The organism is Micropruina sp. (assembly GCF_047606365.1).
In the GTDB taxonomy this organism is placed as follows: Bacteria; Actinomycetota; Actinomycetes; order Propionibacteriales; family Propionibacteriaceae; genus Micropruina.
The window spans coordinates 1-47967 of sequence record NZ_JASGEN010000111.1 but is presented as its reverse complement, the minus strand read 5'-3'; the positions used below and the strand labels follow the sequence as shown (position 1 = coordinate 47967).

General features: G+C 68.9%; 46 protein-coding genes. 23 read left to right on the top strand and 23 right to left on the bottom strand.

Going from position 1 to position 47967, the window contains the following annotated elements; genetic code table 11:
* Positions 1 to 543 (top strand): arginine deiminase family protein (locus tag QM624_RS13390; protein WP_415092612.1); only part of this gene is annotated, 543 nt, incomplete at its 5' end.
* Positions 544 to 700: 157 nt separating this feature from the next.
* On the opposite strand, the gene QM624_RS13385 is transcribed toward QM624_RS13390, so the two are convergent.
* The gene (locus QM624_RS13385; RefSeq protein WP_415092610.1) at positions 701 to 1789 is read right to left on the bottom strand and encodes a branched-chain amino acid aminotransferase; all 1089 of its coding nucleotides are present in this window, start codon (positions 1787 to 1789) and stop codon (positions 701 to 703) included.
* A 169-nt stretch (positions 1790 to 1958) separates the two neighbouring features.
* Here QM624_RS13385 and QM624_RS13380 point away from each other — a divergent pair, with 169 nt between their 5' ends.
* From QM624_RS13380 to QM624_RS13360, 5 genes are all read left to right on the top strand, one after another.
* A complete protein-coding gene (locus tag QM624_RS13380) occupies positions 1959 to 2453 on the top strand; it encodes an Hcp family type VI secretion system effector (protein WP_415092608.1) in 495 nt (164 codons plus the stop codon).
* A gap of 70 nt (positions 2454 to 2523) precedes the next feature.
* Positions 2524 to 4611 carry a CHAT domain-containing protein gene (locus QM624_RS13375; protein WP_415092606.1) on the top strand — a complete coding sequence of 696 codons (2088 nt, stop codon included), beginning with the start codon at positions 2524 to 2526 and terminating at the stop codon, positions 4609 to 4611.
* Positions 4611 to 6110, top strand: a complete 1500-nt coding sequence (locus QM624_RS13370) for an esterase/lipase family protein (protein ID WP_415092604.1) — start codon at positions 4611 to 4613, stop codon at positions 6108 to 6110. Before QM624_RS13375 ends, QM624_RS13370 begins: the two co-directional genes overlap by 1 nt.
* A 9-nt stretch (positions 6111 to 6119) precedes the next feature.
* Positions 6120 to 8363: a CHAT domain-containing protein gene (locus QM624_RS13365; protein ID WP_415092602.1), complete on the top strand. Its 2244-nt coding sequence runs from the start codon at positions 6120 to 6122 to the stop codon at positions 8361 to 8363.
* 15 nt (positions 8364 to 8378) lie between these two features.
* On the top strand, positions 8379 to 9581 hold the full coding sequence (locus QM624_RS13360) for a DUF480 domain-containing protein (RefSeq protein ID WP_415092600.1): 1203 nt from the start codon (positions 8379 to 8381) through the stop codon (positions 9579 to 9581).
* Between the two features lie 301 nt (positions 9582 to 9882).
* On the opposite strand, the gene QM624_RS13355 is transcribed toward QM624_RS13360, so the two are convergent.
* From QM624_RS13355 to QM624_RS13345, 3 genes are read right to left on the bottom strand one after another with little or no spacing between them, the layout of a single operon-like run.
* Positions 9883 to 10797: a YgfZ/GcvT domain-containing protein gene (locus QM624_RS13355; RefSeq protein WP_415092598.1), complete on the bottom strand. Its 915-nt coding sequence runs from the start codon at positions 10795 to 10797 to the stop codon at positions 9883 to 9885.
* On the bottom strand, positions 10794 to 11291 hold the full coding sequence (locus tag QM624_RS13350; protein WP_415092596.1) for an FABP family protein: 498 nt from the start codon (positions 11289 to 11291) through the stop codon (positions 10794 to 10796). The genes QM624_RS13355 and QM624_RS13350 overlap by 4 nt, the downstream gene beginning before the upstream one ends.
* Positions 11292 to 11294: 3 nt before the next feature.
* Positions 11295 to 11417: a hypothetical protein gene (locus tag QM624_RS13345; RefSeq protein WP_298132520.1), complete on the bottom strand. Its 123-nt coding sequence runs from the start codon at positions 11415 to 11417 to the stop codon at positions 11295 to 11297.
* A 33-nt stretch (positions 11418 to 11450) separates the two neighbouring features.
* On the opposite strand from QM624_RS13345, the gene dtd reads away from it, so the two are divergent.
* The 5 genes from dtd to QM624_RS13320 all read left to right on the top strand — a co-directional run bounded on the left by dtd (position 11451) and on the right by QM624_RS13320 (position 16805).
* Positions 11451 to 11876 (top strand): D-aminoacyl-tRNA deacylase, encoded by a 426-nt coding sequence (dtd, locus tag QM624_RS13340; RefSeq protein ID WP_415092594.1) that lies wholly within the window; start codon positions 11451 to 11453, stop codon positions 11874 to 11876.
* A 247-nt stretch (positions 11877 to 12123) separates the two neighbouring features.
* The gene (locus QM624_RS13335; RefSeq protein ID WP_415092592.1) at positions 12124 to 12765 is read left to right on the top strand and encodes a response regulator transcription factor; all 642 of its coding nucleotides are present in this window, start codon (positions 12124 to 12126) and stop codon (positions 12763 to 12765) included.
* A gap of 218 nt (positions 12766 to 12983) precedes the next feature.
* Positions 12984 to 13826 carry a mycothiol synthase gene (gene mshD / locus QM624_RS13330; RefSeq protein ID WP_415092590.1) on the top strand — a complete coding sequence of 281 codons (843 nt, stop codon included), beginning with the start codon at positions 12984 to 12986 and terminating at the stop codon, positions 13824 to 13826.
* The gene (locus QM624_RS13325; RefSeq protein ID WP_415092588.1) at positions 13816 to 15924 is read left to right on the top strand and encodes an RNA degradosome polyphosphate kinase; all 2109 of its coding nucleotides are present in this window, start codon (positions 13816 to 13818) and stop codon (positions 15922 to 15924) included. The genes mshD and QM624_RS13325 overlap by 11 nt, the downstream gene beginning before the upstream one ends.
* Positions 15921 to 16805, top strand: a complete 885-nt coding sequence (locus QM624_RS13320) for an NUDIX hydrolase (RefSeq protein ID WP_415092586.1) — start codon at positions 15921 to 15923, stop codon at positions 16803 to 16805. The genes QM624_RS13325 and QM624_RS13320 overlap by 4 nt, the downstream gene beginning before the upstream one ends.
* Positions 16806 to 16878: 73 nt before the next feature.
* Here the strand turns inward: QM624_RS13320 and QM624_RS13315 are convergent, their stop codons facing one another.
* From QM624_RS13315 to QM624_RS13295, 5 genes are all read right to left on the bottom strand, one after another.
* Complete coding sequence (locus QM624_RS13315) at positions 16879 to 18207, bottom strand: toxic anion resistance protein (protein ID WP_415092584.1); 1329 nt, start codon at positions 18205 to 18207, stop codon at positions 16879 to 16881.
* Positions 18204 to 19187, bottom strand: a complete 984-nt coding sequence (locus tag QM624_RS13310; protein WP_415092582.1) for a hypothetical protein — start codon at positions 19185 to 19187, stop codon at positions 18204 to 18206. Before QM624_RS13310 ends, QM624_RS13315 begins: the two co-directional genes overlap by 4 nt.
* Positions 19188 to 19230: 43 nt before the next feature.
* On the bottom strand, positions 19231 to 21078 hold the full coding sequence (locus QM624_RS13305; protein ID WP_415092580.1) for a substrate-binding and vWA domain-containing protein: 1848 nt from the start codon (positions 21076 to 21078) through the stop codon (positions 19231 to 19233).
* 240 nt (positions 21079 to 21318) lie between these two features.
* Positions 21319 to 21675 carry a VOC family protein gene (locus QM624_RS13300; RefSeq protein ID WP_298132531.1) on the bottom strand — a complete coding sequence of 119 codons (357 nt, stop codon included), beginning with the start codon at positions 21673 to 21675 and terminating at the stop codon, positions 21319 to 21321.
* A 45-nt stretch (positions 21676 to 21720) separates the two neighbouring features.
* Positions 21721 to 22395 carry a hypothetical protein gene (locus QM624_RS13295; protein ID WP_415092578.1) on the bottom strand — a complete coding sequence of 225 codons (675 nt, stop codon included), beginning with the start codon at positions 22393 to 22395 and terminating at the stop codon, positions 21721 to 21723.
* A 185-nt stretch (positions 22396 to 22580) separates the two neighbouring features.
* Between QM624_RS13295 and pstS the strand changes: the two genes are divergently transcribed.
* The 5 genes from pstS (at position 22581) to QM624_RS13270 (ending at position 27614) form a co-directional block, all read left to right on the top strand.
* Complete coding sequence (pstS, locus tag QM624_RS13290; protein ID WP_415092576.1) at positions 22581 to 23675, top strand: phosphate ABC transporter substrate-binding protein PstS; 1095 nt, start codon at positions 22581 to 22583, stop codon at positions 23673 to 23675.
* A gap of 37 nt (positions 23676 to 23712) precedes the next feature.
* Positions 23713 to 24699, top strand: a complete 987-nt coding sequence (gene pstC, locus QM624_RS13285) for a phosphate ABC transporter permease subunit PstC (protein ID WP_415092574.1) — start codon at positions 23713 to 23715, stop codon at positions 24697 to 24699.
* Positions 24699 to 25760: a phosphate ABC transporter permease PstA gene (pstA, locus tag QM624_RS13280; RefSeq protein WP_415092572.1), complete on the top strand. Its 1062-nt coding sequence runs from the start codon at positions 24699 to 24701 to the stop codon at positions 25758 to 25760. The genes pstC and pstA overlap by 1 nt, the downstream gene beginning before the upstream one ends.
* 19 nt (positions 25761 to 25779) lie before the next feature.
* Positions 25780 to 26559, top strand: coding sequence for a phosphate ABC transporter ATP-binding protein PstB (pstB, locus tag QM624_RS13275; protein ID WP_415092570.1), 780 nt, complete (start codon positions 25780 to 25782; stop codon positions 26557 to 26559).
* Positions 26560 to 26741: 182 nt separating this feature from the next.
* On the top strand, positions 26742 to 27614 hold the full coding sequence (locus QM624_RS13270; RefSeq protein ID WP_415092568.1) for a DUF2510 domain-containing protein: 873 nt from the start codon (positions 26742 to 26744) through the stop codon (positions 27612 to 27614).
* Between the two features lie 14 nt (positions 27615 to 27628).
* On the opposite strand, the gene QM624_RS13265 is transcribed toward QM624_RS13270, so the two are convergent.
* From QM624_RS13265 to QM624_RS13225, 9 genes are all read right to left on the bottom strand, one after another.
* Positions 27629 to 28825, bottom strand: a complete 1197-nt coding sequence (locus QM624_RS13265; RefSeq protein ID WP_415092566.1) for a glycoside hydrolase family 3 N-terminal domain-containing protein — start codon at positions 28823 to 28825, stop codon at positions 27629 to 27631.
* On the bottom strand, positions 28822 to 30207 hold the full coding sequence (locus QM624_RS13260) for a mycothione reductase (RefSeq protein WP_415092564.1): 1386 nt from the start codon (positions 30205 to 30207) through the stop codon (positions 28822 to 28824). Before QM624_RS13260 ends, QM624_RS13265 begins: the two co-directional genes overlap by 4 nt.
* Positions 30208 to 30305: 98 nt before the next feature.
* Positions 30306 to 31271: a c-type cytochrome biogenesis protein CcsB gene (gene ccsB / locus QM624_RS13255; RefSeq protein ID WP_415092562.1), complete on the bottom strand. Its 966-nt coding sequence runs from the start codon at positions 31269 to 31271 to the stop codon at positions 30306 to 30308.
* Entirely contained in the window at positions 31271 to 32866 is a 1596-nt protein-coding gene (locus tag QM624_RS13250; RefSeq protein WP_415092560.1) for a cytochrome c biogenesis protein ResB, read from the bottom strand. Before QM624_RS13250 ends, ccsB begins: the two co-directional genes overlap by 1 nt.
* Positions 32836 to 33546 (bottom strand): cytochrome c biogenesis CcdA family protein, encoded by a 711-nt coding sequence (locus QM624_RS13245; RefSeq protein WP_415092614.1) that lies wholly within the window; start codon positions 33544 to 33546, stop codon positions 32836 to 32838. Before QM624_RS13245 ends, QM624_RS13250 begins: the two co-directional genes overlap by 31 nt.
* A 50-nt stretch (positions 33547 to 33596) precedes the next feature.
* Entirely contained in the window at positions 33597 to 34157 is a 561-nt protein-coding gene (locus QM624_RS13240; protein WP_415092558.1) for a redoxin family protein, read from the bottom strand.
* Entirely contained in the window at positions 34157 to 34810 is a 654-nt protein-coding gene (locus QM624_RS13235) for a histidine phosphatase family protein (RefSeq protein ID WP_415092556.1), read from the bottom strand. The genes QM624_RS13240 and QM624_RS13235 overlap by 1 nt, the downstream gene beginning before the upstream one ends.
* Positions 34811 to 34919: 109 nt before the next feature.
* Positions 34920 to 35156, bottom strand: coding sequence for a glutaredoxin family protein (locus QM624_RS13230; protein WP_415092554.1), 237 nt, complete (start codon positions 35154 to 35156; stop codon positions 34920 to 34922).
* Positions 35157 to 35175: 19 nt separating this feature from the next.
* The gene (locus tag QM624_RS13225) at positions 35176 to 35277 is read right to left on the bottom strand and encodes a 30S ribosomal protein bS22 (RefSeq protein ID WP_002550589.1); all 102 of its coding nucleotides are present in this window, start codon (positions 35275 to 35277) and stop codon (positions 35176 to 35178) included.
* A gap of 483 nt (positions 35278 to 35760) precedes the next feature.
* On the opposite strand from QM624_RS13225, the gene QM624_RS13220 reads away from it, so the two are divergent.
* From QM624_RS13220 to QM624_RS13210, 3 genes are all read left to right on the top strand, one after another.
* Positions 35761 to 37386 (top strand): hypothetical protein, encoded by a 1626-nt coding sequence (locus tag QM624_RS13220; protein ID WP_415092552.1) that lies wholly within the window; start codon positions 35761 to 35763, stop codon positions 37384 to 37386.
* Positions 37387 to 37761: 375 nt separating this feature from the next.
* On the top strand, positions 37762 to 39081 hold the full coding sequence (locus QM624_RS13215; RefSeq protein ID WP_415092550.1) for a trypsin-like serine peptidase: 1320 nt from the start codon (positions 37762 to 37764) through the stop codon (positions 39079 to 39081).
* A 106-nt stretch (positions 39082 to 39187) separates the two neighbouring features.
* Positions 39188 to 39670, top strand: a complete 483-nt coding sequence (locus QM624_RS13210) for a hypothetical protein (RefSeq protein ID WP_415092548.1) — start codon at positions 39188 to 39190, stop codon at positions 39668 to 39670.
* Between the two features lie 26 nt (positions 39671 to 39696).
* On the opposite strand, the gene proC is transcribed toward QM624_RS13210, so the two are convergent.
* The 4 genes from proC to QM624_RS13190 are packed head-to-tail and all read right to left on the bottom strand — an operon-like array spanning position 39697 to position 43090.
* Entirely contained in the window at positions 39697 to 40494 is a 798-nt protein-coding gene (proC, locus tag QM624_RS13205; RefSeq protein ID WP_415092546.1) for a pyrroline-5-carboxylate reductase, read from the bottom strand.
* Complete coding sequence (locus QM624_RS13200; RefSeq protein WP_415092544.1) at positions 40491 to 41522, bottom strand: aspartate-semialdehyde dehydrogenase; 1032 nt, start codon at positions 41520 to 41522, stop codon at positions 40491 to 40493. Before QM624_RS13200 ends, proC begins: the two co-directional genes overlap by 4 nt.
* Before the next feature lie 27 nt (positions 41523 to 41549).
* Entirely contained in the window at positions 41550 to 42284 is a 735-nt protein-coding gene (locus QM624_RS13195) for a CPBP family intramembrane glutamic endopeptidase (protein ID WP_415092542.1), read from the bottom strand.
* The gene (locus tag QM624_RS13190; protein WP_415092540.1) at positions 42281 to 43090 is read right to left on the bottom strand and encodes a sugar phosphate isomerase/epimerase family protein; all 810 of its coding nucleotides are present in this window, start codon (positions 43088 to 43090) and stop codon (positions 42281 to 42283) included. Before QM624_RS13190 ends, QM624_RS13195 begins: the two co-directional genes overlap by 4 nt.
* 157 nt (positions 43091 to 43247) lie before the next feature.
* Here QM624_RS13190 and QM624_RS13185 point away from each other — a divergent pair, with 157 nt between their 5' ends.
* The 3 genes from QM624_RS13185 to disA all read left to right on the top strand — a co-directional run bounded on the left by QM624_RS13185 (position 43248) and on the right by disA (position 46528).
* Entirely contained in the window at positions 43248 to 43883 is a 636-nt protein-coding gene (locus tag QM624_RS13185; protein WP_415092538.1) for a VOC family protein, read from the top strand.
* A 157-nt stretch (positions 43884 to 44040) separates the two neighbouring features.
* The gene (gene radA, locus QM624_RS13180; protein ID WP_415092536.1) at positions 44041 to 45444 is read left to right on the top strand and encodes a DNA repair protein RadA; all 1404 of its coding nucleotides are present in this window, start codon (positions 44041 to 44043) and stop codon (positions 45442 to 45444) included.
* A 31-nt stretch (positions 45445 to 45475) separates the two neighbouring features.
* Positions 45476 to 46528, top strand: a complete 1053-nt coding sequence (disA, locus tag QM624_RS13175) for a DNA integrity scanning diadenylate cyclase DisA (protein WP_415092534.1) — start codon at positions 45476 to 45478, stop codon at positions 46526 to 46528.
* Between the two features lie 15 nt (positions 46529 to 46543).
* Here disA and QM624_RS13170 read toward each other — a convergent pair whose 3' ends face one another.
* Complete coding sequence (locus tag QM624_RS13170; RefSeq protein WP_415092532.1) at positions 46544 to 47203, bottom strand: hypothetical protein; 660 nt, start codon at positions 47201 to 47203, stop codon at positions 46544 to 46546.
* A gap of 71 nt (positions 47204 to 47274) precedes the next feature.
* On the opposite strand from QM624_RS13170, the gene QM624_RS13165 reads away from it, so the two are divergent.
* On the top strand, positions 47275 to 47967 hold a 693-nt coding region (locus QM624_RS13165), incomplete at its 3' end, for an A/G-specific adenine glycosylase (protein WP_415092530.1).

The window sequence follows — 47967 nt, the reverse complement described above, 5'->3', positions numbered from 1 at the left end:
GGCGTGCTGGCGGTCGGCGTCGGCGAGCGGACCCGTCCGGCGGGCGCCGAGCGGCTGGCCCGGACGGCGTTCGCCCAGGGCCTGGCACACACTGTGCTGGCCGTGCCGATCGACCAGGACCGGGCGACCATGCACCTGGACACCATCTGCACCATGGTCGACACCGACGCCATGGTGATGTACCCGAACGTGGCGCACCGGCTGGCCGCCGCCACCTTGAAGCCGTCCGCCGACGGCGGCGTCTTGGTCGAGCCGCTGCGTCCGTTCCTGGACGCGGCCGCCAGCGCGATGGGCATCGAGCGGCTGCGGCTGATCGACACCGGCCTCGATCCGGTGACCGCCGAACGCGAGCAGTGGGACGACGGCAACAACACCCTGGCCATCGAGGCCAAGGTGGCGATCGCCTACGAGCGCAACACCGAGACCAACGAGCGGCTGGCCGCGGCCGGCATCGAGGTGGTCGCCATCTCCGGCTCCGAGCTGGGTTCCGGACGCGGCGGCCCCCGCTGCATGTCTTGCCCGATCAGCCGCGACGCGCTCTAGGAACGCACTGACTTTCGTCGGTCGAGCTTGTCGAGACCTCTCCGGGTGTACGGCCTGACAAGGGGTTTCGACAAGCTCAACCAACGGGTGGTGTCGAACTCAGCCAACGACCGGTTTCGACAAGCTCAACCAGCGGTGGTCAGGTTGCGCTGCGTCCCTAGACCCGGCGCAGCCAGCCGTGCTTGTCCTCGGCCCGGCCGTACTGGATGTCGAGCAGGTGGGCCCGGATGGCCTGGCTGATCGTGCCCGGAGCGCCGTCGCCGACGGTGAACCGGCGGTCGCTGCCGTTCACACCCGGGGCGGCGAAGCCGACGATCGGGGTGACCACGGCGGCCGTCCCGCAGGCCAGCACCTCGGTGATCGCGCCGCTGCTGACGCCCTCGAACACCTCGTCGATGGCGATCCGACGCTCCGCCGGACGCAGTCCGTGCTCGGGCGCCAGGGTCAGGATGGAGTCGCGGGTGACGCCGTCCAGGATGGTGCCGGTCAGCGACGGGGTGACCAGTTCGCCGGCGGCGGTGACGAACATGATGTTCATCGTGCCGCACTCCTCCACCCAGCGGTGCTCGGCGCCGTCCAGCCAGATCACCTGGCCGCAGCCGTGCGCGGCGGCCTCGTCGGCGGCGGCCAGGCTGGCTGCGTAGTTGCCGCCGCACTTGGCCGCGCCGGTGCCACCGGCCGCGGCCCGGGTGTAGTTCGGGGTCGCCCACAGCGACACCGGCTCGGGGTAGTACGGCCCGACCGGTGAGGCGATCACGCAGAACGTGTACTCCTTGGCCGCCCGGACGCCGATCAGGGTCTCGCTGGCGATCTCGAACGGGCGGATGTACAGGCTCTGCTCGCCGTCCGGCGAAGGCACCCAGTCACGGTCCAGGTCGACCAGTTCGGTGACGGCGGCGACGAAGTCGGCCTCGTCCACCGGGGCCATCGCCAGCCGGCGTGCTGAGGAGACGAAGCGCGCCGCGTTCTTCTCCGGACGGAACAGGGCGACCCCGCCGTCCGGCTGCCGGTAGGCCTTCAGGCCCTCGAAGATCTCCTGGCCGTAGTGGAAGGTGGCTGCACCGGGATGCAGTTCGAACGGACGCCGGGCGACGATCTCGCGGTCGTGCCAGCCGGAGCCGTCGGTCCAGGTGGCCAGTGCCATGTGGTCGGTGAAGTTCGCCCCGAACACCGGCTTCGCCACGATCGCTGCGCGCTCGTCGGCGGGCGTCGGGTGGTCGGTGCGGGTCAGGGCGAAGGTCGTCATGGCCGCAGAGTAATGCTCCCGGCCGGCTGCGCCGGCGGACGACCGGGACACGGTCAACTACCCGCTCGCGCCGATCGACGAGCGGACAGACAAATAGGCAATTGAACGCCCTTTCGCAATCGCACTCCAAGCGCTAACTTCCGACCACCCACGTAGGTAGGAGGCACGCATGCCCAGTTACCTGGCGATCCCGGGAATCACCGGGGATTCGGTGGCGGCCCGCCATGAAGGCGAAATCGAGATCGACACCTGGAGCTTCAGCTGCAGTCTCGCCACCGGGGCGTTCGGCACCGGCGCCCGAGCCAACCGGCCTGATCTGACCGACCTCACCCTGACCTGTCGCAGTGGCAGCGCTTCACCGCGACTGCTCGAATACTGCGCCACCGGGCGCGCCCTCCCCCAAGCCGTGCTGACCCACGATCGGGGCGCGGGCTCGGCAGCCACCGAGGTGAGGCTCACCGACGTCCGGGTCACCGGCTACACCGTGACCGGCGCCGGCGACGCCATGTCCGACGAGTTCCGGCTGAGCTTCGGCACCGTCGCCTTCACGGTGCGGGTGCCCCGTCCGGACGGCAGCCTCGGCGATCCGGTCACCACCACCCAACCCACGCCCGGCTCACCGGTGCCCAGCCCGGGCAGCGGCGGAGTGTGGCGTCCGCGCTGAGCCCGCGGCCGATCAGCTGTTCGTATCACCGTCCGCCCAGGTGAACTCATACGACCAAAAGGAGTCGTCGATGGATCCCGTGGTTGTGCTCGATGCCGAGATGTCCGTGGCCGCCGCGCGGTCGGCGATCAGCCTGGCCGGTGCCCACGAGATGCTGATCGTGCGCCGTCCGGACCCTCGCATGCCCGGTGCGGTGCTCTGGTACTCGCTCACCCCCGACGACCGCGATCGGGTGCTCGGGCCCACCGTCGACGACCGGATGCCGCTCGGCATCTCTCTCGATCTTCACGAACACGGCGCCGACAAGGTGCGTCAACTCGACGACGCCGACGTCGTCGACGGTCATTGGACGGGCCTGGTGATCGACGGCGGCCGTCCGGTCGGCTGGATGTGGGGCGTGACCGTCGAACAGGATCGCGGCCCGACCCGCGGAATCGACTTCGGCGCCCGGCTGCCGATGGCGCCGCCCCCGGACGCCGCACCCGAACCCACCCGCGGCATCGACTTCGCCGAGCCCCCACCGATGGCCGCGGACGCCGAAGCCCCACCAGCGCCAGCGCCGGCAACCGAATCGGTGCAGGCGTTCCCGCGGGTCGACGTCCCCGAGACCGTGCCGCCGTCGGCCACCTTCGACGTCGTTGTCGGGCTGTCCCAGCAGGCCCAGCCCGGGGTCCAGGGCGCCAAGATGATCATCGCGGTACCCGCCGATCATTCGACGAGCCAACTGACCCTGCAGATCAAGGCGGAGAACTTCACCGTCGCCCAGGTGCGCCAGGATCTGGTGTTCGACCCGTCCGACATCGCCGCGCACACCGCGAACTTCCAGCTCACCGCGCCCGCGGTCGCCGAACCCTGGCAGGGCCGGATCGAGGTCGAATACAGCCAGAACGGTCTGCTGATCGGCACCGCCTGGCGCGAGATCCTAGTCGCCCCGGACGCCCCCGCACAGGCACCCACCTCCACCTCGGGTGGTGAGGTGGCGGTCAACCTCGACCAGACGGTGCCGATCGACCTGACCGTGTCGATCAGTCGCGGCGAGGCGGCCGGCACCTTCCTGTGGACGTTCACCACGCCGCACCCCGTCCAACTGCCCGACGAGCAGGTGATCACCCACCTCGAGCAGGACACCGCTGAGACGTTCGCGCTGCGCAAGATCCGCGAGATGGCCCAGGTGGACGGCAACCCCACCGCGGGACTGCGGATCGCCGGCGTCGCCACCGAGGTGGCCGGCGTGATGCCGCTGTGGTTCTGGAAAGTGCTGGCCCCGGTCTGGCGGATCGCCAAGGACGCCGAACGGCTGCCGACCCTGCTGCTGGTGTCACAGGAGTCGCTGGTGCCGTGGGAGCTGGCCACCACCGATGAGGAGTTCATCGTCGACCGCACCCTGGTCGACCCGGCCGCACCGCAACTGCTGGGCGCCCAGGCGATCGTCGGACGCTGGCGTCCGGCCGGGCCGGAGACGCCGTCCGGGATCCGCCGGCCCAGCACGACACCGGCCGAATCGATGGCGATCAGCAGCCTGGCCGTCGTGGTCGGCGAGTTCGGTCCGAGTTCGGGCATGAAGTCGCTGAAGGAGGCCATCGAGGAGGGCAAGCAGCTGACCACCACCTACCAGCCGTCGGTCTGGGTCAAGGCGACCGCCGACGAGGTGGCCAGCCTGCTCAAGGGCGAACTGACCGACCGCGGTGACCCCGTGGTGGCGCAGGTGCTGCACGTGGCGTCACACGGCGAGGTCGATCCGGATTCGCCGATCAACAGCGGCCTGATCCTGTCGGACTCCTCGGTGCGCATCGACGAGTCGATCGTGATCGGCTCGAGCTTCACCAAATCCGCCGCCCCGCTGGTGTTCCTGAACTGCTGCCAGCTGGCCACCGAGACCGGCGGCGCGCTGATCGAGGGCGGGCTCGCCGCGGCCTTCCTGCGGGCCGGCGCCCGGGCATTCGTGGCGCCGCTGTGGAACGTCAACGACACCATCGCCAAGGACACCGCGCTCGCCTTCTACGCCGAGACCATCGGCAACGGCCGTGAAGTCGGTGACGTGATGCGTGAGCTGCGCGGCCGGTTCTCCACCCTCGACGGGCAGAACCAGACCACCCCGCTCGCCTACGCCTACTACGGGCACCCCGGATTGATCCTCACCAGGCAGGAGACCCACTGATGGCCACACTCGACGGCAGTTCCCGGCAGGTCAACCTGGGTCAGGGCATCGCCGTCCGCGCTCCCGGCCTGCGTGGCCGGGCCGACGCCCACAACGTCGCGCCCGGTGCCGAGACCCGGGCGCCCGAGGTGGACGGCTCCGGCGCCGCCCTGGACGCCGCACTCACCCAGGAAGGATTCCTGCGGCTGCGGGTGATCACCCTGGACGTGGCACCGGTGCCGCAAGCACCCGCCGGCGAGCTGCGGGCACCGATCTCGGACGTGCCCGGTATGGAGGTCACCGTTCCCGATCTCGGCGAGGACGTCGCCCAGGTGCTGCTCGCGGTTGATGAGAACGGCGTAGTGAGCTGGAACTTCCCGGTCGATTCCGGAGACGCCCTGGCGCCCACCACCCGCGGCTCCGGTGACGTCGTCCGGTTCATCGTGCCGGCCTTCGCCAGCGCGCCGGACGCCGGCGAGGCCGCCGAGACCCGCGGCGTGCTGGGCCTGATCGGACGCAAGGTGCTCGAACTGGTGGCACTGCCGCTGGCCGAACTGGTGGTGCCGCCGCTGGCCGGGGCGGCCGCCCGGCTGTGGGAGTCCAAGTCGAGGATCGCCCGGGCCCGCAGCTTCACCCCTGCCAACTACACCAGCGGCGACGTGCCCAGCCTGGCCGACGCCGACTGGGAGAGGTTGGCGTCGGGCCGTTCGCTGTGGTTCGTGCACGGCACCTTCGTCAACACCGACAGCGCCTTCCGGGCCTTCCCGTCCGATCTGCTGGCCGCCCTGTCCGACCACTACGGCGGACGCGTCGCCGCCATCGACCACCACACCCTGGGCATCGACCCGATCGGCAACGCCGACCTGGTCCGCGAACTGGTGCCCGACGGCGTCCAGATCGAGGCCGACATCGTCTGCCACAGCCGCGGCGGCCTGGTCGGCCGAGCGCTGGCCGGGCAGGGCGGCGACCCGGTGTTCGACGTCCGCCGCATCGTGCACGTGGCCAGCGCCAACCACGGCACCGCGCTGGCCACCCCGAACAACCTGGTGCCGTTCATCGACCGGATCACCACCATGGTCAACCTGATTCCGGACGGCCCGGCCGCGGTCGTGGAGACCGCCCTGACCTCGGTGCTGGTGGTGGTGAAGATCATCGCCAAGTACGGACTGGTCGGCATTCCGGGCCTGGCCGCGATGGATTCCGCCGGTGACTTCCTGCACGGCTTCAACAGCACCGAACTGCCGGCCGAGCAGTTCGCCATCGCCGCCGACTTCAGTCCGTCCGGCGGCTGGCGGGCGATGGCGGTGAAGAACGTGCAGAACGTCGTGGTCGACCGGGTATTCGGCGACCTCGCCAACGACCTGGTGGTGCCGACCGCCGGTGTCTACCAGGGCGACGACGCCATGCAGGTGCGTGAGGACCGCCGGCTGGTGCTGCCCAAGGCCCGTGGCGTCTACCACGGCAGCTTCTTCGGCCAGCGCGACGTGGCCACCCAGATCGCGAGTTGGCTGACCGGATAGGAGACGACCGTGGCTGCGCTGGACTACCTGGACTTCGATCTCGAGATCGAGGCGTCCGCCACGCCCGGCAGCTACGAGGTCTCGGTGCTGGCGTCGCCGCGCGGCGAGGCCAGCGGCGAGATGACCTTCCCGTTCAACCCGGACGCCCTGGAGAACGTGATCCTCAAGCTCGGCCGGACCCGCTCCGGCGTCCGGTCGCTCGGCTCACCGACTCAGCAGGTCGCCAAGCAGTTCGGCAGCACGCTGTACGACTCGGTGTTCGCCGGCGAGGTCGGCACCTGCTTCCGACGCAGCCTCGACGAGGCGGACGCCCAGGGCAAGGGCCTGCGCGTCCGGCTGCGGCTGGGCAAGGCACCTCAGCTCGCCGACGTGCCCTGGGAATACCTGTACCCGGCCAGCCTGCGGCAGTTCCTGGTGCTGTCCACCAAGACCCCGGTGGTGCGTTACCTGGAGCAGCCGCGGGCAGTGCCGCCGCTGACCGTGACGCCGCCGTTGCAGGTGCTGGTGGTGGTCTGCTCGCCGACGAACCTCGCCGCCCTGGACGTGGACGCCGAGGTGCAGCGCATCCGGCACGCCCTGGCCGGCCTGGAGCAGTCCGGCCAGGTGCAGCTCACCGTGCTGCCGCACGCCCACCTCGCCGACCTGCGCGGGGTGCTGCGCAGGGCTCCGGTGCACGTGCTGCACTTCATCGGTCACGGCGGCTTCGACGAGCACACCGGCGACGGCATGCTCGCCTTCGAGGACGACCATCAGCTGGCGCACCTGGTCTCGGGTTCGGCGCTGGCGACGGTGATCCACGACCAGGACAAGCTGCGGCTGGTGGTGCTGAACGCCTGCGAGGGTGCCCGGCAGTCCCCGGCCGACCCGTTCGGCGGGGTCGCGCAGAGCCTGGTCGCGCAGGGCATTCCGGCGGTGGTCGCGATGCAGTTCGAGATCACCGACGAGGCCGCGACGGTGTTCAGCGCCGAATTCTACAGCGCGCTGGCGGACGGCTACCCGATCGACGCGGCACTGGCCGAGGCCCGGGTCGCGGTGTTCAGCGACGACAACGACGTCGAGTGGGGCACGCCGGTGCTCTACCTGCGGGCCAGCGACGGCCGGATCTTCGACGTCGCGTCGCACCCCTCACCGACGGTCGCGGATCAGCCCGCAACGGCTCCCGATCCCGGTGGTGCCCGAGTGATTCCGGTGGTGGTCCCGCCCTGGCCGCCCAGTACCGACACCCCGGCGGCGAGCTACGACCAGGGGCACCAGCTGCCGACGACCCAGCCGCAACCCGCCGAACCACAGCCACCCGAGCCGCCCGCCTGGACCGGCGGCGGATCCGGCGGCCCGGGCGGTGGCGGGTCGTCCGGGTACGAGCCGGCACCCGACCCGGCTGCGCCGTCCAGGTCGGGCGCGAAGTGGGCGATCCTCGGCGCCGTCGCGGCAGTGCTGGCCATCATCGTCTTCTTCGCCTGGCCCCGGCTGTTCCCGGCGTCCGTACCGGGCACGGTCGAGTCGCCGACCGCGCCAATCACTCCGGCGCCGACGCTGCCGACGCCCACCCGTCCGACATCGCCGACCCCGACCCGGCCCTCGACAACGCTGCCTCCGGTACGGGCGGTGCCGGCGCTGAAGGCCCTGCGTGGCCAGGTGACGATCGACGGCGATACCGGCGACTGGCAGTGGCAACTGGTGTCCCGCGCCGAGCATCAGATCGCCGGCACCAGCAAGGCCACCGGCGACATCTACCTGATGTGGGACGACCAGGCCCTCTACCTGCTCGCCCAGGTCCAGGACGCCACTCCCCGCGCTCCCGAACCCGGCAAGCCCACCCAGATCTTCCGCGGCGATTCGGTGATTCTCGAGCTGGGTCCGGACAAGCGCCGGCTCACGGCGTCCGACCTGGCCCGGCCGACCGACGCCTACTACATGTTCGGGCTGCCCAGCGGTGCCGGCACCCCGCCGCAGCGCGCGATCCTGGGGCCGAACGCCAAGCGCACCTCGTTCGAAACGGCGCGTGACGCGCAGACCCTGGAGGCCGCGATCACCCTCACCCCCACCGGTTATCTGCTGGAGGCGAAGATCCCATGGCGGACGACCGGGCTGAACGGCATCCGCGCGGGCGCGGTGCTGGCCGCCAACGTGCAGGTCTCCGAACGCAAGGCCGACAGCTACGGCAACCTCGGCATGCGCAGCACCAACCCGCAACGCACCGCGGAGCTGCGCGCCCATCCTGCGTATTGGCAGTCCCTGGAGCTGCAGGCCTAGCACTAGGCTGCCGCCATGGCACTGCCCGTCCTCGATGCCACCGAGCAACGGATCCTCGGCAGCCTGCTGGAGAAGCAGCGCACCGTCCCCGCCACCTATCCGCTCAGCCTGAACGCACTGCGGGTGGCCTGCAATCAGACCTCCAGTCGCGACCCGGTCACCGATTTCGACGACCAGACCATCGAGACGGCGGCGCGTGAATTGAAGGGACGCGGCCTGCTTCGCGTGGTGTGGGCCGGCAAAGGCTCACGAACGCTGAAGTACCACCAGCTCCTCGACGAGGTGCTCAGCCTGCAGCCCGACGAGCGCGCGCTGCTCACCGTGCTGCTGCTGCGCGGCCCGCAGGCGCCCGGCGAGCTGAAGACCCGCACCGAACGGCTGCATTCGTTCGCCGATCGGGACGCCGTCGAGCAGGTGCTGCACCGGATGGCCGCCCTGCCCGAACCGTTGGTGCGCGAGCTGGAGCGGCGTCCGGGCCAGCAGGATCGGCGCTGGGTGCATCTGCTCGGTCCGGTCGCCGAGCCGGCCGGCGCGGTTCCGGCCGCCACCGCGGTCGATCGGGACGTGGTGCTCGCCGAGGGCACCGACGCTCGCGACCAGCGGGTGCGGGGCACCTACGACCAGGTCGCCGACGCCTATTTCGAACGGCTCGGCGACGAACTCACCGAGCGGCCGTTCGACGTCTGGCTGCTGGAGCGGATCGCCTCGCTGGCCGGCTCCGATCCGATCGTGGACGTCGGTTGCGGCCCGGGACACGTCGCGGCCTTCCTGGCCGACACCGGCGCCACGGTGAGCGGCATCGACCTGTCACCGCAGATGGTGGCGGTGGCGTCTCGGGAGTTCCCCGACCTGGACTTCCAGGTGGGCAACCTGTTCAGCCTGCTCAAGCCACGGACGGCGGCCGGCTGGGGCGCGGTGCTGGCCTGGTACTCGCTGGTCCATCTAGCCGGCTCAGAGTTGGCGCCGGCGATCGCCGCCCTGGCCCGCACTCTGACGCCGGGAGGCGTGCTGGCGGTCGCCGTCCACGCCGGCGACGAGGTGCGCCGGGTCACCGAGTTCGTCGGCGAACCGGTCGAGCTCGACTTCGTGCTGCACGACCAGGCCCAGGTCCTGGCGGCGTTCGCCGCTGCCGGGTTCAGTGAGATCGAGTGGTACCGCCGGGGTCCGGGGGCTGATGAGGCGCCGACCGACCGCCTCTACGTGCTGGCCCGCCGCTGACGCCCCTCCCACTGGTCGAGCTTGTCGAGACCCCCCGCCGGTGCCGCCTACCGCTGGTCGAGCCCACCGCCGGTCGAGCCCACCGCCGGTCGAGCCTGTCGAGACCCCGCCGGTCTCGCCTACCGCTGGTCGAGCCCACCGCCGATCGCACCCACCGCCGGTCGAGCTTGTCGAGCCCCCTGGTTCGGACGACTCAGCTGTCGGAATCCGTTCCTACAAGCGATGGAACAGCCGCCGCGGATCCCCTGTACGGCAGAACGCCGTACAGACAAGCTCCCGGCGCTCGCCGAACTTAGGATCCTCAGCGCAGCCGGGGCCGCACGTGCAGACCCACCTCGGGATCAACGATCAGTTCCTGGCTGGCGTCGATGCCGTCCACCAGCACCTGGGCGTCGGCGGACACGTTGCGCTTGATCAGGGCGAGAGCGATCGGGCCGAGCTCGTGGTGCCGGGCCGACGAACCGACCCGGCCGACCACCCGGCCGTCGAGTACGACATCGGCACCCACCGCGGGCAGCGCCTCGGCGGTGCCGTCCAGATGCAGCCGGGTCAACCGGCGGGGCGGACGGCCCAACGTGTAGACCCTGGCTACGGTCTCCTGACCCGGGTAGCAGCCCTTCTGCAGGTGCACGCCGGCGCCCAGAACCAGGCCGTCGGGATTGGCCAGCTCGTTGGGAATGGTCTTGTCATCGGTGTCGACGAAGGTCCGCGGCTGGCCGGCCTCGATCCGCAGCGCGTCCGCGGCCCAAGTGCCGGCCCGCTGTTCGCCGAGCACCTCGTCCAGTTCCTCGCGGGGCACGATCCGCGGGCCGCCGGCGATCACCATCGCATGGGTGTCACTACGGTCGACGATCTCGACCCGGGCCGCGAACTGCATCCGCCGCAGCCAGGCCAGCAACGCGTCCAGCCGTCCCGGCTCGGTGGACGCCCATAGCGTCTCGCCGTCGTCGATCCCACCGAAGACATGGCTGATCCGGCCCTGCGGGTCCAGGATGTAGGCGGTCGTCCACTGGCCGGGCGCCAGATCGTCCAGCTTCTGCGAGGCGATGTTGTTCAGCCAGCTGAGCCGGTCGGGGCCGCTGATACTGAAGGTGGGCCGGTGCGACATATCGACCGTCGCCTCACCGGCGGCCAGCCGGCGCTGTTCGCGGATCGGGTCGCCGTAATGCCAGACCGCGCCGGCGTCCGGCCCCGTCTCGTGCCGGACGGCGGTCATCCGCGCACCAGCGTCGCCCACACGTACGGCCGCAGCGCCACGTCTTCGGTGGCCCGGTCGAACGAGTACATCAGCTTGCCCTCCACGGTGCCGTACAGCCGGCGTCCGGCGGTGTAGGCCACCGCGGCGTCGGGTGAACGGACAACGGCGTCAGTGACCAGATCGACCCGGCCCGGCTGCAGCTTGCCGTACCAAACCTCGGCGAAACCCTCGGGCGCGCACATCACCACGTCGACGGTGCCGTCGGCCAGCGGACGCCAGAAGCCGGTCTCCATCATCAACGGCTTGGTCGGCTTTCCGTCCTCGTCGACCTCGAACGACTGCGCCAGATAGTGCAGGTAGTCGCCGCCGTTGTCGGAGAAGTCGACCTGCTGGGCGAACCGGATCTTCTCCTCACCGGGCCATTCCCGGTAGCCGGTGCCCTCCCAGCGACCGCGCAACCAGGCGAGCCCAACCAGGGCCGGGTTGAGGTCGGCGGGGATTTCGAAGGCCATGAATCACTCCTGCTGCTTGTCGGTGAAGATGCGGACCACGATCACCAGGGCGGCGATCAGCACCGCGGCCGCGGCGACGATCAACGCGATCGTTCCCGGTGTCAGCACCGCGGCCACCAATTCCACTCGCCGAAGTCTAGTGCCGTACTCTCGGCGCCCATGAGAGCGGTGGTCCAGCGGGTCAGCAGGGCGTCGGTGAGCGTCGCCGGCGAGGTGGTCGGCGCCATCGAGACACCGGGCCTGATGGTGCTGGTCGGCGTCACCCATCGCGACACCGCCGCCATCGCGGACGCCCTGGCCGACAAGGTGTGGAACCTGCGCATCCTGGACGGCGAACGCAGCTGCGCCCAGCTCGGCGCACCCTTGCTGGTGGTCAGCCAGTTCACCCTCTATGCCGACACCCGCAAGGGACGGCGTCCGTCGTGGAACGCTGCCGCCCCGGGTCCGGTCAGCGAACCTCTGGTGGACGCCTTCGTCTCGGCCCTGCGCAGCCGCGGCGCCGCGGTGGAGACCGGCCGGTTCGGCGCGATGATGCAGGTGTCGCTGGTCAACGACGGCCCGATGACGCTCATTCTGGAGCTGTAGGAAAGCATGGGTTCCCCGCTGGTCGAGCTTGTCGAGACCTCGGAGGCGGTCCGACAGGCTCAACGGTTTCGACAAGCTCAACCAACGGTGGATGTGCGTTGAGAAGCGACTCTCAGTGCCCCAAAGCACAGCCCTATGACGACCCGGTTACAGAACCGGGAACGAAATTCGATCGAGCGATACGCCGCCGGCGTCACTATTCTGATGCCGGCGTCGATTGGGGATATGGATGGCAACTCTGCTTGTCGTGAGCAACCAACTCGTCGATGACACGCGCCCCGAGGCCGTTCTGCCGGCACTCGGACTGCTCGCCCACGAGTTGCACGGCGCACCGGCCGACACCTCGGCACTCACCGAATCGGCCATCTCGGACGCGATCGTGGTCGACGGCCGCACCGACCTGGCGACGGCCCGGACGATCAGCCGGCTGTTCCGCTCCTCCGGCATCTCGCTGCCGATCCTGCTGGTGCTCACCGAGGGCGGCCTGGCCGCGCTCAACGATGACTGGCGGGTGGCGGATTTCGTCCTGGACGGCGCCGGCCCGGCCGAGTTCGACGCCCGGATCCGTCGGCTGCTGGCCAGCGAGGAGGCCGAGGGCGTCATCCAGGCGGGCGGCATCCTGATCGACGAGGCGGCCTATTCGGCCCGGCTGGGCGACGTGCCGCTCGATCTGACCTACACCGAGTTCGAACTGCTCAAATACCTGGTGATGCATCCGGGCCGCGTGTTCAGCCGTGAACATCTGCTGGCCGATGTCTGGGGCTACGACTATTTCGGCGGCACCCGCACCGTCGACGTCCACATCCGCCGGCTGCGCGCCAAGCTGGGCCCCGAGCACGAGGCCCTGATCGGCACCGTCCGCAACGTCGGCTACCGGTTCGCCCCGTAACCCGTCCCCGGGCTCCGCCCCGGGATCTCTCCGACAGACATACCTGTCGACGCCGGAGATCCCGGCGTCCGCCGGGATGACGGACGGGGCACCGTCATCCCGGGATCTCTCCGACAGCCATGACGGACTGGGAGCAGGAGGGCGAGCCAGCCTGGACGAATTGGGCGAACTGTCCGTGGAGATGACGGGGCATCGGTCGATCCCACTACCCTGAGCGCATGTTGGTCAGCGACGACATCAACCGCATCCGTCATCTGGTGACTGTCGTGGCCGAAGCGGACGGCGAGCAGCCACTCAATGAGGACGCCATGCTGGCGTTGAGCGGCGACGGCGCTGGGGTCAGCCATTACCTGTTCGAGCAGGACGGCGAACTGGCCGGCTACGCGCAGGGCAACACCAAGCACGGCACCGCGCAACTGCTGGTGCACCCCGGGCACCGCCGCCACGGACTTGGCAGCCGCCTGCTGGGCGACGTCGCCGGCCTCGCCGTCTGGGCGTTCGGTGATCTGCCGGCCGCGCAGGGCTTCGCCGCCGCCCACGATCTGACCGAACGCCGCCGGTTGTTGGTGATGGAGCGTCCGCTCGACCCGCCGTCCGGGGGCGCCTTCGACGGCGTCCGGCCGTTCGACTACGCCACCGACGCCGATCAACTGCTCGCACTGAACGCGGCCGCCTTCGACTGGCACCCTGAGCAGCGGCACTTCTCCCGCGCCGACCTGGACGCCCGGATGGCCGAACCGTGGTTCGACCCGGCCGGACTGCTGGTCACCGCCGACGCCGACGGGCTGACCGGCTTCCACTGGACCAAGCGGCACCCGGACGGCCGCGGCGAGGTGTACATCCTGGCCACCCATCCCCGCGCCCAGGGCACCGGGCTGGGCCGCACCCTGCTGGCCGCCGGCCTGGAACACCTAGCGGCGAGCGGGTCCACGTCGGTGCACCTCTACGTTGAAGCCTCCAACAGCCGGGCGGTAGAACTGTACGAGCGGGCCGGCTTCGCCGTGGTGCACCGCGATGTCCTGTACGGCCCGACCCTCACCAGGAGCAGCGATGACCGCTGAACCCGCAGTCGACGACCTGCCCGACCTGCCCGACGACCGGTTCTCCGATCGCGAGTTGAGCTGGCTGGCCTTCAACAAACGGGTGCTCGACCTGGCCCGCGACACCACCCGGGTGCCGCTGCTGGAACGGGCCCGCTTCCTGGCGATCTTCTCCTCCAACCTGGACGAGTACTTCATGGTCCGGGTGGCCGGCCTGAAGCGCCGGATCGCCGCCGGGGTGGCGGTGCCGTCGGCGTCCGGCATCCTGCCCCGCGACCTGTACGACCTGATGCTCACCCGGGCCCGCGACCTGGTCGAGCAGCAGGCTCGCACCTTCGCCGACGACATCCGGCCGGCGTTGGCCGAGCACGGCATCGAGGTGCTGCGCTGGGACGAGCTCACCGAGGCCGAGAAGGAGACGATGCGGACCCTCTTCGAGGAGCGCATCTTCCCGGTGCTCACCCCGCTGGCGGTCGACCCGTCGCACCCGTTCCCCTACATCTCGGGCCTGTCGAACAACCTGGCCGTGCTGCTGAAGAACCCGATGACCGGCGCCCGTCAGTTCGCCCGGGTCAAGGTGCCCAGCCTGATCAGCCGCTTCCTGCAGCTCGGCGAGGGCCGGTTCATCGCCGTCGAGGACGTCATCGCCCGCCACCTGGACCGGCTGTTCTCGGGCATGCAGGTGCTCAGCCATTCCACCTTCCGGGTCACCCGCAACGAGGACCTGGAGGTCGAGGAGGACGACGCCGAGAACCTGCTGTACGCCCTGGAGCAGGAGCTGCTGCGACGCAAGGTGGGCCGTCCGCCGGTGCGCCTGGAGGTCGAGGACGACATCGACGACAAGATGCTCGACCTGCTGATCAGCGAGTTGGACATCGGCGAGAAGGAGGTCTTCAAGCTGCCCGCGCCGCTCGACCTGCGCGGCCTGTTCTCGCTGGCCGACCTCGACCGCGAGTCGCTGAAGTACCCGGCCTTCCTGCCCAAGACGCACCCGGAGTTGGCCGAGGTCGAGACGGCGATGCCGGCCGACATGTTCGCCGCGCTGCGGCATCGCGATGTGCTGCTGCACCACCCGTACCACTCGTTCGCGACCAGCGTGCAGCGCTTCATCGAGCAGGCCGCGGCCGACCCGGCGGTGCTGGCGATCAAGCAGACGCTGTACCGCACCTCGGGCGATTCGCCGATCGTGGACGCCCTGATCGACGCTGCCCAGGCCGGCAAGCAGGTGCTCGCCCTGGTCGAGATCAAGGCCCGCTTCGACGAGCAGGCCAACATCACCTGGGCCCGCAAGCTGGAACGGGCCGGCTGCCACGTGGTATACGGACTGATCGGGTTGAAGACGCACTGCAAGCTGTCGCTGGTGGTCCGCGACGAGACCGACGGGTTGCGCCGCTACTGCCACATCGGCACCGGCAACTACAACCCGAAGACGGCCCGGATGTACGAGGACGTCGGCCTGCTCACCGCCAATCCGGTGGTCACCGACGACGTCGCCCGGCTGTTCAACCACCTCTCCGGGATGGGCCAGGAAACCCACTACAAGCGGTTGCTGGTCGCCCCGCACGGCATCCGGCGGGGCCTGGTCGAGTTCATCGAGGACGAGATCGAGCACCAGCGCGCGGGCCGTCCGGCGAAGATCCGGATCAAAGTGAACTCGATCGTCGACGAGACGGTCATCGACGCCCTCTACCGCGCATCACAGGCCGGGGTGAGCGTCGAGTTGTGGGTCCGCGGCATCTGCACGGTCAAGGCCGGTGTCCCCGGGTTGAGCGAGAACATCCGGGTGCGGTCCACCCTGGGCCGCTTCCTGGAACACAGCCGGCTGTTCTGGTTCGCCAACGGCGGCCAGCCGCGGGTCGGGCTGGGTTCCACCGACCTGATGCACCGCAACCTCGACCGCCGGGTCGAGGTGCTGGTCTCGCTGACCAACCCGCGGCACATCGCCACCATCGAGAACCTGTTCGACCTGGCGTTCGACGACGGCACCGCCTCGTGGTGGCTGGAAGAGGACGGCTGGCACCAGCGCACCAGCGACATCGAGGGCGAGCCGCTGCTCGACCTGCAGGAGCATCTGATCTCGTCGCTGGTTTCGCGGCGCGGGGAACGGAGTACCGGATGAGCCGCAAACGCTTGGTGGAGGCCGCGGGGGCGGTCGTGCTGCGCCGGCCCAAGGGACGGGGCCTGCAGGTCCTGCTGATCCACCGGCCCAGCTACAACGACTGGTCGCTGCCGAAGGGCAAGCTCGATCCGGACGAGTACCTGGCCGGTGCCGCCGTCCGGGAGACCGTGGAGGAGACGGCGGTCATCGTCCGGTTGCGGCATCCCGTCGACCGCATCCAGTACCCGATCCCGTCCGGGACCAAGCGGGTCGCCTACTGGCTGGGCACGGTGATGGACCAGCGCCGGTTCAAGCCGAACTCCGAGGTCGACCGGCGGGTCTGGCTGTCCATCCCGTCGGCGCTGAAGCGGATGACCTACGCCGACGAGCGGGCGTTGCTGGAGCAGGCCGTCACGCTGCCCGACACCACGCCGCTGCTGATCGTCCGGCACGGCAAGGCCATGGAGCGCAAGCACTGGTCGGGCAAGGACCAGCTGCGTCAGCTCAGCTCCCGCGGACGTCGGCAGAGCAAGCAGTTGGTCCCCCTGCTGGACGCCTACGGGGTGGCCGAGCTGGACTCGTCCGCCTCGATCCGTTGCATGTCCACCCTGGCGCCCTATGCGAAGGCCAAACGGCTGGACGTCCAGGGCTGGGCCACCTTGTCGGAGGAGAAGGCGAAGGACAATCCCGACGCCGTCCGCAAACTGATGAAACGGCTGATCAAGCAGACCGCCGCCAGCGGCGTCCCCCGGGCTATTTGCGGACATCGTCCGGTGCTGCCACTGATGCTGGAGGCGCTCGGGGTGCCCAACCGTCCGATGCTCACCGCCGCGGTGCTGGTGGCCCACCTGTCGCCGGAGGGCGAAACCATCTGCGTGGAGTGGCACAAGCCCCGGGTCTGAACCCGTGGTGATCAAAAGAACCGTCCCCAGTGACCAAAGGGACGGTTCCTTTGGTCACTCGGCGCGGCGGAAACTACCGCTGGAGGTCGTAGTCGATCACGGCCTCGGGGATCTCCGGCGGTGCACCGAGGTCGAGCGGCTGTTCCTGGGTGCGGCGTTGCAGCAAGGCCCCCAGTTCGCGCTGGAACCGATCGCCGCTGGCGTTGATGGTGCGCATGGCCTTGACGACGGTGTCGTCGAGTTCGGCACGCATCCGGCGGCCTTCCGCGGCGGCCCGCAGCATTCCCTCGTGCTGCGCCACCACCGAGTCGGCGATCACCATGATCGTCTCGGGCATCACGGTGGGGGTCTGGGCCAACTGGGCCAGCCGGGGAATAGTCGCGCCCATGGCGCCGGCGTACTCCTGCAGGGCGTCGTTGTTGGCCCGGGCGGTGACCGCGGCCGCGGACCCGGCCTCCTCCAGGTGCAGCAGCAGACCCCACTGCGCGATCGTCAGTTTCATCGTGGGAATCGTCAGCACCACGAGCAGATGCAGCCGCTGGGAGAGCGAATTGCTGACCTTGCGCATATTGCGGATCTGCGGCGCGGTCGACCAGGCGACGAACAACCGCGAGACGAACTCACTGCGGCGGGTTTCGAGCTCTTCGAGCATTTCCAGCAGCACCTGAAGTTCTTCGTCGGCCTTGCGACGCTCGGGGGACTGCCGTCCCGACATGCCGGCCAGTTCGAACTTCTTCGCGGTCACCGCCTTGTTCAGTTCGTCGAGCGCTTCCTCCATCAACGCGACCACACCGATGACCTTGGTCATCGCTGCGTCGTTGCTGGCGTACAGCTCATCGCACAGCAGCACATTGCGGTCCAGGACGTGCTTGTGCTCGACCAGGGTGCCGGCCACCATGTCGAGACGCTCGACCGCGGACTGGCTGTCGACATACAGCTGGCGCAAGAACCGTTGACCGGTCTGGAAGACGCCCGACACCGATTCGGCGAACCGCTCCAACGCGTTCAGCAGCCGAGGATCCGAACGCTTGTACTTCTTCCGGAAACCGGCGACCGTCTTCGCCATTGCCTTGGTGATGTTCTCGACCTCGGGAATGCGCAGGTTTCCCTGCTGCCGCAGGAACGCGCTCACCGTCGCGTTCAACCCATCGAGGGAATCGTCACCGAAATGGGACAACGCCGCGCGGTCGACCAGGAACCGGTCGACCAGCTGTCGGGCCACCTGCCCGAGCTGGACGCGCTGCCCGGGCGAAAGATCGGTCCGGCAGGAGAATTCCTCGAGCCGTCCCCCGGACTCGCTCCGCCCGAGGGCGACTTCGGCGGCTCCCGCCGGTGCGCTCGATTCGGTGCCGGCGATCGCCGCGAAATCAATGCTCAGGCCGGGTGTGAGGTTGTCGGTCATCTCGGGTCTTCCCCTTCGGTGGTCGTCTCGGCGGCGGGCGGAATGACATGGTGGACGGGGTCGGCGCTACGAGCCGAGGCCTGCAGGATCTTCGTGTCCACCCGGAACTCGGTGAGCGAGCCTTCCTCGATCTCCTGGATGTTCTGCACGACGCCGGCGCAATACTGTTCGATCGCGCGCCGGCCGTCCTGCAGCAGGGTTTCCGCGTCGCGGAAGTAGCGGGGGTGGTCCTCGATGTCCTCGAATCGGTCCACCACGTTGCGGACGGTTTCCAGCGTCACCTTGTAGTGGGCGGTGATCTGCGCCAGCTGATCGGGGATTCGCTTCGGTGCCCGCTGGAAGAGCTCCCGGACGTGCTGCTCGGCCTCATCGAGCAATCCGGTGACCCGCTGGTCGGAGATCTGGCGCGACCGGTGGCGGATCTCCACCAGCAGCCGGGTGACCTGATCGGGGGTGTAGCCGCGCCCGGGGTTCGACTGGCCGCCACCCCACCGGCGGCGCAGCACGACCACGACCGCCGCCGCCACGAGGACGGCGATCCCGATTCCGCCGATCAGGCCGAGCGGGACGGCGCCCGGCTGGTCCGGTGGGGGCGGCTGGACCGTGCCGGTCGTGGTCGCTTTGGCCTGCTGGACGAAGCCGCTGATGCTGTCGTAGAGCTTGGGGCGGCCTTCAGCAGCGTTGGCCAGCTCTGCGGCTTTGCCGGCGGGAAGGGTGCGGGAACCGGCGGTGAGATCGCCGCCGATCGAGACCAGCACGGTGTCGTAGCCGGTGCGGGCGGCGAGGTCGGCGACGAACTGTGGCACGTCGGTGATCTCGGTAGCGGCGTGGCCGGGCAGCACGACGACGGCGATATCGCCACCGCCGAGCTGAGTACGCAGCAATTGCTGCTGTTCGGCGCCGAGGTCCGTGACCTGGACGGAGACATACAGCGGGCCGGACTGCAGGCCCTGTGTGGCCTCATCGAGATAGCCGCCCATCGTCGTCCTCCCTTCAGGTCGCCCCGGTACTCACCCGGGAGGGTCAGAAGTTGTTCACCACGCTCTGGAAGACCTCCGCGATCCGCCGCGGGTCGCTGGCGTCGAAGACCTGGCCGCCGCTGGCCTCGGCGATGGCGACCAGCGCATTCCGGCCGCCCTCACTCACCCCGTCGCCGTAGATGATCGGGAAGACCCGAACCGGGGCGTCGCCGCCACCACCCTCACCGGTGCTGTTGAGACCGGCGATCAGCGCCGCCTGGCTCAGCTTGGACCCGTGGTCGTCGCCGTCGGAGAGCAGGATGATGGCGTTGATCCGCCCCGGCTCGGCCCGTTTGGTCATCGTGTCGTGGCCTTTGCGGACGGCGTCGTACAGCGGCGTCCCACCCAGCGGGGCCAGCTTCGTCAACTCCCGCAGCAGATTCTCCAGGTCACCACGCAGCGGCTTCACCGTCCGCACCTGATAGGTGCCGTCCTTCTTGTAGACGCCGCCGGTGGTGAAGGTCCAGACCCCAAGCTCGTCGGAGGGACGGAAATGCCCCAGAGTGCTCTGGGCACTGCTAACGGCCGCCTCCAGCCGGGTCTTGCCCGCGCCCGCCGGCTCAGCCATCGAGCCGGACACGTCGATCAGCACCAGCACCGAGCTGGGTTTGCGGATCTTGTCCCACTGCTCGGTGGCGGCGAACGACACCGGCACCGACGGCTTCTCCAGCCAGGTGGTGGGTTGCCGGGGGTCCACGCCGTTCTGCTCGGTGAGCAGGCCGCCCACCGATCGCTGGACGTCCAACGGACGGAAACCGAACTCGTCGAGTTCGTCCTGGACTGGGTCGGAGAGCAGGAACTCGATGAACGCCCGGCCGGCGCTCGCCTGCTCGGCACTCACCCAGTCGGCCTTGGGACCGCCCAGCGCCACGATCGGGTTGTCGCTGGTCAGCGAGCCCTCCTTGGGGTAGACGGCCACCAGCTTCTCCCGCGGCCGTACCAGTTTCGCGGTCTCCTCCGCGCTCAGCGCGCGGGTATTCGGGTTGCCCTGGTTGTAGGCGATCACGCTGACCTCCTCGACGGCGATCGCCGAGACATAGTCGAGTGGACGGCCTTCGGCGTCACGGTCATAGACCCGCTGCAACATGTTGCCGGTGGTGTCGCCGTAGTGGATCACGCACGACTCGAACTCACGGCTGAACTTCTCCGCCGCCGCGACGTCGGCCGCCGTCAGGCCTGCCGTCTTGCCGCTGGCGGCATAGGACTGCATGACCAGGGTGGAAAGTCCGGTGGTGCTCGAGTTCGGGTTGGTCTTACCCAGCTTGAACCGGCCCCACTGGCCTGCCGCGCCGCCCAGGCTGCCCCAGCCGTCCGGATTGACGCAGAGCTTGTGCAGGTCCTTGATCCCGATCTGCTTCTCGGGCCAGCCCAGGGTGCGAGCCATCCGTTCCGGCATCGCGAAGACCACCGGGGTGCGGGTGAACGACTGGGCGTCGGCGACCAGGGCAGCGCCGTTGACGGCTGCGACCTGATCGATCCAGGCCGAGGAGGCCGGCGTCCACAGAGTCGGACGAGGCTTCACCGTCTCGCTCTCGGGCCACAGCTTGCCGGAGAGCTTGAGCAGCCGGGCCGCCTCGCCGGAACTGACCTCGACGGGGTGAACGGTGGCGCACTTCGCCAGATTTCCGTGCTGGGGGGAATCCTTGAACTCTGCGGCCAGCCGGGTCACCATCGCAACCTTCTCGGGGGAGACCGCGGTGATCACCGGAGTGCAGTTGTCGCCGGTGAAGTCGGTGCCCGGGCCTGCGCCCGTGCTCGGTCCGGTGTTCGGCGCATTCTGGCAAGCCGACAGGAACAGTGCGGTGGACACCGCCGCAACGGCGAACGAGGCTTTCCAGGTGCGTCTTCTCACGTTCGTCTCCTCGGAATGGAACTCCCCGATTCGGCGGAAGCTCGTATCGTCGGATGTTCTGCCAGCGGTCTGAAATAAGTGGGCGTCCTTGTGCGCCGTTTGTTTTGCGTACTGTAGCGGGGGCGGGTGGCCGGCACGGTGGCGCACCGGGATGCCGATTGACGCCCACCTCACGAGCTGCAGGCTCAGCGGGGCTGCGCCGAAGCGACGCGAAGCTCGGCGGGAGAGTCGGGCGCGAGGTCAGTCGGAGAGCTGCCAGCGCATCCCGTAGGGATCGGTGAAGTCCGAGATGGTCTTGCCGGTGACCGGGATGAAGGTGTCGGTGCGGCTGAAGGTGGCACCGGTGGCTTCACTGATCGCGGCGGCGTCGGTGGCCTGCGACCTGGACCGGAACGCGACGTGGTCGATCACGAACGCCTCCAGCGTCGCGTCCTCACGCAGTTCGAAGACCACCTGCCCCTCGCCCGGGAGCGCCAGTTCGACCGACTTGCGCTCGGGCAGTCGGCGCCGCTCGACCAGCCCCAGGCCGGCGAACCAGGCGACCGCCTGCTCCAGGTCGGGAACCTTGAGATCGATGTGATCGACTGCCTCGAGCATGCGCGTCCTCCTGTGACTGGTAACCGGACCCGGTTCCCCGGGGCACTAGACGATCTTCACACCCTGGAACCCGCCGGTGTACTTCTTCGCCTGCTTGTCGGTCAGCTTCACCTTCTTGGACGTGGTTTTCGTCCAGCCCGCCGACTTCCAGACCGAGGTGACCAGCCGGCCCTCCCAGCGCGGGGTGCCCATCTTGAACAGCGTGTACTGCTCCGCGTAGCGCTTGCCCGACTTGCTGTAGAACCGATAGCCGCTGCGACCCCAGTCGAGCATGCCGAGCGAGTACCAGGCGTACTTGGCGGAACGGTCCTTCGGCGCGGCCTGGCGAACCAGCTTGTTCTTGCGCCAGGTCAGCACCGCCGTGGTGTAGCCGTCACCGCCGCCGGTGGCGAGCAGCAGTTCGTAGCCCTTCACCTTGTCGAGCTTGGCGGCACCCCAGTACGGCTCGATGCCCCAGTCGGTCTCGATCGTCGAGGTCAGGGTCAGCGACGACTTCCGCTTCTTCTTCGCGGTGGTGACCGTCACCTTGTAGCGGTCCTCCTTGACCTTGGTGATCTTCACGGTGTCCTTGCGGCCGTCGCCATCGACGTCCACCTTGACGGTGCGGGCGGCGGCCTTCTCGGGCAACGGAGTCGCCGCGGCGGGCGTGGCCTCCAAGCCGGCTCCGAGTATCAGCGCCAGCGAGGCGGCGAATGCGGGCAGTGCACGGAACCTGGTCATCAGACATCCGATCTAGTAGCTGGGCGAGCCGCCATCCCCCTGGTCGCACACCGATACACCGGACGTCGATGTCCGAGGCGGTGCGTTCACCGGCTGTTTACCCAGGACTCCCCAACCGGTCGACTCGGCTGCCTAGCATGCCAGCCGGAGCGGGTTCCGTTCCAGCCATTGTTGAAAGGAAAGCCGTGAAGATTTCCACGTTCGGCGCCCCGGTTGCCCTGCTGGCCGCCGCCGCGCTGACTCTGTCCGCCTGCGCGGCGAACGAGACCGCCAACCCCGGTACCGGCTCGAGCGGCAGCACGACCGCCGAGAGCACGCTGGCCGGCAAGGGCGCCTCGTCGATGTCCGCAGCCCAGCAGAAGTGGATCGCCGACTACCAGTCCGCCCACCCCGGCGTCACCATCAACTACTCCCCGGACGGCTCCGGCGCGGGCCGCCAGGCGTTCACCTCCGGCGCCGTGCAGTACGCCGGCTCCGACCGTCCGTTCAAGGACGAGGAACTGGGCGCCGGCAAGTTCGGCAAGTGCACCGCCGAGTCCAACGCGCTCGACCTGCCCGTCTACGTGTCGCCGATCGCGGTGGTCTTCAACGTGGACGGCGTCAAGGACCTCAAGCTCGACCCCGACACGCTGGCCGGCATCTTCGCCGGCAAGATCACCAAGTGGAACGACGCCAAGATCGCGGCCACCAACCCCGACGCCAAGCTGCCGGACGCCAACATCACCGCCGTGCACCGCTCCGACGATTCGGGCACCACCAACAACTTCACCGACTACCTGCACCAGGCCGCGCCGTCGGTGTGGACCGAGGCCGCCGCCGACGCCTTCCCGGCAGCCTTCGGCGGCGAGTCCGCCAAGGGCACCTCGTCCCTGGTCGATGCGGTCAGCACCGGCAAGAACACCATCGGCTACGCGGACGCCTCCGCCGCCGGTGAACTCGGCCACGCCCAGCTGAAGGTCGGCAACGAGTGGCTCAGCCCGACCGCCGAGGCCGCCGCCAAGATCGTGGACGCCTCCAAGCAGGTCGCGGGCCGCGGCGAGCATGACCTGGCGCTGACCCTGGACCGCAAGGCCGCGGGCGTCTACCCGGCCGTGCTGGTCTCCTACGCCCTGGTCTGCGAGGCCTACAAAGACGCCAACGACGCCAAGCTGGTCAAGGACTTCATCGGCTACGTCGCCTCGGCAGAAGGTCAGCAGGCTGCTGCCCAGGCCGCCGGCAGCGCACCGCTGAGCAAGTCGATGCAGGCCAAGGTGAAGGCCGCCATCGACTCGATCAAGTGACGTCAAACACTGGCGTGGATGAACTTGTGAGCGAAGGATGGCTTTCGTGACCCAGTCCACCCAGCAGGTGGCCCCGACGCCGACCCCGACGGGTCCTGCCGGCAACGGCACCCGTCGCCGGGTCGGCGATCGGGTATTCAGCGGGCTGGCGACCGGCTCTGGGATCATCATCCTGGTGATCCTGGCGATGGTCGCCGGCTTCCTGCTGATGCAAGCGTTCCCGGCCCTGACCACCCCTCCGGCCGAACTCGAGGCCAAGGGCTACGGCGAGTTCTGGTCCTGGATCATCCCGTTCGCCTGGGGCACGGTGTGGGCCTCCTTCTGGGCCCTGCTGCTGGCCGTTCCGGTTTCCATCGGCATCGCGTTGTTCATCTCGCACTACGCGCCCCGCCGGCTCGCCACCAGCCTCGGCTACGTGATCGACCTGCTGGCCGCCGTTCCGTCGGTGGTCTTCGGCCTGTGGGGCAGCATGGTGCTGGCGCCGTCCGCCCAGCCGCTCTACCTGTGGCTGAACACCTACCTGGGTTGGATCCCGTTCTTCGGCGGCCAGCCCTCCGGTACCGGACGAACCCTGCTGACGGCCTCCATCGTGCTGGCGGTGATGATCCTGCCGATCATCACCTCGCTGAGCCGGGAGGTGTTCCTGCAGACCCCGGTGCTGCACCAGGAGGCCGCCCTCGCGCTCGGCGCCACCCGCTGGGAGATGATCCGGATGGCCGTGCTGCCGTTCGGCCGGGCCGGCGTGATCAGCGCGGTGATGCTCGGCCTGGGCCGGGCGCTGGGGGAGACGATGGCGGTGGCGATGGTGCTCTCGGGTGCGCACGTCATCACCCTCGAGGTGCTCACCTCGCAGAACCCGAACACGATCGCCGCGGTGATCGCCCAGAACTTCCCCGAGGCGTACGGGGTAAAGACCAACCAGCTGATCGCCGGCGGCCTGGCGCTGTTCGTGATCACCCTGGTGGTCAACGCCATCGCCCGACTGATCATCTCCCGCTACAAGGAATTCTCGGGAGCCAACTGATGACCACCGTGACCAACGACACCACCAACCCGCTGACCGCCGGGCAGCTGCCGAAGTACACCACCTGGCTCGCTCTGGCCGGCGCCCTGATCGTCGGGGCACTCATCGACGCCTCGGCGCTGGGCGGCTTCGATCTGGGCACCACCGTCGTCCTCGGTGCGGTGATCTTCCTGCCGGTGATCTACCTGATCGCCCGTGTCGTCGAGGGACGCCGCGCGGCAACCGACCGGCTGGCCACCAACCTGGTCACCGGCGCCTTCCTGCTGGCCCTGGTGCCGCTGGTGTCCCTGCTGTGGGAGACCCTCTCCAACGGCCTGCCGGGCTTCAACGGGCAGTTCTTCACCTGGTCGATGCGCAACGTGATCGGTGAGGGCGGCGGCGCCGTCCACGCCATCTACGGCACGTTGTTCGTCACCGGAATCGCCACCGTCATCTCGGTGCCGATCGGGCTGCTGACCGCGATCTATCTGGTCGAGTACGGACGCGGCGCGCTGGCCCGCGGCATCACCTTCTTCGTGGACGTGATGACCGGCATTCCCTCGATCGTCGCCGGCCTGTTCGCCTATGCGTTGATGGCGCTGGTGTTCGGCCCGGGCACCATCAGCGGCTTCTCCGGCTCGCTGGCCCTGTCGGTGCTGATGATCCCGATCGTGGTCCGCTCCACCGAGGAACTGCTGCGGATCGTGCCCAACGAACTGCGCGAGGCGTCCTACGCGCTGGGTGTGCCGAAGTGGCGCACCATCCTCTCGGTGGTGCTGCCCACCTCGATCTCGGGCATCGTCTCGGGCGTCATCCTGGCCATCGCCCGGATCATCGGGGAAACCGCGCCGCTGATGATCGCCGCCGGCTTCACCAACTCGATCAACACCAATCCGTTCGGCAACCCGATGATGACCCTGCCGGTCTTCGTCTACGACCAGTACGCCCACCCCGGGATCGAACGCATCTTCTACAACGAACGGGCCTGGACCGGCGCGCTCACCCTGATCATCCTGGTGATGGTGCTCAACCTGCTGGGCCGCTTCATCGCCAAACGCTTCGCCCCGAAACTCGGGCGCTGACCGAAGGAACAACCGACGCATGTCCAAGAGGATCGAGGTCAACGACCTCAACTGCTACTACGGCAAATTCCTGGCCGTCGAGGACGTCTCGATGACCATCCAGCCGCGCTCGGTGACCGCGTTCATCGGGCCGTCCGGCTGCGGCAAGTCCACCTTCCTGCGCACCCTGAACCGGATGCACGAGGTGATCCCCGGCGCCTACGTCGAAGGTGATGTGCTGCTCGACGGCAACAACCTGTACGGCCCCGGGGTCGACCCGGTCAACGTGCGGCGCCAGGTCGGCATGGTGTTCCAGCGGCCCAACCCGTTCCCCACCATGTCGATCAAGGACAACGTGCTGGCCGGCTACAAGCTGAACAAGCAGCGGATGAGGGGGAGCGAGGCCGACGACCTGCTGGAGCGCTCGCTACGTGGCGCCAACCTGTGGGAAGAGGTCAAGAACCGGCTCGAGAAGCCCGGCTCGGGCCTGTCGGGTGGCCAGCAGCAGCGGCTGTGCATCGCCCGGGCCATCGCCATGCAGCCCGAGGTGCTGCTGATGGACGAACCCTGCTCAGCCCTCGACCCGATCTCCACCCTGGCCGTCGAGGACCTGATCCAGGAACTGAAGGAGACCTACACGATCGTGATCGTCACCCACAACATGCAGCAAGCCGCCCGGGTCTCCGACGAGACGGCGTTCTTCAACATCGCCGGCACCGGCGCCCCCGGCAAGCTGATCGAGATGGGCCCCACCGAGAAGATCTTCTCCACCCCCGACGACAAGGCCACCGAGGACTACATCACCGGCCGCTTCGGCTGAGTTCGCTCCCGTTGGTCGAGCTTGTCGAGACCTCTCCCCCTGCCGGGCAGGCCCGTTCATCCGGGCCTGACCCGGGATTTCGACGTATCGAGACCCGTCATTCCCACGAACATCCGTCGACGGTCATGTGACGGCGCCGGCGCCGCACCCGAGCACTGGATCGTCCCGTCTAGACTCGCCCCGTGAGTCAGGCTGGATGGTATCCGGATCCGGGTGGACAGCCCGGTATGTACCGCTACTGGACGGGTTCGTCCTGGTCGGCGGCGATCACCAACAACCCGATGCAGGCGCCCCCGCAGGGTGGCCTGGGCGGTCCGCCGCGTCCAACCGGTCAGCCCGGGTGGAACCCGAACCAGCGCCGCCGCTCCCCGATCGGCTGGTGGCTGGGTATCGCCGCCATCGTCGTGGTGCTCGGCCTGATCGGCTACCTGGCGATTCGCAATCTCGGCGGCATCCTCGGGGTCACCCCGTCGACGGGCACCAACCCGACCCAGAACGTCTGCCCCAAGCAGGTCGCCACCACCGTCACGCCCTCGCCCCCGCCGAACGACGGCCGGGTGCACGGCGGGGCGCTGTCCTATCCGCAGCTGGGTGACCCGTGGAGCGCGCCGGCTCCCGAGACCCGGGTGCCGTTCGGACGCGACGTGCTCACCCAGACCGTGATGGTCGAACCGAACTACAAGGGGGACCAGAACAGCTGGGTCGCCTCGGTGCTGGTCGGTGAGCTGGTCGCCGGCGACGGCTTCTTCAGCCCGCAGCAGGGCTCCGAGATCGTGGTGAAGTGCATCATGGGCGTCTTCTACGACGACGCCGAGGTGGTCCGCGACGACAAGGTGAACAAGGCCAGCACCGTCGGCGGCAAGGAAGCCTGGCTGGTGGAGACCCACCTGACCTTCGACATTCCGAATCTGAAGACCAAGGGCGAGCTGGCGATCATCCTGATCGTGGCCACCTCGGACGCCTCGTCGAGCATCTTCTACGCCTCGATCCCCGACACCGCCGCGCAGTTGGTGCCGGACGCCCGCAAGGCGATGAGCGGTCTACGGGTCGGCTGAGCCGCGCCTGCTGCTCAGCGGCAGGGCACCAGCCCCTGGTCGATCTTCATCGTCACCACCCGGATGGCCGCTTCGCGCACCTGGGCGGCCACCGCAGAGTTCTTGGCGGCGCTGCGGATGCCGGCCACGAACTCGTCGGCCAATGCCGGCGTCACCGTCATCGCCACGTCGCCACCGGCCTTGATGAAGTCGGCGCCCCGTTGTTTCGCCGGCACGGACGCCATCGACTTCGCCGCACCCAGGTCGTCGGAGATCACCACCCCGTCGAAGCCGAGCCGGCCACGGATCAGTCCGATCACCTTCGGCGAGAACGCCGCCACGTGGTCGGGGTCGATCTTGGTGTAGGTGACGGTGGACACCATCACGCTGGTCGCGCCGGCCTTCACGGCGGCGGCGAACGGCGCCAGGTAGGGATCGTCGGGCCGCGTGGTGGTGTCCTTCACTCCGGAGGTGAAGTCGGTGTTGCCGATCACCCGTCCGATCCCCGGGAAGTGTTTCGTCGAGGTCGCGATGCCGGCAGCGTCCATCCCCTTCACGAAGGCGGACACCTTCTTGCCCACCACGTCCGGATTCGACCCGTAGCCGCGGCCCAGCGCACCGATCGGCGCATTCTTGGTGCCCACGGACGTCGGCACGGTGTCGGTGACCGGCGCCAGCGTCCAGTGCACCCCGGCGGAGGCCAGCTGGCGGCCCCAGCGGGTGGCCCGCGAGGTCAGCTTGGCGTCGCTCCACTTCGACTGCACCTTCGCCGACGGAATGGTGTCGAAACCCGATCCCTTGAGCCGCTGCACCAGCCCGCCCTCCTGATCGACCGAGATCAGCAGTGGTGTGGGCAGGCCTGAGATCTGCAGCTTCTTGGTCAGCCGGCGTACCCCGCTGGTGCCGTCGCTGTGGTTGCCCATCAGGATCACCGACCCGATGTGCAGCTTCCGCAGCACCGCCAGTTCGGACGCCGTCCCGCTGGTCACTCCCACCATCACCACTTGGCCGACCCGTTCGGCCGGCGTCATCTTGTCGACGATCCGGGCTGCGCATTGCGTCGCCGTGGGCCGCTGCGCCGTCTCGCTCGGGGCGGTGCTCGCCGAAGCTGAGGGCGTCGCCGACCTCGAGATGGGGTCGGCCGGGGCCGTGGTCGCCGTGGGCGCGCCGGCGCACGCGGACAGCACCGCCAGCAGGGCGGTGGTGACCAGCGTTCGACTCTTCGCGGTCACAGCTTCAGCCCCAGCAGTGCGTTCTCGACCACCTCGGTGAGTGCCGGGTGGATCCAGTACTGGCCGCGCGCCATGCTCGGCACGTCGAGGTCGAAGCTCATCGCCTGGATCAGCGGCTGGATCAGGGTCGTCGCCTCGGGCCCCAGCAGGTGCGCACCGAGCAGCCGCTTGGTCTTGGGGTCGGCGATCAGCTTCACGAAATGATCGGTGTCCTCCATCGCCCAGCCGTAGGCGACGTCGCCGTAGTTCTGCCGGGCCGTCACGTACTGTTTGCCGCGTTCCTTCGCCTCGGCCTCGGTGAGACCCACCGACGCGATCTGCGGGTCGCTGAACACCGCATGGGGAATGAACCGGTGGTCGGCGGCGATCATCCGGCGCGGGTGCAGCAGGTTGTGCTGCACCACCCGGGCCTCATGGTTGGCGACATGCTTGAGCTGGGCCGCCGACGACATGTCGCCGAGGGCGAAGATGCCCTTCACGGTGGTCTGCTGGTACTCGTCGACCTTCACCCGGCCGTCGTCGTGGGTCTCGACGCCGGTGGCGGCCAGGTTGAGCAGGTCGCCGTTGGGAATCCGTCCGAGCGCCACCAGCACCCGTTCACATTCGAAGTCGTAGTGGATGCCCTTGGCGTCGACGCTTTCGACGATCACCGTGTCGCGCTCGGTCATCTCCAGCCCGACGATCTGCTGCTTCAGCCGCAGGTGCACCCGGCTCGCCAACTGTTCGGTGAACGCGGCGGCGATGTCGGCGTCCTCTTTGCGCAGCATCACCTCGGAGCGTTGCAGCACGGTCACCTTGGTGCCGAAGGCGGAGAAGATGTGGGCGAACTCGGCGGCCACGAAACCGCCGCCGATGATCACCAGCGAGGCCGGTAGCGCCTCCAGCCGCATGATGTCGTCGGAGGTGTGTACCCGGGCGGCGACGTCCGGATCGTCGAGCCCCGGATAGTCGGGGACTTGCGGACGGGAACCGCCGGCCAGCACGAACCGGTCGGCGGTGATCGTCTCGTCACCGATCCGCAGCCGCTTGGGACCGACGAAATGCGCGGCCTCGCGGTACAGGGTGACGTTGCGGTTGCTGCGCCGCCACTCCTCGCCGCCCTCGCTGATCGGGTCGATCCGGCCGAAGACCCGGTCGCGGATCGCCGGCCAGTCGGCGCTGGCGGCACCGAGGTCGACGCCGACCCGCTTCGCGTGCTCGACCGACGACGCCAGATCGGCCGGATGGACGAACATCTTGGTCGGGATGCAGCCCACGTTCAGGCAGGTGCCGCCGAACCGTTCCCCCTTGTCGACGAGGGCTACCGAAAGATCGTCGAAGGACTCGTCGATGATCGAGTTGCCCGAGCCGGAACCGATCACGCACAGGTCGAAATGCCGCATACGCCGATTCTTGCACTCGGTACCGACACCTCGGCGCCGGGTCGAGACTCAGTCCAGATCCGCCGTCGCGCGGTAACCGCAGATCGGTGTATCTGGGCTCAGATGCCCGCGTAGGAGTGCAGACCCGAGACCAGCAGGTTGATGCCGATGAAGTTGAACCAGAAGCAGGCCACGCCGATGATCGCCACGACGGCCGCCCGCTTGCCGCGCCAGCCGGCGGTGGCCCGGGCGTGCAGGTAGCCGGCGTAGACCACCCAGGTGACCAGCGACCAGGTCTCCTTCGGATCCCAGCCCCAGAACCGGCCCCAGGCGTACTCGGCCCAGACCGAGCCGGCGGCGATCGCGAACGTCCACAGCGGGAAGGCGAAGGCGTGGAACCGGTAGGCCAGCTCGTCGATCCGGGTCGACGACGGCAGCTTGGCCAGGTAGCCGCGCACCGATTCGCGGCGCTCGGCCCGGCTCTTCAGCAGGTACAGGATCGACAGCAGCCCGCCCACGTTGAACGCGGCACCCGCGGTGGCCGCGACGACGATGTGGACGATGAACCACACCGAATGCAGGGCCGGCACCAGCGGCGCCACCGCGACGTAGAACACGGTCACCGCCAGACCCTGACCCAGCGCGGTGAGCAACGCCACCGGCAGACCCAGCCAGCGCATGCCGCGGAAGGCCAGCACCAGGTAGAAGGTGACGATCAGCAGCAGCGCCATCGTCACGAACTCGTACATATTGCCCCAGGGCATCCGGTTGGCGGCGATCCCGCGGCACACCACCCCGGCCAGATGGCAGGCCCAGGCGATCACCATCAGGCCGAGGCCCATCCGGCCGAACATGTCGGTGCGCAGCCGGGCGCGCTCGTCGGACGGCGACGCCGGCTCGGGGTCGCCCGCGACCTCCTCCAGCTCACCGGGAGCGCCGGCACCGGCAGCGACCAGGACGCCGGCCGGCACGGACGCCGGCTCCAGGCGACGGGCAGCGGCCCACTCGGCAGCGAAGGCGGCCAGCGCCAACAGGTAGACCACCACCGAGGTCACCATCGCCAGATTCGACCAGTACACGGCCATCACGGTTCTCCCTTCTGAGTGGAGCCTGCGGCATCGGCCTCGGCGGGCGCAAGCCCCTTGTCCGCGCGCAGCTGCAGTTCGTCGGCGATCAGCCGTAGTTCGTCGTCCAGGCCGCCACGGCCCTCGGTGCGGTCCAGGCCGGCCAGTTCGACGACGTCGCCCCGGACCCGCAGCCACACCCGGCGGGGCCGGATGAACAGCGACAGGCACAGCCCGGCGACGGCGACCAGCACCGCGCTGAACACCAGCCACAGCCCGGGGGTGCTGGACACCTGCAGGCTCACCCAACGTTTCCAGTCGTGGAACTGGATGGAGCCGCCGCCGGGCAGGTCGAAGATCTCCCCGGGGCGCAGGGTGAACCGCAGCTTCGAGCCGTCCGCCTTGGTGTACTGGGTGAGCCCGGTGGTGTCCAGCGAATAGACGTTCTCGGGTCGGCCGGTGGCCGGCTGGGGCGGCCCGTGCCAGGCGTTGAGCAGCAGCTGCGGGTTGAGCGCGTCCGGGAACACCGAGGTGCCGACACCGTCGGTGTCGACCGCGGTGGGCAGGAACAACGCCTCGAAGGCGAGCCGGTCCGGACGCGCGTAGGGCGCCTTGATCGCGCCGACGGAGAGGAAGTTGCCGTCCTGGGGCAGCAGCACCACAGGCCCGGCGAAGGCCACATTGCCCTGGGGATCCTTCACCGTGACGTCGACGGCGTAGCCGTGGCCGACCAGGTGCACGGTGCTGTCGCCCAGCACCAGCGGATGGTTCACCTCGAGGGTCTGGTGATTCTCGACGCCGTTCATTGTCGTTGTGGTCTCGGCGCGGAACACCCGGGCGGCGCCGCGCTGCACCGGCCCGGTTTCGAATTTGGCTTCGAACGAATCCAGCCGGACGGAGAACGGCACCAGTTGCTGGGCCTGGAAGGCACCGCCGGCGGTGAAGTCGTCGAACTGGGTGAGGGTGTTGCTGAACGAGCCGCCCTCGACCACCGCGACGCTGCCCTTGTAGCCGAACAGTGAGCCCCAGGCCAGGCCGCACAGCAGGAAGACCAGCGAGAGGTGGAAGACCAGGTTGCCCAGCTCGCGCAGGTAGCCGCGCTCGGCGCTGACCGAATCGTCCAGGCGCCGGATGCGGAAACGCCGCTTCGCCAGCACCTTCGCGGCCTCGTCGAGGACGGCGTCCGGGCGGTCGGCGGTCAGCGAGAGATGGGCAGGCAGCCGGCCCAGGTTGCGCGGGGTGACCGGCGGCTGCCCGCGGAAACCCCGTAGATAGACGCCGATCCGGGGAATGATGCAGCCCACCAGCGACACGAACAGCAGCAGGTAGATGGCGGCGAACCAGGGCGACGCGTACACGTCGAACATGCCGATGGCGTTGTAGAAGCCGCCCAGTTGCGGATTGTCCCGGATGAACTCATCCACCCGCACCGGAGCTGTGGGACGCTGCGGCAGCAGCGAGCCGGGCACGGCACCGAGCGCCAGCGCGAACAGCAGCACCAACGCCGTCCGCATCGAGGTCAGCTGGGTCCACAGGAAGCGCAGCGTCTCCCCCGGTCGCAGGCCTCCCGGCTTCCGCTCTGCCATCAGATCACCGTCCCGAAGCTGGCGGCCCATTGCCGCAGGGTGGCCATCAGGACGTCCCAGCCGCCGGTCAGCAGCAGCACCCCGACGACGATCATCATCACGCCTCCGGTGACCTGCAGGGCGCGGTGGTGGCGACGGACGAAGGCGATCGTCGAGCTGAACCGGTCCAGCGCCAGCCCGGCGATCAGGAACGGCAGGCCAAGCCCGACCGCGTAACACAGGGCCAGCAGCGCGCCGCGCAGTGCGGTCGCCTCGTTGAGCGCCAGGGTGAACACCACCTGGAGCGCCGGCCCGATGCAGGGCGTCCAGCCGAGGGCGAAGACGATGCCGAGCAGCGGCGCCGCTGCCAAACCCACCTTCGGTCGCAGGTTGAGCCGGACGGTGCGGCTGGCGAACGGCACCCAGCCGGCGAACACCAGGCCCAGCGCGATCGCCAGCACCCCGCCGATCACGGTGATCGTTCCGCGCCACTGCATCAGCGTGGTGCCCAGCGAACCGAACAGGACGCCGCCCGAGACGAAGACGATCGCGAAGCCCAGCACGAACAGCGAGGTGCCGGCCAGCACCCGACCGCGCTGCTTGCCCTCGGCCAGCTGTGCCGCGCTGAGCCCGCTGGCATACGACAGGTAGCCGGGCAGCAGCGGCAGCACGCACGGTGAGAAGAACGACACCAGGCCGGCCAGGATCGCCACCGGAGCGGCCAGCGGCATGCTGCCGCCGACCGCCTGCCGGGCCCAGTCGCCGATCTCCAGAACGATCATCAGCGGCCCGCCGCCACGTCCTCGATCAGGCCGACCAGGGTGGCTTCGGTGGCCTCACCCATCACCCGGGCGGCGATCCGGCCCTGATGGTCGATCACCACCGTGCTGGGAATGGCGCTCAGCGGTAGCTGGCCGGCGAACTTCAGCACCAGCTCGCCGCCGGGATCGAACAAGTTCGGGTACGGCACCTTGAACTCGCGGACGAAGGCCTCAGCCTGCTCGGGGGCCGCGTCCCGGGTGTTCAGGCCGACGAACTGGGCGATCTTCTCGGTGCGGTGCGCGGCTTTGACCAGCGCCGGCGCCTCTTTCACGCACGGCGGGCACCACGAACCCCAGACGTTGTAGACCAGCACCTTGCCGGACGCCGACGAACTGCTCCACGGCTTCTCGTCGAGGGTTTTGCCCTCGATGGCGGGGGCGGGGGTCCGCTGATCGGGGGGCACCCGGGTGATGGTGCCGTCGCCGCTGACGAAACCGCCCTCGGCGGCCGTCCCCGACCCGGTGCAGGCGGCGAGCAGCAGCGTCAGCACGCTGACGCAGACGAGGGCCAGACGACGCATCACGAGCCGGGGCGGAACAGGACTTTGGACTTCTTGGCCGGCAGCAGGTCGGCGGCCGGTTCGGCATAGTCGACGGCAACGATCCGGTCGTCGATCCAGGTGAACGAGGTGACGCTGGCCAGCCGGCACTGCCGCTTGCGCGGGTCGTGCACCAGCGAGCGCCCTTCGGCGGCCAGCCGGGAAATCCAGATCGGCAGTTCGTGCATCACGATCACCGCCTGCCCGCCGTCGCCGGCGGCCTTGGCGGCGTCCGCCATGGCGACCTTCACCCGGGCCACGATCGACGGGTACGCCTCGCCCCAGGACGGCCGCAGCGGATTGCGCAGCTGCCACAGGTTCTGCGGCAGCAGCAGCACCTGGTTGTACTTGCCGAAGTTGCGGCCCTCGAAGACGTTGGCCGCCTCGATCACCCGGTCGTCGGTGACGATCTCGAGATCGGGGTGTTCGGCGGCGATCGGCGCCATGGTCTCGCGGGCCCGCTGCAGCGGGGAGCAGCGCAGGTGGGTGAGCGGCACGTCGGCGAAGTGCTCGCCCAACCGGTCGGCCATCGCCCGGCCCAGCTCGCTCAGGCCGAAGCCGGGGAGCCGTCCGTAGAGGATGCCGTCGGGATTGTGAACCTGCCCGTGGCGGACCAGATGAACGACGGATTGCATGGGTGGCGGCGGCCTTTCGGTGTGCTCGGGCTCCAACAATACGGGACGCCTCGGGCGGGCTGCCCGCGTCCCGCGCGACCGCGATCAGGGTGGCGGATCGGGCCTGCCGTCAGCCGAGGGCGGCGCGCAATTGCGCCTCGTCCAGGAACCAGATGGCGAGCCGACGGCCGTCCACGAAGGTGACCGGGACGTGGTCGGTGTGCTCGGCGAGCGCCGGATCGGCGTCGATGTCGACGACGCTGAGGTCTGCGCCATGCTCGGCGCAGACCCGCTCAGCGATCGCCACCGCGTCGACGCACAAGTGACAGCCGTCGCGCACGATGACCACCACCCGGGGGCTGGTCATCGTGACGGACGCCTGAGAACTACTTGCCGGCGCGACGACGCTGGATGCGCGTCTTCTTCAGAAGCTTGCGGTGCTTCTTCTTCGCCATCCGCTTGCGACGCTTCTTGATGACCGAACCCACGCTAGGACCTCTCGATGCTGGCCCACTGGACGGGCCGGATAGTGCTCTTGGTTGGTGGTGGCCGGTTGCCCGGCAACTACGGCAGCTTACCGACTGGCTCACCCCGACGGCCAATCGCGCCCCGAGGCGGACGCCGAGGGCGCCACGACCTCGCTCCTCGCACTCCGCCCCGCACGACGTGCCGCTGCTCCCGTCGAATGCGATCCGGGCCGGCCCTTCGTCGCCGAACTCTCGAACTGCACCCGAATCCGGCTGTATCAGACCTCTGCCCACTCGACACCTATGGGCGTATTTGCCAATCGCCGAGATCAAGTGAGCAAAACCTGACCTCGACTAAGTTCCGGGGGGTTTGTGAATCGCTGAATTACCGGCCACACGGGGTCATTATCGCGACACCCGATGGTCGATATTCAGCCCTGACCGCGAATTCTCCTGTTCACCCGCCCCTCAATACCGTCCGCTCGTCAGCCTGTTAGGAGCAGCATGCGAGGAAAACACATCAAGCGAGGGATCGCGCTCGCCGGAATCACCGGCCTCGCGGTGACCACCACGTTCCTGGCCACCCCGGCCAGCGCCCGCGCGGAACTTCCCGCCGGACCCCCGACCAAGGACACCGTCAGCCACGCCAACACTCTGACGCCTGAGGTCAAGGCACTGATGAAGGGCACCGGCACCGCCGCCGAGGCCCGGGCACTGGAGAGCTACTGGACGCCGAGTCGGATGAAGGCGGCCAAGCCCTTCGAGAAGGCCCCGTCGATGACCCGGTCCGGGAAGGCGCCCCAGCAGCAGGCCCAGGCCAACCGTCCCGAGGGCAAGTTCGGCAGCGTCGCACCCTCGCGCACCAGCAAGGCTCCGAAAGCCGCCGTCAAGGTCGCGGTGAAGAAGGGCGTCACGCCGCAGTACAGCCAGCCCAACTACCCCTCCAGCGCCCCTGCCGCCCGTACCAACGGCAAGGTCTTCTTCAGCCGGGGCGGCAAGAACTGGGTGTGCTCTGCCTCCATCGTCAACAGCGAGGGAAAGAGCCTGGTGTGGACCGCGGGGCACTGCCTCGCCGAGAACGCGGTCTGGTCGAGCAATGTGTCGTTCGTCCCCGCCTATTCCAACGGCACCCGGCCCTACGGAACCTGGTACGCCAAGAACCTCACCACGACCACCAGGTGGTTCAACAACCATGAGTGGGCCTACGACGTCGGTGCCGCCACCATGCAGGCCAACTTCGGCGCCCGGATCGCCGACTACCTCGGCAGCCAGGGCTTGATGTGGAACCAGACACCGAAGACCTACACCGCGGCAGCATTCGGCTACCCCGCCGCGGCGCCGTTCAACGGGGCCTACCTGTACCGGGCCGACGGAAGCACCGCCGATCCCAATGACGGCACGATCTACATGTATTCGGGCCTGACCGGCGGCTCATCGGGTGGCCCATGGTTCCGCAACTTCGACGGCAACTGGGGCTACGTCAACGGGCACAACGACTTCATCTACACCAATCAGCCGGTGTACATGTACAGCCCGTACTACGGCAACCAGGTCGCCGACCTCTACAACGCCGTTCGCTACCAGAGTTCCGACGCGATCTCGGGAACGAAGCCGACGATCAGCGGCACCGCCACCGTGGGCGACACCCTGGCCGCCAGCCCGGGTAGCTGGACGCCGGCACCGGTCAGCCTGGCCTACCAGTGGCGGGCCGACGGATCCGTGATCTCGGGTGCGACCGGATCGACCCTGTCGATTCCCGCCTCGGCACTCGGCAAGGCCATCACGGTCACCGTGACCGGCTCCAAGACCGGCTACACCGGCGCCTCGTTCACCTCGGACAGCACCTCGAATGTCGTCGCGGGCACACTCACCGGGGCGAAGCCCAAGATCTCCGGCACCGTCAAGGTCGGCAAGAAGCTCACCGCCAAGCCCGGCACCTGGACGCCGTCCGGCGTCACCCTGAGCTACCAGTGGTACCGGAACTCGAGCCTGATCAAGGGCGCCACCAAGTCGACCTACAAGCTGGTCAAGGCCGACAAGAAGAAGCAGATCTCGGTCAAGGTCACCGGTACCAAAGCCGGGTACACCACGTTGACGAAGACCTCGGCGAAGACCAAGAAGGTCAAGTAGCAGCGCAACGGTTCTCAACCGCTGGCCGGCCCGGTTCGTCCGGGCCGGCCAGAAACCGAATCCCCCTATAAATGAGAGAGGCCTGAAGATCGGCCTCGTTTCTCAGGCCACACATAAACTTCGTCCGCGACCGTCGGACTGTTTCTCGGATTTGCCGACTCTATGGGAGCATTTGCCATCGGCTTCGGGTTCGGTTCGACAGATCCGGCCCGGCCGTTCATCCCGGGGGGGGAGTTGTGAACCATCGCAATCGCGGGCCGCGCCGCTTGCCTTTTGTCGCCATGCTGCATCGTCGCTATTCAGTCATGATGACGGATTCTCCTGTGCACACCTCGACCTCAGAACCCGTCCGCTCGTCAGCCTGTTAGGAGCAGCATGCGAGGAAAACACATCAAGCGAGGGATCGCGCTCGCCGGAATCACCGGCCTCGCGTTGACCACCACGTTCCTGGCCACCCCGGCCACCGCCCGTGCGGAGCTTCCGGCCGGGCCTCCGGCCACGACCATCGTTTCCCATGACAACGTTTTGACCAGCAAGGTCACGAAGCGGGTCAGGAAGACCGGTATCGAAGCCGAGGCCAAGGCGCTGGCGGACTACTGGACGCCGGCGCGGATGAAGGCTGCCAAGCCCATGGAGCGGACGGCGAACCGTTCCGACAGCACTGGCCAGCGCACCCAGCAGTCCGCCGCTCAGAGCACCGCCGGCAGCGTCGCACCGTCGCGCACCAGCAAGGTCTCGAACGGGATCGCGCCCCAGTACGCACAGCCGAACCTGCCCTCGAACACTCCCGCGGCACGCACCAACGGCAAGATCTTCTTCAGCCACAACGGCGGCAATTACGTCTGCTCGGGAGCCGTGGTGAACAGCGAGGGCAAGAGCCTGGTCTGGACGGCCGGGCACTGCCTGGGCGAAGACGGCGTCTGGTCGAGCAACGTGGCCTTCGTCCCCGCCTACTCCAACGGCACGACGCCCTACGGGGTTTGGTACGCCAAGAACATCGCCACCACCGGCGAGTGGTTCTACGAACACGACTGGGCCTACGACGTCGGCGCCGTGACCCTGCAGGCGAACTTCGGCTACCGGATCACCGACTATCTCGGCGCCCAGGGCATCAAATGGGGCGAGAAGACGAAGACCTTCACCGCCGCGGCGTTCGGCTACCCGGCCGACGATCCGTTCAACGGTGAAACTCTCTATCGGGCCGATGGAAAGACCACCGACAAGGGCGACGGCACCCTCTTCATGACCTCGGGTCTGACCGGCGGCTCGTCGGGCGGCCCATGGTTCCGCAACTTCGACGGCGACTGGGGCTACGTCAACGGGCACAACGACTTCATCTACACCAACGCGCCGCTGTACATGTACAGCCCCTACTACGGCGCGCAGGTCGCCGATCTGTACAAGCACGTGCGGAAGATGAGCGCCGATGCGGTGTCCGGGCCGACGCCGAAGATCAGCGGCACCGCCAAGGTCGGCAAGAAGCTCACCGCCAAGCCCGGGACCTGGAAGCCGTCCGGCACCAAGCTGAGCTACCAGTGGTACCGGAACTCGACCAAGATCAGCGGCGCGACGAAGTCGACCTACAAGCTGGTCAAGGCCGACAAGAAGAAGAAGATCACGGTCAAGGTCACCGGCAAGAAGGACGGCTACGCCAACACGACGAAGACCTCCGCCAAGACCAAGGCGGTCAAATAGCAACGCCCTGATCTGACCCGCCGGCCGGCTCGGCGATGCCGGGCCGGCCGGCACCCGTTTTACCCACTGACTCTGCGATCAGAAGCCGACCTGAAGGAGGCCCGCGATGATTCCGTTCACGACCCGCAGCCGAGGCGGCGCGTTCCTCGCGCTGGCCCCTGTCGCCCTGCTGATGTTCGCCGCCTGCACCGGCGGCCCCTCGACGACGCCGTCCGCCGACCCGTCCGGCGGCATCGTGACGTCCGGTCCGCTCACTCCGCCCACGGACGGCGCACCGACCCAGCCGAACCTGGTCACGCCTGAACCCGTCAAGGACGCCCGCAAGCAGGCGTTCACCAAGGCCGAGGCCGTGCCCGGCAAGTCCGCCGTACGCGTCGAGGGCACGCTGATGACGGGACCGCCCTGCAATGTGATCGGACGCGCCGAAGCCGTCGAGACCAACACGCAGGTGACCATCACACTGTGGGCGGGCGCCCGTCCGGACGCCCAATGCGACGGTCCTCAAGCCACGGTGCAGTTCCCGTTCGTCATCGAGGTGCCGCTGAAGGAACCGCTGGGCGAGCGCGCCGTGGTCGACGGAGCGCTCTGAGCCACCGCCCAAGAGGCGGGCGGCTCTCAGCCGGCCAGTGCCCGGCTGCGATCCCGGGCCGCCTCCATCGCGGTCAGGAAGGCCGCCTTCACCTTGTGATCCTCCAACTGCCGCAAGGCGGCCGCAGTGGTGCCACCGGGTGAGGTGACCTGCTCACGCAGCACGGTCGGGTGCTGACCGGATTCGACCAGCAGCTTGGCCGAGCCGAAGACGGTCTGCTTCACCAGCGAGCTGGAGATGTCACGCGGCAGGCCCAGCAGCACGCCGGCGTCGATCATCGCCTCGACCACGAAGAACAGGTAGGCCGGGCCGGAGCCGGAGATCGCGGTCACCGCGTCCTGGTAGGCCTCCGGCACGGTGATCGCCTTGCCCAGCGCGGTCATCAGTTCCATCGCGTGCGCCACGTCGGCTTCGGACGCCGTACTGCCGGCTGAGACCGCCGCCATTCCCTCGCCGACCAGCGCCGGCGTGTTCGGCATCACTCGGACGACCGCCGTGCCGTCGGGCAGGTGGCTCTCCAGCTGCGCGATGGTGACCCCCGCGCACAGCGAGACCACCAGCGTTCCCGGCCGCAGCACCGGCGCGATCTCGGGCAGTACCGCGCCGACGTCCTGGGGCTTCACCACCAGGATCACCGTGTCCGCATCGGCCGCCGCCTCGGCGTTGCCGGTTGCCTCGACGCCGTGCGCGGCGACCATCTCGGCCCGACGGAAGTCGCGCCGGTCGGCGACCACGATGGCGTCGCTGGACCAACCGGCCCGCAACAGTCCACTGACCAGCGCCTCGCCCATCACACCGGCGCCGATCACCGCCAGCCGGGTCATCGGTTCACCAGCAGTTCAGCGACCTGGACGGCGTTGAGCGCGGCGCCCTTGCGCAGGTTGTCGTTGCTGACGAACAGCACGATGCCCCGCCCGTCCGGCACCGACTGGTCGACCCGGATCCGGCCGACGAACGACGGATCCTTACCGGCCGCGAGCCGCGGCGTCGGCACATCGACCAGCGCCACTCCGGGCGCGGTGGCGAGCAGGCCGCGGGCCCGGTGCGGGCTGAGCTCCTCGGCGAACTCGGCATGGATGACCAGCGAGTGACCCGAGAACACCGGCACCCGCACGCAGGTGCCGGCAACCGCCAAGTCGGGGATGTGCAGGATCTTGCGCGACTCGTTGCGGAGCTTCTGCTCCTCGTCGGTCTCGTCGGTGCCGTCGTCGACGATCGAGCCGGCCACCGGGATCACGTTGTAGGCGATCGGGGCGACGTACGGCGCAGTGTCGGTCACCTCGTCGATGTGGCCGTCCAGGGCGAAGGCGGAGGGGTCGGTCGCGTCCTGGCTCTGGCTGAGCAGCGCGTTGATGCCCTTCACACCGGAGCCGGAGACCGCCTGGTAGGTGGCCACCACCAGGCGCTCCAGACCGGCCGCGTCGTGCAGCGGCTTGAGCACCGGCATCGCGGCCATCGTGGTGCAGTTCGGGTTGGCGATGATGCCCTTGGGCGGGTTGACCGCGTCTTCGGGGTTCACCTCGCTGACCACCAGCGGGACGTTCGGATCCTTGCGCCAGGCCGAGGAGTTGTCGACGACCAGCGCACCGGCGGCCGCCACCTTCGGGGCGTACTCGCGCGACATGGTGGCACCGGCAGACATCAGCGCGATGTCCAGGCCGGAGAAGTCCGCTGTCGCGGTGTCCTCGACGGTGATCGGGGTGCCCTTGAAGTCGAGTGTGCGCCCGGCCGACCGGGCCGAGGAGAAGAAGCGGACGGAGCTGATCGGGAAGTCCCGCTCGACCAGCAGCGAACGCATGACATTGCCGACGGTGCCCGTGGCACCGAATACACCCACATGCATGGGGTTCACCCTATCGTCCGGGTGCCGGTGCCTCGGTCACAGCCAGGTCAGGTACGGCGCCAGCAGCGCGTAACCGACGAAGGCCGCGATGTCGAGGATGGCGTGTGCGGCCACCAGCGGCCCGACGCGTTTGGTGCGCAGGTAGATCCAGCCGAAGATCAGGCCCATCGCGACGTTGCCGACGAAACCGCCGAAGCCCTGATACAGGTGGTACGAGCCGCGGATCAGTGCGCTCACGATCAGCACCGCCGGCACACCCCAGCCCGCCTGGCGCATCCGGGTGAACCAGAACCCGACGATGATCACCTCTTCGAGGACGCCGTTCATGATCGCCAGCCCGATCAGCACCGGAACTGTCCACCAGTTCTCGGCCAGGTTGGCCGGCTGGACGATGGTGTTCAGCCCGGCAGCCCGGGCCGCCAGATACAGCCCGATGCCGGGAATGCCGATGCCGGCCGCGATCACGAAGCCCCAGCCCACGTCGCGCCACGGACGGCTCAGGTCGAAGCCGATCCGTTCCCGGTCGCCGGAAAGCCGCAGCAGGTAGAGCGCCAGCAGCGCCGGCACCAGCGGGAAGACGATCCCGGCGAGCTGGTAGGACAGGTCGAGCCAGGGCCGGTCGGGGGTGACGCTGGTGTTGATCTGGGTGGTCTGCTGGTTCAGCGGCACCGCCCGGGTCAGCTTCTCCGCGATCGACAGCAGCGAGTACACCGCCGACTGCCCCAACGACACACCCAGGACGAGCAGCACCTCCCGCCCCGGACGGATCACGCGGCGCCCTCGAGCTGCCCGAGGTGCTTGCGGGCGAAACGCAGGGCGTCGGCGAGCGCCTCTTCACGGGCCGGGCGATCGAGGTCGTTGGTGTTCACCTCGAGCACCACGTGGCCGCGGTAGCCGCGTCCGGCCAGTTCGGCGAGCACGGCGTCGGCCCGCTGCGAGCCCCGTCCCGGCAGCAGATGCTCATCTTTCGCCGACCCGTTGCCGTCGGTCAGATGGACGTGCGCCAACCGGTCCTCCCAGCGCCGGACGAGGTCGAGCGCGCTCTGCCGGGCGGTGGCCGCATGGGACAGGTCGAGGGTCAGATGGTCGTAGTCGAGGTCAGTGGGATCCCAGCTGGGACGGTAGGCCTGGAACTCGCCGCCGCCCGGTGCCCGCCACGGATACATGTTCTCGACCGCGATGGTGACGCCGCTGGCCGCGGCGAGTGCCCGGACGCCCTCGACGAACCTGGTCGCGTAGCTGCGCTGCCAGCGGAACGGCGGATGCACCACCACCACGTTGGCGCCGAGCTGGTTCGCCGCCTCCGTGGCCCGCTTCAGCTTCGCCCACGGGTCGCTACCCCAGACCCGTTGGGTGACCAGCAGGCACGGCGCGTGCACCGCCAGCACCGGCAACTGGTGGTAGTCACGGAGCCGCTCCACGGCGTCCACATCGGCAGCCAACGGGTCGATTCCGACCATCACCTCGACCCCGTCGTAGCCGAGCAGTGCCGCCACCTCGAACCCGGCGGCCGTGTTCTCCGGGTAGACCGAGGAGGTCGACAGGGCGACCTTCGACTCGGCTCGGGGACCACTCACACCGGTCATCATAGGCGGGCCGCCACGAGCCCACCGGCGCTGGGGTGACCGGTAGTTGACCCGTCAAAATTTCATCATCGTGACGTTTGTATGACGCTTGGGCAGCGCCCCAGCCCTCGATTTCGCGGGAACGGCCTCTCATGGTGACAATGTCTCCATGCATGTCGATCACCTGACGTTCGCAGCAGGTCCGGACGGTCTCAAAGCGGAGGCCGAACGGCTCGGGGAACTGCTCGGCGCCAAATTCCGTGACGGCGGTTTTCATCCCCGCTTCGGCACCCGAAACCGCATTCTTCCGCTGGCCGACGACCGGTACATCGAAGTGGTCGAGGTGCTTGAGCATCCGGCTGCCGAGAAGGCCCCGTTCGGGCAGGCCGTCCGCGCCCGCTCCGAGATGGGCGGTGGCTGGCTGGGCTGGGTCGTGTCGGTCAACGACCTCGGTCCCTACGAGCAGCGCCTCGGACGCCAGTCCGTGGTCGGCTCACGGCATTTCCCCGATGGTCGGCTGCTGGAATGGGAGCAGATCGGCGTCAAGGGACTGATGTCCGACCCGCAACTGCCGTATTTCATCAAGTGGACCAGCGACGAGTCGGTCCTGCCCCGCGCGCTGGGCGGTGACCTCCAGTTGGTCGAATTGGAGATCTCGGGCAACGAAGAGCGGGTCGAGGACTGGATCGGCGCCGAGGTCGACGGCAACTTCGACGGCGTCAACATCCGGTTCACCTCACCCAACGGCCAGCCCGGCCTGGACGCCGCCACCTTCCACACCTGCAACGGCACCGTCCGCATCTAGCGTCACGTCATCCCTGCCGGCCCACGTCATCCCGGGCTTGCCCCGGGATCTCCCGGCCGAGCGGTTCAGTGCATGGATATCCCGGCGTTCGCCGGGATGACGAGGCGCGCGTGCCAAGCGGCGAAAACTGTCGGCGGCGCCCTCTAGCCTGCGGTGCATGGCCAAGAACAGCACTGCCCACCGTTGCTCCGAATGCGGCTGGACGAGCGCCCGCTGGGTGGGGCGTTGCAACCAGTGTCAGAGCTGGGGCTCGATGGCTCCGCACTCCCCCGCGCCCACCGCAACCGGTGCGGTACGGGGCGCGCCGACCGGACCGGCCCGGCCGATCCGTGACGTCCCGCTGGCCGAGGCGGCATCGGTGCCGACTGGTGTGGCCGAACTCGACCGGGTGCTGGGCCAGGGCCTGGTGGCCGGTGCGGTGGTGCTGCTGGCCGGTGAGCCCGGGGTGGGCAAGTCGACTCTGCTGCTCGATGTGGCCAGCCGCTGGGCGAGCACCGGACGCCGCACCCTGTACGTCTCAGCCGAGGAGTCGGCGGCTCAGGTGCGCTTGCGGGCGGGGCGGATCGGAGCGTTGGCCGACGAGCTCTACCTGGCCGCCGAAACCGATCTCGGCGCGATCCTGGCCCACATCGAACAGACCGCACCCGAGTTGCTGGTGCTCGACTCAGTGCAGGCCGTCACCGTCGGTGGCAGCGACGGCGTCACCGGCGGTGTCGCCCAGGTCCGTGAGGTGACCAACGCGCTGGTGCGGGTGGCCAAACAGCGCCGGCTGCCGGTGCTGCTGGTCGGTCACGTCACCAAGGACGGCACGGTGGCCGGGCCGCGGCTGCTGGAGCATCTGGTCGACGTCGTGCTCTCCTTCGAGGGCGACCGGCACAGCGGGCTGCGGCTGGTGCGGGCCACCAAGAACCGGTTCGGCCCGGCCGACGAGGTGGGCTGCTTCGAGATGATCGAGGACGGCATCCGCGAGGTCGCCGATCCGAGCCGGCTGTTCGCCTCCACCCGGGCCGAACCGATGCCCGGCACCGCCCTCACGGTCAGCCTGGAGGGTCGGCGTCCGCTGTTGGGCGAGGTACAGGCACTGGTCGCGAGCTCGGCGGCCCAGGTGCCGCGGCGGGTCACCCACGGCCTCGACTCCGGCCGGGTCTCGGTGATCCTGGCGGTGCTCGAGCGCAAGGCCAGGGTGCGGCTGCACAACAAGGAGGCCTACGTCTCGACCGTCGGCGGGGCGCGGCTGATCGACCCGGCCGCCGATCTGGCGGTGGGGTTGGCGGTCGCTTCGGCGGCGGCCGAGCTCGCCTTCCACCGCCCGGTGATCGCGTTGGGCGAGGTCGGCCTGTCCGGCGAGTTGCGCCGGGTGGCGGGCCTGGAGCGACGGTTGGCCGAAGCCAAACGGCTCGGTTTCGCAGTGGCGCTGGTACCGCCCGGCACCGGCGTCAGCCTGTCGGGAATGAAGATCGTCGAGGTGGCGACCCTCGAGGCTGCGGTCGATCTGCTGGGCCTGCGGCCAGCCAAGCGCCGCAAGTCCGACGGCGCCCATCTGCGGCTGGCCGGGGGCTGACGACACAGCGGGGCGCCGTAGACTGCCGTGGATGGTGAGCGTTGCGTCGAATCGGCTGAATCGGGCCTTGGGCCTGATCGCGCCCGGCACTGCCGTCCGCGACGGTCTCGACCGAATCGTGCACGGCCGCACCGGCGCGCTGATCACCCTGGGTAACAACGCCCGGTTGCAGGCGTTGAGCACCGGCGGGTTCGGCATCGACGTCCCGTTCACGGCGACCGCACTGCGTGAACTCGCCAAGATGGACGGCGCGATCATCCTCAACGACGCTCTCGACCGCATCCTATTCGCCGGCGTGCACCTGATGCCGGATGCCGCCGTCGACACCACCGAGACCGGCACCCGGCACCGCACCGCCGACCGGGTGGCCCGGCAGATCGGCGTACCCACGGTCACCGTGTCGGCGTCGATGTCGACCATCTCGCTGTTCGTCGACGGCACCCGCTGGATCGTGCAGCGTCCCGAGCAGTTGCTGGCCCGCGCCAACCAGGCGCTGGCGACCCTGGCCCGCTACCGCGACCGGCTCAGCGAGGCCACCGCACGACTGTCCGCGGCAGAGGTGCAGGACGCCGCCACCGTCCGCGACATCGCGGTGATCGCGCAGCGGCTCGAAATGGTTCGCCGGCTACAGAACGAACTGAACGGGTACGCGATCGAGCTGGGCTCCGACGGACGGCTGGTGCGGCTGCAGCTCGGCGAACTGGTCGCCGGTCTCGACACCCTCGCGGTCGAACTGGAGCGTGACTACAGCGACGAGGCCAACGAACTGCGGCTGTCCCGGCTGGCCGGCCTGGACACCGACGACCTGGCGCACCCGGCACTGATCGCGCAAGCCTGCGGCCTGGGCGAAGACCTGGGCCGCCGGGCGACACCGCTGGGTCATCGTCAACTCGCCCAGATCGGACGCCTGCCCGCCCCCGTCGCCGACGCGCTGGTCAGCCACTTCGGCAGCCTGCAAGGGTTGTTCGGGGCGAGCACCGCCGACCTGCTCGGCGTCGAGGGAGTCGATTACGGCGTTGCGCGCACCGTCCGCGAAGGGCTCATCCGGCTGGCCGAGTCGGCCTACGCCGAACGCTTGGACTAGCGCCGGGGCACTCGCTCAGGGCTTGGTCAGCGCGAACGCGAACCGCTTCGTCGCGCTCTCCTTGTAGGCGGCGGTGGCCACATAGGTGCCGGCACCCAGCAGCGACTTGGCCTGCTTGCAGCCCTGCGCCGACCGGAACGTCGTCCATTCGACCTTGAACTCGACGGTGGCGCCCGCCTTGAGGGTCTGCTTCTTCACCTCGGGCAGCCACTTGTCGCAGTGCGCGGTGCTGAAGACCGGGTCGCTGCCTGAGGCGACCCGCAGCACGAAGGTGGCCGGGGCGATCTCCATGACGCAGGGCAGTGCGGTGTTGTTCTCGGCTGTCACGCTGAAGGTCTGTTTGCCGCCGGACTTCACACTGCGGAAACCCTTCAGGTCGAGCTGGACGCCGATCGGTTCGCACGCGGTTGGGGCTGCCGGCGAACCGCTGGGCGACGTGCTCGGAGTCGGCATGTCATCGGACGGGCTGCCGCTCGGCGACGGTGCCGGATCAGAGGCGACGTCGGTCGGCGTGTCGGCCGGTGCCGGGACGCCGGTGGTGGGTTGTTCGCCCTTGGGCAGGAACGCCCACACCAGCAGGCCGACGACGATCACCGCGACCAGGACGACCAGACCACGCCGGATCCAGTACACGACAGGTGGCTGGGGGCCCTTGCCTGTCAGCACTTCGCTCATGCCGCCAAGGGTAAGAGAGGCATGCCGCCACGGCCGGGACACCACGCCGGAGGCGAATACAGTGGCCCGCGATGGACACCACCCGCCTCACCACGACGATCATCGCCTGGTACGACCGGCACGCCCGCGACCTGCCCTGGCGCGCACCGGACGCCTCGCCGTGGGCCGTGATGGTCAGCGAGTTCATGCTCCAGCAGACGCCCGTGGGTCGCGTCCTGGAGCCGTGGCGCAGCTGGCTCGACCGCTGGCCGACGCCGTCGGCGCTGGCGGCCGAGCCTGTCGGCGAGGCGATCCGGGCCTGGGGACGGCTGGGCTATCCACGCCGGGCGCAACGGCTGCACGCCGCAGCCGTGGCCATCGTGGAGCGGCACGGCGGCGAGGTGCCGGCCGATCCGGACGCCCTGCGCGCCCTCCCCGGAGTGGGTGACTACACCGCCGCCGCGATCGCCAGTTTCGCCTTCGGTGCCCGCCAGGTGGTGCTCGATGTGAACGTGCGACGGGTGCTGGCCCGGCTGGACGGCGGCACCGACGCTCTGGCCGGCTCGCCGACGGCCGCCGAACGAGTCCGTGCGGCGACCTGGCTGCCGCCGCACCCGACGGCGGCGCGCTGGTCGGTCGCTGCGATGGAACTCGGCGCCCAGCTGTGCCGGGCCAACAACCCGTCCTGCACCGACTGCCCGGTCCGTCAGGACTGCCGCTGGCTGGCCGCCGGACGGCCACCCGGACCGCCGCGCCGCCGCCAGCTCTACGCCGGCACCGACCGC

Bases quoted from the DNA above. Each gene is read 5' to 3' on its own strand.
- QM624_RS13385 (WP_415092610.1), bottom strand. From the start codon at position 1,789: ATGACGACCTTCGCCCTGACCCGCACCGACCACCCGACGCCCGCCGAC.
- QM624_RS13380 (WP_415092608.1), top strand. From the start codon at position 1,959: ATGCCCAGTTACCTGGCGATCCCGGGAATCACCGGGGATTCGGTGGCG.
- QM624_RS13375 (WP_415092606.1), top strand. From the start codon at position 2,524: ATGGATCCCGTGGTTGTGCTCGATGCCGAGATGTCCGTGGCCGCCGCG.
- QM624_RS13370 (WP_415092604.1), top strand. From the start codon at position 4,611: ATGGCCACACTCGACGGCAGTTCCCGGCAGGTCAACCTGGGTCAGGGC.
- QM624_RS13360 (WP_415092600.1), top strand. From the start codon at position 8,379: ATGGCACTGCCCGTCCTCGATGCCACCGAGCAACGGATCCTCGGCAGC.
- QM624_RS13355 (WP_415092598.1), bottom strand. From the start codon at position 10,797: ATGACCGCCGTCCGGCACGAGACGGGGCCGGACGCCGGCGCGGTCTGG.
- QM624_RS13350 (WP_415092596.1), bottom strand. From the start codon at position 11,291: ATGGCCTTCGAAATCCCCGCCGACCTCAACCCGGCCCTGGTTGGGCTC.
- dtd (WP_415092594.1), top strand. From the start codon at position 11,451: ATGAGAGCGGTGGTCCAGCGGGTCAGCAGGGCGTCGGTGAGCGTCGCC.
- mshD (WP_415092590.1), top strand. From the start codon at position 12,984: ATGTTGGTCAGCGACGACATCAACCGCATCCGTCATCTGGTGACTGTC.
- QM624_RS13325 (WP_415092588.1), top strand. From the start codon at position 13,816: ATGACCGCTGAACCCGCAGTCGACGACCTGCCCGACCTGCCCGACGAC.
- QM624_RS13320 (WP_415092586.1), top strand. From the start codon at position 15,921: ATGAGCCGCAAACGCTTGGTGGAGGCCGCGGGGGCGGTCGTGCTGCGC.
- QM624_RS13315 (WP_415092584.1), bottom strand. From the start codon at position 18,207: ATGACCGACAACCTCACACCCGGCCTGAGCATTGATTTCGCGGCGATC.
- QM624_RS13310 (WP_415092582.1), bottom strand. From the start codon at position 19,187: ATGGGCGGCTATCTCGATGAGGCCACACAGGGCCTGCAGTCCGGCCCG.
- QM624_RS13300 (WP_298132531.1), bottom strand. From the start codon at position 21,675: ATGCTCGAGGCAGTCGATCACATCGATCTCAAGGTTCCCGACCTGGAG.
- QM624_RS13295 (WP_415092578.1), bottom strand. From the start codon at position 22,395: ATGACCAGGTTCCGTGCACTGCCCGCATTCGCCGCCTCGCTGGCGCTG.
- pstC (WP_415092574.1), top strand. From the start codon at position 23,713: ATGGCTTTCGTGACCCAGTCCACCCAGCAGGTGGCCCCGACGCCGACC.
- pstA (WP_415092572.1), top strand. From the start codon at position 24,699: ATGACCACCGTGACCAACGACACCACCAACCCGCTGACCGCCGGGCAG.
- pstB (WP_415092570.1), top strand. From the start codon at position 25,780: ATGTCCAAGAGGATCGAGGTCAACGACCTCAACTGCTACTACGGCAAA.
- QM624_RS13260 (WP_415092564.1), bottom strand. From the start codon at position 30,207: ATGCGGCATTTCGACCTGTGCGTGATCGGTTCCGGCTCGGGCAACTCG.
- ccsB (WP_415092562.1), bottom strand. From the start codon at position 31,271: ATGGCCGTGTACTGGTCGAATCTGGCGATGGTGACCTCGGTGGTGGTC.
- QM624_RS13250 (WP_415092560.1), bottom strand. From the start codon at position 32,866: ATGGGCCGCCAGCTTCGGGACGGTGATCTGATGGCAGAGCGGAAGCCG.
- QM624_RS13245 (WP_415092614.1), bottom strand. From the start codon at position 33,546: ATGCCGCTGGCCGCTCCGGTGGCGATCCTGGCCGGCCTGGTGTCGTTC.
- QM624_RS13240 (WP_415092558.1), bottom strand. From the start codon at position 34,157: ATGCGTCGTCTGGCCCTCGTCTGCGTCAGCGTGCTGACGCTGCTGCTC.
- QM624_RS13235 (WP_415092556.1), bottom strand. From the start codon at position 34,810: ATGCAATCCGTCGTTCATCTGGTCCGCCACGGGCAGGTTCACAATCCC.
- QM624_RS13230 (WP_415092554.1), bottom strand. From the start codon at position 35,156: ATGACCAGCCCCCGGGTGGTGGTCATCGTGCGCGACGGCTGTCACTTG.
- QM624_RS13220 (WP_415092552.1), top strand. From the start codon at position 35,761: ATGCGAGGAAAACACATCAAGCGAGGGATCGCGCTCGCCGGAATCACC.
- QM624_RS13215 (WP_415092550.1), top strand. From the start codon at position 37,762: ATGCGAGGAAAACACATCAAGCGAGGGATCGCGCTCGCCGGAATCACC.
- QM624_RS13210 (WP_415092548.1), top strand. From the start codon at position 39,188: ATGATTCCGTTCACGACCCGCAGCCGAGGCGGCGCGTTCCTCGCGCTG.
- proC (WP_415092546.1), bottom strand. From the start codon at position 40,494: ATGACCCGGCTGGCGGTGATCGGCGCCGGTGTGATGGGCGAGGCGCTG.
- QM624_RS13185 (WP_415092538.1), top strand. From the start codon at position 43,248: ATGCATGTCGATCACCTGACGTTCGCAGCAGGTCCGGACGGTCTCAAA.
- radA (WP_415092536.1), top strand. From the start codon at position 44,041: ATGGCCAAGAACAGCACTGCCCACCGTTGCTCCGAATGCGGCTGGACG.
- disA (WP_415092534.1), top strand. From the start codon at position 45,476: ATGGTGAGCGTTGCGTCGAATCGGCTGAATCGGGCCTTGGGCCTGATC.
- QM624_RS13170 (WP_415092532.1), bottom strand. From the start codon at position 47,203: ATGAGCGAAGTGCTGACAGGCAAGGGCCCCCAGCCACCTGTCGTGTAC.